Source organism: Streptomyces sp. NPDC030798, from assembly GCF_055572275.1.
Genome location: NZ_JBVIDR010000002.1, coordinates 112866 through 169372 on the forward strand (window position 1 = coordinate 112866; position 56507 = coordinate 169372).

50 protein-coding genes, 3 tRNA genes and 1 pseudogene (1 of these 54 only partly in view) are annotated in these 56507 nt (G+C 72.4%); 27 read left to right on the forward strand and 27 right to left on the reverse strand.

Going from position 1 to position 56507, the window contains the following annotated elements:
• From ACZ404_RS05040 to ACZ404_RS05055, 4 genes are all read left to right on the forward strand, one after another.
• Nucleotides 1-566, forward strand: the 3' portion of a protein-coding gene (locus ACZ404_RS05040; RefSeq protein ID WP_468437134.1) for a class E sortase. The gene continues 223 nt to the left of window position 1, outside the view; 566 of the gene's 789 nt are visible here — the last part of the coding sequence; its start codon lies off the left edge, out of view; it ends in the stop codon at nt 564-566.
• Between the two features lie 97 nt (nt 567-663).
• On the forward strand, nt 664-990 hold the full coding sequence (locus tag ACZ404_RS05045) for a DUF6412 domain-containing protein (RefSeq protein ID WP_468436041.1): 327 nt from the start codon (nt 664-666) through the stop codon (nt 988-990).
• Nucleotides 991-1162: 172 nt separating this feature from the next.
• The gene (locus ACZ404_RS05050) at nt 1163-1876 is read left to right on the forward strand and encodes a YidC/Oxa1 family membrane protein insertase (protein WP_468436043.1); all 714 of its coding nucleotides are present in this window, start codon (nt 1163-1165) and stop codon (nt 1874-1876) included.
• 142 nt (nt 1877-2018) lie between these two features.
• Nucleotides 2019-2876: a fumarylacetoacetate hydrolase family protein gene (locus ACZ404_RS05055; protein WP_468436045.1), complete on the forward strand. Its 858-nt coding sequence runs from the start codon at nt 2019-2021 to the stop codon at nt 2874-2876.
• A gap of 101 nt (nt 2877-2977) precedes the next feature.
• Here ACZ404_RS05055 and ACZ404_RS05060 read toward each other — a convergent pair whose 3' ends face one another.
• The 3 genes from ACZ404_RS05060 to ACZ404_RS05070 form a co-directional block, all read right to left on the reverse strand.
• Nucleotides 2978-5026, reverse strand: a complete 2049-nt coding sequence (locus tag ACZ404_RS05060) for a hypothetical protein (RefSeq protein ID WP_468436047.1) — start codon at nt 5024-5026, stop codon at nt 2978-2980.
• A gap of 234 nt (nt 5027-5260) precedes the next feature.
• Entirely contained in the window at nt 5261-5761 is a 501-nt protein-coding gene (locus ACZ404_RS05065) for a heme-degrading domain-containing protein (RefSeq protein WP_468436049.1), read from the reverse strand.
• A complete protein-coding gene (locus tag ACZ404_RS05070) occupies nt 5761-6831 on the reverse strand; it encodes a Gfo/Idh/MocA family protein (RefSeq protein WP_468436051.1) in 1071 nt (356 codons plus the stop codon). The genes ACZ404_RS05065 and ACZ404_RS05070 overlap by 1 nt, the downstream gene beginning before the upstream one ends.
• Before the next feature lie 56 nt (nt 6832-6887).
• On the opposite strand from ACZ404_RS05070, the gene ACZ404_RS05075 reads away from it, so the two are divergent.
• The 8 genes from ACZ404_RS05075 to ACZ404_RS05110 all read left to right on the forward strand — a co-directional run bounded on the left by ACZ404_RS05075 (nt 6888) and on the right by ACZ404_RS05110 (nt 14923).
• Nucleotides 6888-8021 carry an ROK family transcriptional regulator gene (locus ACZ404_RS05075; RefSeq protein ID WP_468436053.1) on the forward strand — a complete coding sequence of 378 codons (1134 nt, stop codon included), beginning with the start codon at nt 6888-6890 and terminating at the stop codon, nt 8019-8021.
• 201 nt (nt 8022-8222) lie between these two features.
• Nucleotides 8223-9080, forward strand: a complete 858-nt coding sequence (locus tag ACZ404_RS05080; RefSeq protein WP_468436055.1) for a hypothetical protein — start codon at nt 8223-8225, stop codon at nt 9078-9080.
• 114 nt (nt 9081-9194) lie between these two features.
• Entirely contained in the window at nt 9195-9407 is a 213-nt protein-coding gene (locus ACZ404_RS05085) for a hypothetical protein (RefSeq protein ID WP_468436057.1), read from the forward strand.
• Between the two features lie 339 nt (nt 9408-9746).
• Nucleotides 9747-10652: a hypothetical protein gene (locus ACZ404_RS05090; protein ID WP_468436059.1), complete on the forward strand. Its 906-nt coding sequence runs from the start codon at nt 9747-9749 to the stop codon at nt 10650-10652.
• 1021 nt (nt 10653-11673) lie between these two features.
• A complete protein-coding gene (locus ACZ404_RS05095) occupies nt 11674-12453 on the forward strand; it encodes an HAD-IIA family hydrolase (protein WP_468436061.1) in 780 nt (259 codons plus the stop codon).
• 106 nt (nt 12454-12559) lie between these two features.
• Nucleotides 12560-13117 carry a hypothetical protein gene (locus ACZ404_RS05100; RefSeq protein WP_468436063.1) on the forward strand — a complete coding sequence of 186 codons (558 nt, stop codon included), beginning with the start codon at nt 12560-12562 and terminating at the stop codon, nt 13115-13117.
• Nucleotides 13118-13132: 15 nt separating this feature from the next.
• Nucleotides 13133-13810: a class F sortase gene (locus ACZ404_RS05105; RefSeq protein ID WP_468436064.1), complete on the forward strand. Its 678-nt coding sequence runs from the start codon at nt 13133-13135 to the stop codon at nt 13808-13810.
• A gap of 90 nt (nt 13811-13900) precedes the next feature.
• A complete protein-coding gene (locus tag ACZ404_RS05110; protein WP_468436066.1) occupies nt 13901-14923 on the forward strand; it encodes a glycoside hydrolase family 6 protein in 1023 nt (340 codons plus the stop codon).
• On the opposite strand, the gene glxA is transcribed toward ACZ404_RS05110, so the two are convergent.
• The 3 genes from glxA to ACZ404_RS05125 form a co-directional block, all read right to left on the reverse strand.
• Nucleotides 14924-16861, reverse strand: a complete 1938-nt coding sequence (glxA, locus tag ACZ404_RS05115) for a radical copper oxidase GlxA (protein WP_468436068.1) — start codon at nt 16859-16861, stop codon at nt 14924-14926. It lies immediately after the preceding gene.
• On the reverse strand, nt 16858-18897 hold the full coding sequence (locus ACZ404_RS05120) for a glycosyltransferase family 2 protein (protein ID WP_468436070.1): 2040 nt from the start codon (nt 18895-18897) through the stop codon (nt 16858-16860). The genes glxA and ACZ404_RS05120 overlap by 4 nt, the downstream gene beginning before the upstream one ends.
• Nucleotides 18898-19397: 500 nt before the next feature.
• Nucleotides 19398-19471 (reverse strand) — tRNA-Lys (locus tag ACZ404_RS05125).
• Between the two features lie 185 nt (nt 19472-19656).
• On the opposite strand from ACZ404_RS05125, the gene ACZ404_RS05130 reads away from it, so the two are divergent.
• From ACZ404_RS05130 to ACZ404_RS05155, 6 genes and pseudogenes are all read left to right on the forward strand, one after another.
• The gene (locus ACZ404_RS05130; protein ID WP_468436072.1) at nt 19657-20682 is read left to right on the forward strand and encodes a peptidoglycan-binding protein; all 1026 of its coding nucleotides are present in this window, start codon (nt 19657-19659) and stop codon (nt 20680-20682) included.
• Nucleotides 20683-20796: 114 nt separating this feature from the next.
• Nucleotides 20797-21933, forward strand: coding sequence for an SPFH domain-containing protein (locus ACZ404_RS05135; protein ID WP_468436074.1), 1137 nt, complete (start codon nt 20797-20799; stop codon nt 21931-21933).
• Between the two features lie 132 nt (nt 21934-22065).
• The gene (locus ACZ404_RS05140; RefSeq protein ID WP_468436076.1) at nt 22066-22671 is read left to right on the forward strand and encodes a lytic polysaccharide monooxygenase auxiliary activity family 9 protein; all 606 of its coding nucleotides are present in this window, start codon (nt 22066-22068) and stop codon (nt 22669-22671) included.
• A gap of 96 nt (nt 22672-22767) precedes the next feature.
• Nucleotides 22768-23199 carry a DUF3592 domain-containing protein gene (locus ACZ404_RS05145; RefSeq protein ID WP_468436078.1) on the forward strand — a complete coding sequence of 144 codons (432 nt, stop codon included), beginning with the start codon at nt 22768-22770 and terminating at the stop codon, nt 23197-23199.
• Nucleotides 23200-23342: 143 nt separating this feature from the next.
• On the forward strand, nt 23343-23804 hold the full coding sequence (locus ACZ404_RS05150; RefSeq protein ID WP_468437137.1) for a DUF3592 domain-containing protein: 462 nt from the start codon (nt 23343-23345) through the stop codon (nt 23802-23804).
• Nucleotides 23805-23844: 40 nt separating this feature from the next.
• Nucleotides 23845-25496 (forward strand): annotated as a pseudogene (locus ACZ404_RS05155) (AMP-binding protein).
• Here the strand turns inward: ACZ404_RS05155 and ACZ404_RS05160 are convergent.
• From ACZ404_RS05160 to ACZ404_RS05190, 7 genes are all read right to left on the reverse strand, one after another.
• A tRNA-Lys gene (locus tag ACZ404_RS05160) sits at nt 25462-25535 on the reverse strand. The pseudogene ACZ404_RS05155 and the gene ACZ404_RS05160 sit on opposite strands and share 35 nt — an antisense overlap.
• 95 nt (nt 25536-25630) lie before the next feature.
• Entirely contained in the window at nt 25631-26389 is a 759-nt protein-coding gene (locus ACZ404_RS05165; RefSeq protein WP_468436080.1) for an IclR family transcriptional regulator, read from the reverse strand.
• Between the two features lie 218 nt (nt 26390-26607).
• On the reverse strand, nt 26608-27390 hold the full coding sequence (gene ehuA, locus ACZ404_RS05170; RefSeq protein ID WP_468436082.1) for an ectoine/hydroxyectoine ABC transporter ATP-binding protein EhuA: 783 nt from the start codon (nt 27388-27390) through the stop codon (nt 26608-26610).
• Nucleotides 27380-28030, reverse strand: a complete 651-nt coding sequence (gene ehuD / locus ACZ404_RS05175) for an ectoine/hydroxyectoine ABC transporter permease subunit EhuD (protein ID WP_468436084.1) — start codon at nt 28028-28030, stop codon at nt 27380-27382. Before ehuD ends, ehuA begins: the two co-directional genes overlap by 11 nt.
• Nucleotides 28027-28746 carry an ectoine/hydroxyectoine ABC transporter permease subunit EhuC gene (ehuC, locus tag ACZ404_RS05180; protein WP_468436086.1) on the reverse strand — a complete coding sequence of 240 codons (720 nt, stop codon included), beginning with the start codon at nt 28744-28746 and terminating at the stop codon, nt 28027-28029. The genes ehuD and ehuC overlap by 4 nt, the downstream gene beginning before the upstream one ends.
• A complete protein-coding gene (gene ehuB, locus ACZ404_RS05185) occupies nt 28743-29669 on the reverse strand; it encodes an ectoine/hydroxyectoine ABC transporter substrate-binding protein EhuB (RefSeq protein ID WP_468436088.1) in 927 nt (308 codons plus the stop codon). Before ehuB ends, ehuC begins: the two co-directional genes overlap by 4 nt.
• A 258-nt stretch (nt 29670-29927) precedes the next feature.
• The gene (locus ACZ404_RS05190; RefSeq protein WP_468436090.1) at nt 29928-30881 is read right to left on the reverse strand and encodes a D-2-hydroxyacid dehydrogenase; all 954 of its coding nucleotides are present in this window, start codon (nt 30879-30881) and stop codon (nt 29928-29930) included.
• 208 nt (nt 30882-31089) lie between these two features.
• On the opposite strand from ACZ404_RS05190, the gene ACZ404_RS05195 reads away from it, so the two are divergent.
• Both ACZ404_RS05195 and ACZ404_RS05200 read left to right on the forward strand, forming a co-directional pair.
• A complete protein-coding gene (locus ACZ404_RS05195; protein ID WP_468436091.1) occupies nt 31090-31842 on the forward strand; it encodes a maleate cis-trans isomerase family protein in 753 nt (250 codons plus the stop codon).
• A gap of 54 nt (nt 31843-31896) precedes the next feature.
• Nucleotides 31897-33039, forward strand: a complete 1143-nt coding sequence (locus ACZ404_RS05200; RefSeq protein WP_468436093.1) for an LLM class flavin-dependent oxidoreductase — start codon at nt 31897-31899, stop codon at nt 33037-33039.
• On the opposite strand, the gene ACZ404_RS05205 is transcribed toward ACZ404_RS05200, so the two are convergent.
• A complete protein-coding gene (locus ACZ404_RS05205) occupies nt 33018-34832 on the reverse strand; it encodes a putative bifunctional diguanylate cyclase/phosphodiesterase (RefSeq protein WP_468436095.1) in 1815 nt (604 codons plus the stop codon). The two genes, ACZ404_RS05200 and ACZ404_RS05205, sit on opposite strands and share 22 nt — an antisense overlap.
• 330 nt (nt 34833-35162) lie before the next feature.
• On the opposite strand from ACZ404_RS05205, the gene ACZ404_RS05210 reads away from it, so the two are divergent.
• Nucleotides 35163-36422, forward strand: a complete 1260-nt coding sequence (locus ACZ404_RS05210) for a M6 family metalloprotease domain-containing protein (RefSeq protein ID WP_468437139.1) — start codon at nt 35163-35165, stop codon at nt 36420-36422.
• A 182-nt stretch (nt 36423-36604) separates the two neighbouring features.
• Here the strand turns inward: ACZ404_RS05210 and ACZ404_RS05215 are convergent.
• The 7 genes from ACZ404_RS05215 to ACZ404_RS05245 form a co-directional block, all read right to left on the reverse strand.
• Nucleotides 36605-36678, reverse strand: a tRNA-Lys gene (locus ACZ404_RS05215).
• Nucleotides 36669-37244 (reverse strand): bifunctional DNA primase/polymerase, encoded by a 576-nt coding sequence (locus tag ACZ404_RS05220; RefSeq protein WP_468436097.1) that lies wholly within the window; start codon nt 37242-37244, stop codon nt 36669-36671. The genes ACZ404_RS05215 and ACZ404_RS05220 overlap by 10 nt, the downstream gene beginning before the upstream one ends.
• 123 nt (nt 37245-37367) lie before the next feature.
• Nucleotides 37368-37739 (reverse strand): hypothetical protein, encoded by a 372-nt coding sequence (locus tag ACZ404_RS05225; RefSeq protein WP_468436099.1) that lies wholly within the window; start codon nt 37737-37739, stop codon nt 37368-37370.
• A 260-nt stretch (nt 37740-37999) separates the two neighbouring features.
• A complete protein-coding gene (locus ACZ404_RS05230; protein WP_468436101.1) occupies nt 38000-39337 on the reverse strand; it encodes a DEAD/DEAH box helicase family protein in 1338 nt (445 codons plus the stop codon).
• A complete protein-coding gene (locus ACZ404_RS05235; RefSeq protein ID WP_468436103.1) occupies nt 39334-40932 on the reverse strand; it encodes an MCP four helix bundle domain-containing protein in 1599 nt (532 codons plus the stop codon). The genes ACZ404_RS05230 and ACZ404_RS05235 overlap by 4 nt, the downstream gene beginning before the upstream one ends.
• Nucleotides 40933-40999: 67 nt before the next feature.
• Complete coding sequence (locus ACZ404_RS05240; RefSeq protein ID WP_468436105.1) at nt 41000-42196, reverse strand: hypothetical protein; 1197 nt, start codon at nt 42194-42196, stop codon at nt 41000-41002.
• A complete protein-coding gene (locus ACZ404_RS05245; protein WP_468436107.1) occupies nt 42093-43049 on the reverse strand; it encodes a phosphatase PAP2 family protein in 957 nt (318 codons plus the stop codon). Before ACZ404_RS05245 ends, ACZ404_RS05240 begins: the two co-directional genes overlap by 104 nt.
• Before the next feature lie 233 nt (nt 43050-43282).
• Here ACZ404_RS05245 and ACZ404_RS05250 point away from each other — a divergent pair, with 233 nt between their 5' ends.
• Complete coding sequence (locus ACZ404_RS05250; RefSeq protein WP_468436109.1) at nt 43283-43879, forward strand: histidine phosphatase family protein; 597 nt, start codon at nt 43283-43285, stop codon at nt 43877-43879.
• 99 nt (nt 43880-43978) lie between these two features.
• On the opposite strand, the gene ACZ404_RS05255 is transcribed toward ACZ404_RS05250, so the two are convergent.
• Complete coding sequence (locus ACZ404_RS05255) at nt 43979-45451, reverse strand: hypothetical protein (RefSeq protein WP_468436110.1); 1473 nt, start codon at nt 45449-45451, stop codon at nt 43979-43981.
• 261 nt (nt 45452-45712) lie between these two features.
• Here ACZ404_RS05255 and ACZ404_RS05260 point away from each other — a divergent pair, with 261 nt between their 5' ends.
• Complete coding sequence (locus ACZ404_RS05260; protein WP_468436112.1) at nt 45713-46147, forward strand: hypothetical protein; 435 nt, start codon at nt 45713-45715, stop codon at nt 46145-46147.
• Nucleotides 46148-46181: 34 nt separating this feature from the next.
• Complete coding sequence (locus ACZ404_RS05265) at nt 46182-47051, forward strand: spermidine synthase (RefSeq protein WP_468436114.1); 870 nt, start codon at nt 46182-46184, stop codon at nt 47049-47051.
• A 25-nt stretch (nt 47052-47076) separates the two neighbouring features.
• Here ACZ404_RS05265 and ACZ404_RS05270 read toward each other — a convergent pair whose 3' ends face one another.
• Nucleotides 47077-47580, reverse strand: coding sequence for a hypothetical protein (locus tag ACZ404_RS05270; protein WP_468436116.1), 504 nt, complete (start codon nt 47578-47580; stop codon nt 47077-47079).
• A 99-nt stretch (nt 47581-47679) separates the two neighbouring features.
• On the opposite strand from ACZ404_RS05270, the gene ACZ404_RS05275 reads away from it, so the two are divergent.
• The 3 genes from ACZ404_RS05275 (at nt 47680) to ACZ404_RS05285 (ending at nt 51364) form a co-directional block, all read left to right on the forward strand.
• Nucleotides 47680-48399, forward strand: a complete 720-nt coding sequence (locus tag ACZ404_RS05275; RefSeq protein ID WP_468436118.1) for a response regulator transcription factor — start codon at nt 47680-47682, stop codon at nt 48397-48399.
• Nucleotides 48396-49793, forward strand: a complete 1398-nt coding sequence (locus ACZ404_RS05280; protein WP_468436120.1) for a sensor histidine kinase — start codon at nt 48396-48398, stop codon at nt 49791-49793. The genes ACZ404_RS05275 and ACZ404_RS05280 overlap by 4 nt, the downstream gene beginning before the upstream one ends.
• Before the next feature lie 110 nt (nt 49794-49903).
• Nucleotides 49904-51364: a glycoside hydrolase family 18 protein gene (locus ACZ404_RS05285; RefSeq protein ID WP_468436122.1), complete on the forward strand. Its 1461-nt coding sequence runs from the start codon at nt 49904-49906 to the stop codon at nt 51362-51364.
• A gap of 97 nt (nt 51365-51461) precedes the next feature.
• Here the strand turns inward: ACZ404_RS05285 and ACZ404_RS05290 are convergent, their stop codons facing one another.
• The 4 genes from ACZ404_RS05290 to ACZ404_RS05305 all read right to left on the reverse strand — a co-directional run bounded on the left by ACZ404_RS05290 (nt 51462) and on the right by ACZ404_RS05305 (nt 56251).
• Nucleotides 51462-52892 carry a GH1 family beta-glucosidase gene (locus ACZ404_RS05290; RefSeq protein WP_468436124.1) on the reverse strand — a complete coding sequence of 477 codons (1431 nt, stop codon included), beginning with the start codon at nt 52890-52892 and terminating at the stop codon, nt 51462-51464.
• A 118-nt stretch (nt 52893-53010) separates the two neighbouring features.
• Nucleotides 53011-53901: a carbohydrate ABC transporter permease gene (locus ACZ404_RS05295; RefSeq protein WP_468436126.1), complete on the reverse strand. Its 891-nt coding sequence runs from the start codon at nt 53899-53901 to the stop codon at nt 53011-53013.
• Nucleotides 53898-54923 carry a carbohydrate ABC transporter permease gene (locus tag ACZ404_RS05300; RefSeq protein WP_468436128.1) on the reverse strand — a complete coding sequence of 342 codons (1026 nt, stop codon included), beginning with the start codon at nt 54921-54923 and terminating at the stop codon, nt 53898-53900. Before ACZ404_RS05300 ends, ACZ404_RS05295 begins: the two co-directional genes overlap by 4 nt.
• Nucleotides 54920-56251: an ABC transporter substrate-binding protein gene (locus ACZ404_RS05305; protein ID WP_468436130.1), complete on the reverse strand. Its 1332-nt coding sequence runs from the start codon at nt 56249-56251 to the stop codon at nt 54920-54922. Before ACZ404_RS05305 ends, ACZ404_RS05300 begins: the two co-directional genes overlap by 4 nt.
• Nucleotides 56252-56507: the final 256 nt, after the last annotated feature.

Consider the following 56507-nt stretch of genomic DNA (forward strand, 5'->3'; position numbering starts at 1 on the left):
TGCCTTCCGGTTCCGCGTCGGCGTCCGCTTCGGCGCCGGATCCGGCGGCGGCCGGGACCGCGCGGCGGGGGCCGTACGGCGGTTCCGTCGTCGTCTCCGGCCGGCCGCGCCGTTCGCAGGCGTACGCCGTGCTCACCATCCCCCGGCTCGGGCTGCGCGTCCCCGTCGCCGAGGGAGTGAGCAGGGCGGACGTCCTCAACAAGGGGTACGTCGGGCACTACCCGGGCACCCAACAGCCCGGCCGGGCGGGAAACTTCGCGGTCGCCGGGCACCGGAACACGCACGGTGAGCCCTTCCGGTACCTGCCTCGGCTGCGGCTGAAAGACACCGTGGAGGTGGAGACGGGGCAGGCGACGTACACGTACGCGGTCGACAAGATCCTGCCGCGGACCTCCGCCCGCGACTCGGGCGTCGTCCGGCCCGTGCCGCGCTCCCTCGTGCGGCCGTCGCACGGCTACGACGAGCCCGGCCACTACATCACCCTGACCACCTGCACCCCCGAGTTCACCTCGCGGTACCGGATGGTGGTGTGGGGGAAGCTGGTCTCGATGCGGCCCCGGGGATAGGGAACCGTCGTGGGCGTCCAGGCGTTCTTCCTGTGTGGCGGGTGACCGGGGAGCGGAATCCCAGGGTTCGGCAGTTCAGGGGAAGGGGGGCGAGGTCATGGTCCGCAGTCGTGTCGGTGCCGTGCGGCCCGCCGCCTTCCTGCTGGTCCTGGTGAGCCTGCTCCTGCTGCACGTCGCTCTTCTCGACACCGGCAGCCTGTTCACCACCGTCGCGCTCGCCGCCACGGCCGCCGCCGGTTCCGCGCTCGCCGTCTGCTCGATCGTCGCCGCCCGCTCGGCACCCGCTGTGCCGCCCACCCGCGTTCGCACGGCGATACGCGACCGGGACCGGCGGACGGCCTTCCTGCCCCAGCGCGACCCCGACGCCCGGGGGCGCCGCCGGCCCCGGGCACCCGGACACGCCCTCGCGACGACCTGCGCGTAGGGCACCCGCAACCAGCGCTGCCGGCGCTGCCGGCGATACGACGGTGTCAGTGATACGCCGCCGATACGTGACCCCGCGCGGGTCGTCATGCCGCCCTGCCCTGCCCTGACCGGTACATCCAGGCAGGGCCTCCCACCCGGCACGACGCACCCCGTACACGAAGGGTCCACCCATGTCCGTCTTCGCCCACCTGGTCGACCGGCTCGCCGAGCTGCTGCAGCCGCTGTTCCACGCCTCCGCGGCCGCCGCCGCGATCGTCCTGTTCACCGCGCTCGTACGACTCCTCGTCCACCCCCTGTCCCGAGCGGCGGCCCGCGGCCAGCGCGCCCGCGCCGAGCTGCAGCCCAGAATCGCCGAGCTGCGCAAGAAGTACGCCAGGAATCCGGAGCGGATGCAGAAGGCGGTGCTGGAACTGCACGCCGAGGAACGGGTGTCGCCGCTGTCCGGCTGCCTGCCGAGCCTGCTCCAGCTGCCCGCCTTCTTCCTCCTCTACCACCTCTTCTCCAGCACTTCCCTCGGCGGCGGAAGCAACGGGCTGCTGCACCACGAGCTGTTCGCCGCGCCGCTCGGCGGACGCTGGGCCGACGCGCTCTCCGACGGCGGTGTCCTCGGCCCGGCCGGGCTCGTCTACCTCGGGCTCTTCGTCCTCGTCGCCGCCGTTGCCGCCTTCAACTACCGGCGCACCAAGCGGATGACGGCCGCCGGCCCGGTCGCGGTCGCCGGTGACGGTGAGCAGCTGCCCGGGCTCGGCGCGGTCCACAAGGTCATGCCGTTCATGTCCTTCTTCACCCTCGTCACCGTGGCGGTCGTACCGCTGGCGGCGGCGCTGTACGTCGTCACCAGCACGACGTGGAGCGCGGTGGAGCGGGCCGTGCTGTACCGGTGAGGCGGGCAGGACGGGACCGGGCGATGACGGTCCAGTACGTGAACAGGGTCTTGCGGAGTGGAACAGCGGATTGGAGGATCGGCCAGTCCTCCGATGGCTGCACCCATCGGTCGGGCGCCCGCGATCGAGGGAGACTGTGACCATGAAGCTGCTGCGAGTCGGTACGGCGGGGGCGGAGCGGCCCGCGTTGCTCGACGCCCGGGGGACCCTGCGGGACCTGTCGGGGATCGTGGACGACATCGACGGCGCGCTGCTCGCCGACGAGGTGGCCCTGAACCGGGTGCGGGCCGCGGCCGAGACCGGTGAGCTGCCCGCCCTGGACGCGGCGGGGCTGCGGATCGGGCCGCCGCTGGGCCGGATCGGCAAGATCGTGTGCATCGGGCTCAACTACCACGACCACGCCCGGGAGACCGGGGCCGAGCCACCCACCGAGCCGGTGATCTTCTTCAAGGCCGCCGACACGGTCGTCGGGCCGAACGACACCGTGCTCGTGCCGCGCGGGTCCACCAAGACCGACTGGGAGGTGGAGCTGGCCGCCGTGATCGGACGTACGGCCCGCTACCTGGAGTCGGCCGAGGAGGGGCTCGCGCACGTCGCCGGGTACGCGGTCGCGCACGACGTCTCCGAGCGGGAGTTCCAGATCGAGCGGGGCGGCACCTGGGACAAGGGCAAGAACTGCGAGACGTTCAACCCGCTCGGACCCTGGCTGGTGACGGCCGACGAGGTGGTGGACCCGCAGCAACTCTCGCTGCGGCTGTGGGTCAACGGGGAGCTGAAGCAGGACGGCACCACGGCCGAGCAGATCTTCCCGGTGGGCGAAGTGGTGCGCTACGTCAGCCGGTTCATGACCCTGTACCCCGGTGACGTCATCAACACGGGGACGCCGGCGGGTGTCGCGCTGGGGCAGCCCGAGCCCAAGCCGTTCCTGCGGTCCGGGGACGTGGTCGAGCTGGAGATCGACGGGCTCGGGCGGCAGCGGCAGGAGCTGAAGGACGCCTGAGGGGCCGCGGGCCGGGCCCGCACACGCGTGAGGCCCCCGGGCCGTGGGAGGAGACGATCGACCGTCTCCGTCCCGCGGCACCGGGGGCCTCGTGCGTCGGCTCAGCCCGTGACGCGCTCGTTCTCCATCGTGGGGCCGGTCTCCCGCTGGGCCGGGATGGCGGCCAGCGCACGCACCGCCATGGTGGCCCGGTGCTCCTCGGCCTCCGCGCTCAGGGAGCGGGCCGCGTCGTTGAAGCGGACGACGGACGGCGGGTCCGAGGGGCCGAGCAGGTGCAGCTTCAGCTCGGCGCGGGCCTCGGCGTAGGCGTCCTTCTCGGGGTGGCGCACGGACTCCAGCAGGGCGGGGATGCCGGCCGCGTCCGGGGTGAGCACGGCGCCCGCCCGGACGGTCGGGAAGGTGTCCCGGAAGTCCTGCTCCGGCAGGCCGCTGGTGTTGGCGACGGCGTACGGCTTCTCGCTGGCCAGGTAGTCGGAGATGACGCTGGAGACGTCGCTGATCAGCAGGTCGGCCGCGTTGAAGCAGGCGTAGACGGTCGGCCGGGGACCGGTGACGATCTGGTGCTCCCAGGCGGGGAACGAGGCCCAGAACGCGGCCTCCCAGGCGGCGGTCGCCTCGGCCACGGCGGCGGCCCGGCCGGGTTCCGGAGCCGACTGCAGCAGCATCCGCTCGACGTCGTCGGCGCTGTTCCGGAACGCGGACGTGGTCAGGCGGTCCAGCTCGGCGGTACGACGGGCCAGCTCCTGCGCCGCGGCGGGCGCCGGACGCTCCCCGGCGTGCTCGGCGGCACGGGCGGCGCTCGCGGCGCGGATCATCTCCTGGATCCGGAGGTTCGCGGCCCCCGCGCGGGGTTCGACCGAGCCGGTCAGCGGGTGCGGCTTGTACAGCAGCCGCACGCCCGGGTCCGCCAGCAGGGCGCGCACGAGGTTCTCGCCGGCCTCGATGACCGACGTGTTGCCCGGGTTGCCGTCCCAGCCCTCCCAGGTGGGGGCGTACAGGACGTTGACGTACTGGCCCTTGGGCGCGCCGGCGTACGGCTCGATCACGTCGAGCTGCGGGCGGCCGATCTCGACGACGTCCCGGTCGTCGACACCCACGTTGGCCAGGGCGTAGCGCTCGCGCGCCGCGGGTCCGGCCACCCACACCTCGTCGTAGGCCTTCGCGTACGGGTTGCAGCTCGAGAGCTTGTCGCTCTCGCCGTGGTTGACGAAGGCGTGCTTGATGGTGGGGATGCGCAGCACCTGCGAGGTCTTGCCCGAGTTCGAGGGGTGGATGAGCATCTTCAGCGTGGAGTGCTCCAGCCGCATCAGGTCGGCGACCTTCGGCAGGCACACGATCGGGATGTCCGTGGACGCGATCTTGCGCACCATGAACCGCTCACGCAGCACGATCAGCGGGCGGCCCTCCAGCCGGGCCAGCGGCTCCAGCCACATGTTGGCCTGGTAGGCCGAGCTGGTGCCGCCGGAGAAGTACATGCCCACCGTCGGCTGGTACTCGGCGAGCCAGCCCTCGAACCACTCCAGCGCCTCCTCGGCCGTCACCGGCCGGCGTCCCGGCAGCAGCCGCACCAGCAGCACGCCGTTGGCCGCGGCGGCGAGAAGGGCGGACAGGGCTATGCCGGCGACGGCCCACCGGATCGACTCGGTGACCGCGGTGGCCAGCAGGCCGGCCGTCGAGGGCAGGCCGAAGGTGAGCAGCCGCAGCCCGGCGCGGCGCATCACCAGCGCCGGGGGAGCGGCGCTCAGCCGCAGGGCCGAGGCGTCGATGTTCCGGGTCACCAGCGGCAGGGTGCGGGTGCGGCGGACCGCGATCGCGAGGGCCTGGCAGGCGAAGTGCAGGGCGTAGAACACCAGCAGACCGCAGACGAGGGCGAGGTAGCGCTCCTCGAAGTCCTGCTCCTCTATGCGGAGCAGGCCGGTCACCAGCAGCAGGTCGCGGACGACCTGGCGGACGCTCACGGTCGCCTGCAGCTTGCCGAGGGCGGCGGCCATGCCCCCCTGCCACCGGTGCAGGGCCAGGTCCGCCGCCAGCCCGAGGGCGGTGGCGGCCAGCAGCAGCGGGACGCTGGGCAGGAGCGCCCCCACCACCTGGGCGACGAACGACAGGGCGAGCCCTGTCGGCAGGACGAGGCGTCTCGCTGCGGTGCGCAACCGGGAAGCGGGAACGGACGATGCTGACACTGCGCGGGCTCCAGGCAACTCAACATCCTCGTGCACGGGCTTGCGGCGCGACGGATCGCCACCGACGGGAAGCCGATGTGAACGGGTGTTCCATCATTAAGTCGGACGGACGGACTTTACCTGTGCGACTGGGGCCTTGTCTCCGTCGCCTGTGCTGCCGGTGCTCTCACTGTGGTGTGGGTTACGCCTCGTTGGTGGCGTTGGTCACGCCTTCAGGAACTGTTCCAGCGCCTCTACGACGAACCGGTGGTCCTGGAGCTGGGGCAGGCCGGAGACCGTCACGGCACCGATGATGCCGGCGTTCTCGACGTTGATCGGGAACGAGCCGCCGTGCGCCGCATAGCTGTCGGGGTCCAGCCGGGAGGCCTCCTCGAAGGTGGTGCCCTTGGCCCGGAATCGGGCGCCGACCAGGTACGACGAGGCGCCGTAGCGCTCGACCACGCGGCGCTTGCGGGCGATCCAGGCGTCGTTGTCCGGGGTGGAGCCGGGCAGGGCCGCGTGGAAGAGCTGCTGTCCGGCGCGGTGGATGTCGATGGCGAGCGGGGCCTGGCGCTCCCGGGCCAGCTCGACCAGGAGGGAGCCGAGCGCCCAGGCGTCGTCGTGGGTGAACTGCCGGAAGACCAGGCGGCGTTCCTGCGCCTCCAGTTCCTCCACGCTCGGGGTGATCTCCGGGGTGAACTTCGGGGTGATCTGCGGGTGGTGCATCAGAGGGTCACCGTCACCTTGTCGCGGGCGGACCGGCGGGCCGCTTCCAGTACGTCGAGGGCGGCCGCGGCCTCCAGCGCGGTCACCGGGTTGGGGCCGGTGCCGGTCAGGGCCGCTGCCACGGCCGCATAGTAGGCGGGGTAGTCGCCGGGGAGGGTCGGGACGGGCCGGCCGCCGCCGGTCACCGGGGACTCCCCGGAACCCAGCCGCCCCCACAGGGACTCGGGCTCCGTGCCCCAGCCCGGGGGACCGGGCCGCCGCCCCTCGCGCAGGGCCGCCTCCTGCGGGTCCAGGCCGTACTTCACATAGCCCGCCTCGGAGCCGAGGACCCGGAAGCGGGGGCCGAGCTGGGCCGCCGTCGCGGAGACGTAGAGGTGGGAGCGGACGCCGCCGGCGTGGGTGAGGGCGATGAAGGTGTCGTCGTCCGTCTCGGCGCCGGGGCGGCGGACGTCCGTCTCGGCGTAGACGGACGCGGCCGGGCCGAAGAGCACCAGGGCCTGGTCGACGACATGGCTGCCGAGGTCGTACAGCAGACCTCCGATCTCTGCCGGGTCGCCGGACTCGCGCCAGCCGCCCTTCGGCTGCGGGCGCCAGCGCTCGAAGCGGGACTCGAAGCGCCGGACGTCGCCGAGCTCGCCGTCCGCCAGCAGCGCGCGGAGGGTGAGGAAGTCGTTGTCCCAGCGGCGGTTCTGGAAGACGGAGAGGAGCAGGCCGCGCTCCTCGGCGAGGGCCGCGAGCGCACGTGCCTCGGCGGCGGTGCCCGCGACCGGCTTGTCCACGACCACGGGCAGCCCTGCCTCGAGGGCGGCGGTGGCGAGCGGGACGTGCGTGCGGTTCGGGGAGGCGAGAACCACCAGGTCCAGCTCGCCGGCGCGGGCGAACAGCTCCTCGGGGGTGGTGGCGAGCGTCACGTCCGGGAACGCGGCCCGGGCCTGTTGCTGCCGCTCCGGGTTGCCGGTGGCCACCGTGTCCAGGGTCAGGCCCTCGGTGGCCGCGATCAGCGGGGCGTGGAAGACGGAGCCGGCGAGGCCGTAGCCGATCAGGCCGACGCGGAGCGGGGTACCAGTCATGCGCCCCACTTTCGCAACGCTGTTGCCAAAGTGCAAGCGGCGGGGAGAATGGGGCCGTGGACAGCGTGAGTGGGGCGACGAGCGGCGGGCGGCCGGCGGGGGCGAATCTGTTCGCGTTGCGCAGCCACAACACGGCGCTGGTGCTGGATCTGCTCCGTACGGCCGGACCGGAGGGCATCAGCCGGCTGGAGCTCGCCGAGCGCACGGGACTGACCCCGCAGGCCGTCAGCAAGATCACCGCCCGGCTCCGGGACGAGGGCCTGGCGGCGGAGGCCGGCCGGCGCGCGTCCACCGGGGGCAAGCCGCGCACCGTACTGCGGCTGGTGCCGGAGGCGGGGCATGCGGTGGGGGTGCACCTGGACCGGGACGAGCTGCGTGCCGTGCTGGTGGATCTCGACGGGGCCGTGGTCGGGGAGCGGCGCCTGGCCGTGAACCTCGGCGCGGGGGCGGAGGCGGTGCTGGCAGGCGTGGCCGGGGCGGTGGCCGCACTCCGGCCGGGGCCGGCCGGCGCCGGTTCCCTGCTGGGCGTCGGGGTCGCCGTGCCGGGACCGCTCGATCACGCCCGGGGTGTCCTGCACCGGGTGACCGGGTTTCCCGAGTGGGACGGGTTCCCGCTGCGCGAGGCGCTGGCGGAGCGGCTGGAGGTGCCGGTCGTGGTCGACAAGGACACCAACGCGGCGGCGCTCGGCCTGTCGGTGGCGGGCGAGGGCGGCTCCGCCGGCTCCTTCGCGTATCTGCATCTCGGTACGGGAGTGGGCGCCGGGCTGGTGATCGGCGGCCGGGTGCACCGGGGGGCGCGGACCGGGGCGGGGGAGTTCGGGCACCAGGTCGTCCAGCTGGGCGGGTCGCGCTGCGAGTGCGGGGACCGGGGGTGCCTGGAGGCGCTGTGCCTCGGTGCCGTGCGGCGCGGTGAGGTCGAGGAGGCCGCCCGGGTGCTGGGGGTGGGCGCCGGGAACCTCGTCGGGCTGCTGGACATCGACCTGGTGCTGCTCGGCGGCCGGACGGTCGCCGCGGCGCCGGGCGTGTTCGTGGCCGGCGTCACCGAGGTGCTGACCGCGCGGGCCCGGCGGGAGGGGGCCCATGGCGAGGTCGGCGTGGCCGTGCGGGTCGCCTCGGGCGGGGAGCGGCGGGTGGCGGAGGGTGCCGCACAGCTCCTGCTGGCGCCGTTGTTCGGAAGAGGGGACGGGTGAGGGGGCGAGCGAGGGCGCGGGCGGGGTGGTGATCCGCCGTGCAGGCAATCTTTGGTGACTTTCCGTAGTCAATAAGTGACTGTGAGTCAGATCTCGCTGTTAATGGCGATCACCGGTGAGCCTGCCTCGGCCGCAGGCGTGCCGCCGGTGCCTCTCCCGCCACCCACAGGAGTGCTCGTGCTCGTTACCCAACTCGCTCTGGTGTCCGAGACCGATCAGATCAACCCCTCCCAGCTCACCCGGGTCGCCGCGGCGCTGCAGAAGCAGGTCACCCGCGACTTCGGCCCCATCTGGCAGATCCGGGCCACTGTCGACGCCTTCGACCGGCTCAAGGACGTTCCGGTCGGCTACTGGCCCATGATCGTCAAGGACGACATCGGTCAGCCGGGCGCGGCAGGCGTCCACCTCGACCACAACGGTCAGCCCTTCTCGTTGATCCAGTACAGCGACAGCTGGTCGCTCACCGCCAGCCACGAGATGCTCGAGATGCTCGGCGACCCGAGCGGCAACCGCCTGGTGGCCGGTCAGTCGCCCAAGCCGGGCCAGGACGTGGTGGAGTTCCTCGTCGAGGTGGCCGACCCCTCCGAGGCGCCGGAGCACGGATACACCATCAACGGGCTGCTGGTGTCGGACTTCTTCACCCCGCACTTCTACGACCCCGTCGCCGCACCCGGCGTGCGCTACAGCTTCACCGGCGCGATCGACGGACCCCGCAAGATCCTGCCCGGCGGATACATCAGCTGGCACGACCCGGTCGGGGACCACTGGTGGCAGCAGGTCTGGTTCGACACCGACCAGCCCAGGTTCCGGGACCTGGGCCGGCTGGCCGCGCGCGCCGGCAGCCTGCGCTCCGCCATCGACTCCCGCACCCGCACCATCGAGCGGATCGCCGCCGGTGGACCGCGGTCCGACCGCTTCGCCGCCGCCCGCACCCTGACCGCCGCGGTCAAGGAGTCGACCTCGTCGCGCGCCGACCGGTGGCTCAGCCGCATCGAGGAGCTGCAGGCCGCACCGGTCGCCGAAGGCACATGGGAGGGCGGCGAGCAGGACAATGACTAGGAGCGATGTCAGGAACGATGTGCAGGAACGATGTCCAGGAGCGATGGCTGGAGCATTGACCGGGGCCATCTCCAGGAGAACCGCACTCGGCCCGTCCGGAACGGAGGCCGCGGCATGGGCGACGACAACAGCCGCGAGGAGCGCGCCGACCAGCTCCACGAGCTGATCGACCACCTGACCACGGAGGAGAAGGCCGCTGCCGGGCCCCCGCGCCCGTCGGAGAGCCTGCGCGAAGCGGTCCACCGCAGGATGCGCCAACTCAAGGACTCACCGACCGATGAGGAGCCGGGCGGCGACACCGAGGACGGGGACGACACGTCCGGCTGAGCCCGTCACGTGCCGCCCCGCCGGCGGGCCCGAGTGGCGCAGCACCGTACGCGTGGTTCCGGCCGGGTCCGAGGCCGGCTCCATGAGCATCCGCCCATGGGCCGCCGTCGAGGCACGGGACAGTCGTGGCCTGCGCCGGGTCACCCTGGGCGGCGACACGGTGGGCGGCGCCTGGTCGCTGTCCGGCCGGGGCGGCGCCGACCTGGTGCCCTCCTGTGCGCGCACCAGCATCTCGGCATCTCAGAGAGCCGTTCCGCTGCGCCGACAGAGGGGACTTGGCAGGAAGGACCGGTGTGGCTCCCCGGAATCGGCGCCCCCACCCGGCAGGGTCACGTGTTCATGCGACTGTGCACGCCCCTGTCCCTCTGCCTTGCCGCAGCCGCCGCTTTCACGCCTGTCTCGTCGGCCGCCGCCCACGCGGACGCGAACCCCTCCTGCGCGGCGCCGGGCGACCGGGCCTTTCCGCTCACCACGAGGATTCATGGCGGGCCCCGGTCCTACGACATCGGCGGTGGTTACGGCACCTGGTACCTCGACCTCACCAACACCACCCGACGGACCTGCGCCGCCATCCACCCGGTCGTCGTCCTGGTCGACGCCAAGCGTGCCCTGAAGCCGGATCAGGCCGAGCTGGCCTTCTACGACGGGAGCCGCGTCCGGCCCGTCACCCTCGAGAGCACCGACGAGCAGGAACTGGTCGGGGTGCTGGACGGCAAGGGGTTCGGCGGGTTCACCGTGGCGCCCGGCAAGACCGTCACCGTCAAGCTGAGGCTCTCGGTCGCCGACGACGCCGTACCCGACCAGGTCACCGCCAATGCGGCCGTCGTTCAGCGGCGCGGCTCCGACGGGGACTGGGTGGGGCAGTCCAACGACTACCGGTTCGGGATCGGGGAGGGCGTGGCTCCCGACGAGCCGCCGGCAGTCCAAGAGACCGGGGGCACCGGGAGCAGCAGTGCCCGTCCGCCTAGCTCCAGCGCCGCTCCGTCCGGTGGCCCCGAATCGGCGCCCGCCTCGGTCGGCAGCTCGGCCGGCACCGCACCCAGCGGCTCCCCCAGCACCTCCACCACCTCCCCCAGCACCTCCCTCCCTGCCGTCCAGAAGGCTCAGGAGGCTCAGGAGGCCGGGGAGCGCGCCCGGGAACTCGCCCGAACCGGGGTCGGATCGGCGCACGGGGTCGTCGCTGCCGTCAGCGCCCTGCTTGCCGTGAGTGGCAGCGCCTTCCTCCTGGCGCGCCGACGCCGCTGAGCCGAAGCCGGATGCCCAGGGCCAAGAGCCGGCGGCTGGGGTCGGGGGTCGAGTTCCGAAGCCGGGAACCCGGGAGCCGGCGGCCGAGGACCGGTAGTCGGAGCTGCGGGTTGGGAGTCGGAGCGGGGCCGGAAGCCCGAAGCCGACAGCCGGAGGCCGGAAGCCGAAAGCCGACAGTCGGGAGCGGAAGCCGGAGGCCGGAAGCCGAAAGCCGGGAGTCCGAGAGCCGAGAGCCGAGAGCCGAGAGCCGAGAGCCCGAGGCCGAAGCTGAGCGCCCGAGGCCGAAGCTGCGCGCCGGAGGCCGGAAGCCCGGGGGCCGAGAGCCGAGCGGCGGAGGCCGAACGGTCAGGAGCGGAAGCCGGGAGCCGGAAGCCGACAGCTGGGGGCCGGGAGTCCGGGCCGAGTGTCGGCAGTCGGGCGTAGGGCCGACGGTTGGGGGCCGTGAACCGAGAGGCGGAGGCCGGAGCCGAGTGTCGGCAGTCGGGGGTAGGGCCGACGGTTGGGGGCCGAGAGCCGAGCGGCGGAGGCCGAGCAGTCAGGAGCGGAAGCCGGGAGCCGGAAGCCGACAGCTGGGGGCCGGGAGTCCGGGCCGAGTGTCGACAGCCGGGGGTAGGGCCGACGGTTGGGGGCCGCGAACCGAGAACCGGAGTCCGGAGCCGAGTGTCGGCAGTCGGGCGTAGGGCCGACGGTTGGGGGCCGTGAAGCGAGAACCGGAGTCCGGGCCGAGCGCCGACAGGCCGGAGCCGAGTGTCGGCAGTCGGGGGCAGGGCCGATGGTTCGGAGGCCGTGAACCGAGAGGCGGAGGCCGGAAGTCGACAGTCGGGTCCGGGTGGCCGGAGCTGGAGGCCGCAAGCCGGGAGCCGGAAACCCGAGCCGGGTCCCCGGACCCCAGCCGGGGAGGCGAACAAGCGGCGGCCGGGCGGGGTCGAGATCCAGGGTGCCTGATTAGGCTTGTGGCGTCGGTACGCCGTGGTTCCGGCGCCCTGCTCTTGACCGTACGCATGCCAGGAGACCCAAGCACATGGCAGACCGCAAGCCCATCGAGTCGTGGCTCACCGACATGGACGGCGTCCTGATCCACGAGGGGGTCCCGATCCCCGGCGCCGACGCCTTTCTGAAGAAGCTGCGCGAGTCCGGGCGGCCGTTCCTCGTGCTGACCAACAACTCCATCTACACCGCACGCGACCTGCACGCCCGGCTGCGCCGGATGGGCCTGGACGTGCCGGTGGAGAACATCTGGACCTCGGCCCTGGCCACCGCCCAGTTCCTGGACGACCAGCGGCCCGGCGGCAGCGCCTACGTCATCGGCGAGGCCGGCCTGACCACCGCCCTGCACGACATCGGCTACATCCTCACCGACCACGAGCCCGACTTCGTGATCCTCGGCGAGACCCGCACCTACTCCTTCGAGGCCCTGACCAAGGCGGTGCGGCTCATCAACAACGGCGCCCGGTTCATCGCCACCAACCCCGACAACGTCGGCCCGTCCACCGAGGGCGACCTGCCCGCCACCGGCTCGGTCGCCGCCCTGATCACCGCCGCGACCGGCAAGAAGCCGTACTTCGTCGGCAAGCCCAACCCGCTGATGATGCGCGCCGGACTCAACGCGATCGGCGCCCACTCGGAGACCTCCGCGATGATCGGCGACCGCATGGACACCGACGTGCTGGCGGGCCTGGAGGCCGGTATGCGCACCTTCCTGGTGCTGACCGGCGTCACCCAGCCCCGGGACGTCGACCGCTACCCCTTCCGCCCCTCCCAGGTCGTCGACTCCATCGCGGAACTGGTCGACCTCGTCTGAGCAGCGGCTCTGGCACCGCACATCACCCGAACGGAGCAATCGCGCGCCTCCCGAGGATGCGGAGGCGCGCGGTACGGGGGAGCCTCCCAGTGTCTGGAGGTTCACGATGGGCTCACTACGCCTCACTCTCTGCACCGGGCTCCTGGCCGTCACGGCGCTCGCGCCGCCGGCGTACGCGGCCGACGGCGGCCATGGAGTCTCCGTGACCCCGGCCTCCCCCGCCCCGGGTGCCGACGTGTCGCTGCGGGTGCGCGGCTGCACCGGCTCCCAGGGCACCGCCGCCTCGGCCGCCTTCGTCGCCGACGCCCGGCTCACCGGCAGCCAGGGCACCCTGGCCGGTGAGACCCGCGTGCGCACCTCGCTCCGGCCGGGCACCTACCCCGTGAAGATCACCTGCGCGGACTTCGCGATGGACGAGCAGATCGTCGTCGTACGGAACTCCGACCCGTCGGGGTCCGCCACACGGCCCGGTACCGACGCCGGCTCCGCCACGCCCGTCGCCCCCGTCCAGGCGGGCGGCGGTGGTACGGCGCACTTCGCCACCGTCGCCACCAGCGGGTCCGGCCCCGACACCGCCCAGGAGGTGACCGGCCTGGCCCTCGCCGGGGTCGCCGCGGCCGCCGTCGGGCTGCTCAAGGCCCGCCGGAGCCGGGGCACGGACTGAGAGCGTGCCGCGGTCATGTCCGAGGAGGAGGGCCACGGGCGCAGCTCCGGCACCGAGCGCCTGATCACCGTCCTGGCCTGGGCGGTGCTGCTGCTCGGGCTGTGGCTGTGGGGCCGCGGCGTGACCGGCGTACGGCCGGACCCGGCCGGGCCGGCGACGGGTGATGTGGCCGGGCTCGGGCGGCCCGCCGAGGAGGTGTGGCTGCCGCCCGCGGCCAAGCCGCTCGGGGCCTCGCCGCCCCAGCGCATCGACATCCCCCAACTGGGTGTGCAGGCCCCGGTGACGGCCCGCGGCCTGGACGGCCGGGGTGCCGTCGATCCGCCGCCCATGAACCAGCCGGGGGTGGTGGGCTGGTACCGCTCCGGGGCCACCCCCGGCGCGGCCGGGACCGCGCTGCTGGTCGGGCACGTGGACACGCAGACCCGGCCCGCCGTCTTCTACAAGATCAGCACTCTGAGGCCCGGCGAGACGGTCCGGGTGGTCCGCGCGGACGGCAAGGTCGCCCATTTCACCATCGACGACATCCGCGTCCTGCCCCGCGACGACTTCGACGCCCGCGCCGCCTACGGCCCCCGCAGACCCGGCCGCGCCGAACTCCGGCTGATCACCTGCGGCGGCTCCTTCGACCGCGTCACCCGCAGCTACACGGCCAACGTGGTGGTCTCGGCGTACCTCACCGGCACCGGCCCATGACCCCTGTCCCGGGGGTCCGCGCGACCTCGTGACGGCCGCAACCGGTATGCCACGATGGGCACTCGGAACGATGCGCCCAGGGGGAAACGCATGGACGACAGCAGGGGTGCCCGCGCCGGCGCACGGGCACGGGCGTCCGCGGCGGTGCTGGGGGCGGCACTGCTGCTCGCCGGGTGTTCGGGAGGCGGCGACGACGACGCCGGCGCCGGTGCCAGGATCACCCAGCAGCCCAAGTCCGCCGACCCGTTCTGGGTGAACCCGGACGGCAACGCGGCCCGTCAGGTCGCCGCCTATGCGAAGGACGGCAGGAAGGCCGAGGCGGAGCAGATCCGCAAGATCGCCGAGCAGCCGGTGGGGGAGTGGATCGGCACGGAGAACCCCGAGCAGGAGGCTCGCGGCTTCACCGAGGCCGCCCAGAAGTCCGACCGCACGGCCCTGCTCGTGCTCTACAACATCCCGCACCGCGACTGCGGCCAGTACTCGCAGGGCGGCGCCGCCGACGGCAACGCCTACCGCGCCTGGGTCGACGGCGTGGCCCGGGGGATCGGCGACCGCCCCGCCACCGTCGTCCTCGAACCGGACGCCGTGCTCCACCTCGTCGACGGCTGCACGCCCACCGAGTTCCACGAGGAGCGCTACGACCTGCTCAAGGGCGCCGTCACCAAGCTCAAGTCCCTGAAGAACACCAAGGTCTACCTCGATGCGGGCAACGCCGGCTGGCAGCACCCCGACCAGATCTTCCAGCCCCTGCGGCAGGCCGGCGTCGACCGGGCGGACGGCTTCTCCGTCAACGTCTCCAACTTCTACTCCACCCAGGACTCCCTCGCCTACGGCAAGCAGCTCTCGGCGAAGGTCGGCGGCAAGCACTTCGTCATCGACACCAGCCGCAACGGCAACGGCCCCTACACCGGCGGCGACCCGGCCCAGCGCTGGTGCAACCCGCCGGGCCGGGCCCTGGGAGAGACCCCGACGACGAGGACCGCGGACCCCCTGGTGGACGCCTACCTGTGGGTCAAGCGCCCGGGGGAGTCCGACGGAACCTGCAAGGGGGGCCCGAAGGCCGGGCAGTGGTGGGCGAGTTACGCACTCGCCCTGGCCAGGAACAGCCGGTGACTACGGCACCTTGACCCACTGCGCCTTCGAGGGCGTCCCCCGGTCGTCGTCCACGAACAGCATGTACCACCCCGACTGCACCAGGTTCCGGTTCTTCGGCACGGTCACCGTGATTTTGTTGCCGGACGTCCTGAAGTCCAGGGCGATCGAGCGCTGGTCCACGTCCGTCACGTGCGTGGAGGCGCTCGGCCGGATCAGCCGGACCTTCCTGATGCTCGCGGCATGGTCCGAGGTGAACGTGGCGGAGGCGCCGCGGGCGATCGTCCGCGGCCCTCCGCTCAGGCTCGGCCGGGAGTCCCGGTACAGATACGGCGGCGTGTAGATCTCGATGCGCTGCTCGAACGTGCCCGGCTTGGTGTTCGCCTTGTCGCCGTACAGCGAGTCGGAGCCGAAGAACATCACCCGGCCGTCCGGCAGCAGGATGGACCCGGAGTGGTAGTTCCGGCCCACCAGCGGGTCGGCGACCTGGGTGAAGCTGTTGCTGTCCGGGTGGTAGAGCCGGGCCTGGAGGATGTTGGAGTCGCTGCGTCCCCGGTAGTCCTCCGAGCCGCCGGAGACCAGCACGGTGTCGTCGGGCAGGATCGAGGTCTGCGGGTACCGGGTGCCCTTCTCCAGCTCGGGCCCGTCCACGAACCTCGGATTCCTGGCCTTCAGGCCGATGATCCGCGTCTTCCTGCTCGACAGCTTCGACTCACCGACGCCGCCACCCCCGATCACCATGAACTTCTCGTCCTGGGCCGGCGGCAGCAGCACGGTCCCGGAGGTCTCCATCATGCCGGCGTCGCTGAGCCCGGGCAGCTTGGTGAACTTGTTGGTGCCGACGTCCCAGATGCCGGGGTCGCGGCCCACGTTGTCGGGCCCGTAGCCCGCGTTCGAACCCGAGTAGAAGATCTTCCCGTTCTGCATCAGGAACAGCGCCGGGTAGGTCGGGAACTGCCGGAGCTTCTTCGTGTACGTCCACTTCTTGGTCTTGGGATCGAAGATCTCGTTCTTGCCCGGCACCAGCTGCCCGATGTCGTCGAGGCCGGAGACGCTGAGCACCTTGCCGTCGGACAGCGTGGTGAGCGTCGGGTACCAGCGGGCCTCGTTCATCGGATCGACCTTGATGTACCGCTCGGCGACCGGATCGAACTCGAAGGCGTCGCGGATGCCCTGGAAGTCCTTCTTGTCGAGGGCGAGCTTCTGCGCGATGCCGTACGTGTTGCGGGCGTTCAGGCCGGTCAGGCCCTGGATCCGGTAGTTGTCCTGGGTGCCGGTCTCGTACTTGGTGCCGCTCTTCTGCGCCTCGACGTAGATCCGGCCGAGCCCGGGGTCGTTGCGCAGGAACGCGCCGGTCTTCGGGTCGAACACCTTCTTCGCGCGCGGGACGAGCACGGGGTCCTTGGAGACGAACGTCTTGCCGTTGCTCTTGCCGGTGAACCTGGTGCCCGCCGGCAGCGTGATCGGCTTGTCCGGGTTCTCGTTGTGGACGATCATCAGGCCGCCGGCCTTGGTGACATCGCCCTTGAGCTTCTCGTACCGCTTGGTGCCGCCCGCGATCAGCAGATTGCCGTTGGCCAGCTGGGTGTGGCCGGTGCAGAACAGGTCCTTGGGCGTGGGGATCTTCTTGATCGTGCCCTTGACCGGGTCCCAGATCCGGGTGTCGAACTTCTTCTTGTCGAAGTTGGCCTGGTTGTTGCCCGAGCCCGCCACCAGCAGCACCTTGCCGGTGTGCAGGAGCGCCGCGTGGATGGTGTCCTGGCGGTACTCCGGCGGGAACTCGACGATGTCCCAGTGGCCGTTCGCGGCCTTGTACTCCGGCTTGTTGATCTTGTACTGGTGGTATTGCCCGGTGCTGAAGCGGTACACCCACGGCCCGTTCATCCCGGCCAGCGCGATGACCACCGCCGTGCCTATCGCAAGTCTGCGAGCACGACGGCGGCCGGCCTGGTCCTTCATTCCTTACGTCCCCCAAGTCCGCCAAGGGCGATCTGCATGGTCTGTTCGTTCTCCCCGGCCGGGCTCCCACCCGGTCCCGGTCCGCCCGGTCCGCCGGGCGCGGCGGCCCAGGTGGGCCGCTGCTGCGGGGCGTGCGGCGCGGGGGCCGCGTAGCGGGCGGGAACCGCGTCCTCAGGCTCCGCCACGGCGGGTACCGGCGCGGGCGCGCCCGTGGCCGGACCCGCCGCGTGCCGGGGCCTCTTCCCGGCCTGCCGCAGCTCGTGGCGCCAGACGGCGACCGGGAACGCCGTGATGAGCATGGCGAAGGAGGCCCAGGTGATCATCGCCGGATGGGAGTGCCCGAGGACGAGGCCGGCGACGACGGACCCACCGAAGATCACGATGAAGTACCAGTGGTACCGGAAGGTGGCGAACCAGGTGTCCGGGCTCGCCGAATCGCCCTTGGGAGTGACCACGAACTTGCTCTTGCGGCGCAGCAGGGAGTCGATCAGCGCCTTCGCGTACAGCGGCGCGGACAGGGCCGACATCACCATGCCCGCCACACCGCCGGAGCCTTCGGGCTCGTGCGGGGAGACGTTGTGCCGCCGGTTCCAGATGTACAGGCCGATCTGCAGCGCGGAGGCGTTGCCGTACAGCATCAGCCAGACGGTCGGGTCGATGTTCACGCCCGAGGCGCCCAGGCCCAGGAACAGCGCGCAACTCAGCGCCGCCAGGATCCAGTTGAGGGCGGACATCGGGTAGAAGATGATCATCATCGTGTAGTTGAAGAGCTTGCCGGGCGGCAGCGTGAAGAAGCCCTTCCAGTACTGCTTGAGGATCGTCTCGTACGTCCCCCGCGACCAGCGCATCTGCTGGGTGAAGAAGTCCGTCCAGGCGGCGGGACCCTCGCCGACCGCGAGCACGTCGGGGGTGTACACCGACTTCCACTTGCGGCCGGTGACCGGGTTCTTCGCCCGGTGCATCTCGAACCCGGTCGCCATGTCCTCGGTGATCGAGTCGTACAGCCCGCCGATCTGCTTGATGGCGCTGATCCGTACGGCGTTGGAGGTGCCGACGAACATCGGGGCGCCGTAGCGGTTGCCGGCGCGCTGGATGAGGGCGTGGAAGAGGAACTGCTGCGACTCGGCGGCCTTGGTGACGAACGTGTCGTAGTTGCCGTAGACCTGCGGGCCGATGACGAAGCCGACGTCCGGGTCGCGGAAGTAACCGAGCATCCGCTCCAGGTAGTTGGGCAGCGGCACGTGGTCGGTGTCGACGGAGGCGAAGAAGTCGTAGTCGCCGCCGTGCGCCTCGAGCCAGGCGTTGTAGTTGCCGTGCTTGGTCTTGGCGCGGTGCGGGCCCTTGGGCTGGTTCCAGCGGGCGACACCCTTGCGGGAGAAGTGGTGGACGCCGAGCCGGGCGCAGACCTCCTTGACGGCCGGGTCGTCGCCCTCGTCCAGCAGCCAGACGTGCATCAGGCCCCGGTGGCGCAGCTTGACGGCGGCCTCCAGGGTCTTCGTCACCATCTCCAGCGGCTCCTTGCCGGGCACGAAGGAGGTGAGGAAGGCGACCCGGGTGCCGGTCTCCGGCACGACCGGAACGGGGTCGCGGGCGACAAGGGTGGCGTGCGCGTTCGACAGCACGTTCATGCACCGGAAGAACTCGATCAGGCCGATCGACACGAGCATCACGACGTCCAGCGCCGGCAGGAAGTCGTAGGCGGGGTAGTCCCGTTCCGTCCAGTGCTCCGGCTGCAGCAGCCAGGCCAGCAGCACCAGGGAGAGCAGCGGGGCCGCGCCCAGCATCAGCGCGGCGCGGATGCGGTGCGGCTCCTGGGAGAGCAGCGAGCGGTACTGCACCCGGTACGGCTTGCCGGGGTCGGGCTGGGTGAGGGGGCCCGCGAGCCGGCTGTAGTGCTCGTAGTCGTATCTCGGCAGGCTCTTCCTGATCCGGCGGAACTGGCCGGTCCGGTGCGTGACCACCCGTAGCTGCGTGGTCTGTGACGGGTCGTTGTGCTGCTCGTGGCTCTGCCGGGCGCCATGCGGCGTCGACGTCATGAGTCATTCCCCCCACACGCGGATCAGCGCGTGTTCGTCGGTCCTCCCGCCCGGCAGGCCGGTTCCCCTCGGCCCTCACCGGCGGATCAGTGGTGGGTCGCCGTCACCACGTCTCGCTCACCTTGAAGACACTGGATCGCGACCTTCCGGTTGCATGATGCCCCCCTCGACATCCGTTCATGGACGGGGCCCCCTCCCCGCCGGTTCCGCAACCGGTTGCTCCACCCCAACTGCCGTGCTCGCACGGCAATAGGGACATCCAGGGTTCTACGGCGTCCAGCATGATCGCAAGATGCGAAACATGCTGTTTACCGGTCAAATCCGTTCATTGTGGCGCGGGTGGGGCTGGGTGGCCGAGGGTGGCCTGCTGTTCGATACGACGAACAAGGGTATTCGGTTCAACGGGGGAGGGTGGCCGGCGGTCGCGGGACCGGGCCGCCCGGTGGGGCGGGGCGGGCATGCAAAAGACCCCCCGTGTGGACGGAGGGCCTTTCGGTCGGTGCGCCGCCAGGGACTCGAACCCCGGACCCGCTGATTAAGAGTCAGCTGCTCTAACCAACTGAGCTAGCGGCGCCTGCTGACGAGAAAACTGTACATGACCTTCGGGGGTGCTTCCGACCACGCCGGGCGGGTCCCTCTGTCGGACGCAGGCGCTCGTACATCATTCGGACCGTCAACATGCGCACCGCGACGACAGTTGTGAAACTGATCAACGTGCACAAGCGTGGACATACCCACCCCGAATGTGAGGCAGATCGCATGACCGGTCCGGTGTTCGAGGAAGTCGATCCCGTGCGCGGCTGCGACTGCCCCGGCTGCGTCCAGGATCGCCGGACCAGGCCCCGCCCGCTGCCGGGCCGTCGCTTCGCCGGCCCCCGGGTGGCCCAGGGGGTCGTGGTCGTGGCCGCCGCCGCGTCCGCCGCCCTCGGCGCGATGTCCCCGGCCGCGGCCCTCGCCGGCCCCCACGCCCCGCCCCGGCCGGGTGCCCCCGCGGCGGACGGCGACCCCCTCACCCCGCAGGGCCCGAAGTCGCCGCTGCACGGCCCGGCGGCCGGCCGGCCGGTCAGGCCCGCGACACCGCAGACACCCGCCACCACCCGGACCGAGATCATCAACCGGGCGAAGGTCTGGGTGGCCGCGCGGGTGCCGTACAGCATGGACGACTACTGGAGCGACGGGTACCGGCAGGACTGCTCGGGCTATGTCTCCATGGCCTGGGGGCTGCTGTCGAACGAGTGGACGGGCAGCCTCGACCAGTTCGGGGTGAAGATCACCAAGGAGGAGCTGGAGCCCGGCGACATCCTTCTCTTCCACAATCCCGACAACCCGGAGAGCGGCTCCCATGTGGTGATCTTCGGTGGCTGGACCGACTACACGCACACCTACTACACGGTCTACGAGCAGACGCCCCCGCACGCCCGCAGCCAGCCCACGCCGTACCCCTACTGGACGCACGCCGACAAGTACGTCCCCTACCGCTACAAGGGCCTGGTCGGCGCTACGACGACGACACCGGGCAAGGGCGGCGAGGCCGCCTCGCACGGCGTGCCCGGGTATCCCGGCCGGAACTTCTTCCGTCCGGGCGCGGAGAACGAGTACGTCAGGCAGCTGGGGCGGCAGCTGACGAAGAAAGGATTCGGCAGCGTCTACGGCACCGAGCCCGGCCCGCGCTGGAGCGACGCGGCCCGCCGGGCGGTGGAGGCCTTCCAGCGCAGCCAGGGCTGGCGAGGCGGAGCGGCGGACGGCTACCCGGGGCCGGAGACCTGGCGGCGACTGTTCCTGTAGAGCGCGGGGCGCCGCCGCACGGGCGGGCGGCGCGCAGCCCCCTCGTCGTATCCCCGTATCCCCCGTCCCACTCCCCCTGTCATGACGCATCTGGCGCGGAGGCTGGAGGCACGCATGAGTACGAGTACGTCGCACACGTCCGCAGAGTCGGAGGAGCCCCCCGAGGTCGTGCCGGTCGCCGGGGGCACGGTCACTCGGCCGGCGCGGCTCATTCAGAACGAGGTGACCACCGAGATCCCGGTTCACCTGCTGTTCCGTGACGACCCCGAGCCGGTGTCGGTGCCGCTCAAGCCTGCCGTGGTGGGCCGTCGGCAGGGCACCGGGGAGCAGCCGCGGGTCCGGCGCCCGGTGCCGGTCCGCAGCCGGCACGTGCCGCAGCTCGACCCGGAGTTGGTGGAACGGCCGGCACGGGTGCTGCCCGGCGTGGCGGGGGTGCTGGCCGGGGCGGGCGGCCTCGCCGGGTGCCTGGCCACCTCCTGGTGGGCGGGGCTGCTGCCGCCGCCCGTGGTGGAGGCGCTGCGCCTGCCGGCGTTCACGGGTGCGGGCCTCGGCCCGGCACAGTGCGCCGCGTACGCCGGCGCGGGAGCGCTCTGGCTGCTCGGCTTCGGCGGCCTGGCCCGGGGCCGCACCGGGCAGGCCCGGCTGCTCGGGCTGTTCGGCCGCTACCGGGGGACGGTCCGGCGTACGGGCCTGCTGTGGATGAACCCCCTGCTGCGCCGGCGCCGGGTCGACGTACGGCTGCGGCACTGGCGCAGCGAGGCGATGCCGGCGGCGGACGCGAGCGGGGTCGCGATGCGGGCGGTGGTGCTCGTGGTGTGGCGGGTACGGGACACCGCGCGGGCCGTGCTCGGCATCGACGATCACGAGACGTATCTGCGCGAGTGCGTGGAAGCGGCGCTGGCCCGGGTGCCGGTGGAACTGCCGGGCGGGGCCCGGGGCGCGGCGGCGGGGGAGGCGCTGACCCGGCTGGTGGCTGCGGACGCGGGGCCGATCGGCCTGGAGGTGTTCTCGGTGCAGCCGGTGCGGGTGGAGTACGCCCCGGAGATCGCCGCCGCGATGCACCGCCGCACGATCGCCGCGCTGGACGCCCGGCAGCGGGCCGGGATGCTCAACTCGGTCGTGGACTCGGTGGAGGACACGGTGACCCGGCTGACCACGCGGGGCCTGGTCGAACTGGACGACTACGAGCGCAAGGTGCTGGTCCGGGACCTGACAGTGGCGTTCTGCTCGGGGCGCGGGGAGCCGGTGTGAGGACGCCGTCGATCGGGACCGCGATTGGTATGGACATGTTCAACTAGTGGCAATAACCTGACACTTGGTCTAGACCTACCGCACAGCTCGGTCAGCTCACCGAACTCCCCCACGTTCTCCAGGAGCGGCAGCATGCGCACCAAGACCAAGGTGTCCGCCGTCGTGCTGGGCGTGGTGACCGCCGGAGCCTTCGCGCTCTCCACCGGCGGCGCCAGCGGGCACGGCTACACCGACCTCCCCATCAGCAGACAGAAGCTCTGCCAGAACGGCACCGTGACCAACTGCGGCGACATCCAGTGGGAGCCGCAGAGCGTCGAGGGCCCCAAGGGCTTCCCGGCCGCCGGCCCCGCCGACGGCCAGATCTGCAACGGCGGCCTGAGCCGGTTCGCCCAGCTCAGCTCGCCGACCACACCGTCGGGCGCGCCCTGGCCCACCACCCGGGTGACGGGCGGCCGGTCGTACACGTTCCGCTGGCAGTTCACCGCCATGCACGCCACGACGGACTTCAAGTACTACGTCACCAAGCAGGGCTGGAACCAGAACCACGCCCTGTCCCGCTCGGACCTCAACCTCACGCCGTTCCTGACGGTGCCCTACAACGGACAGCGCCCCCCGGCCACCCTCACCCACAGCGGCACCCTGCCGTCCGGGCTGAGCGGTCACCACGTCATCCTCGCGGTGTGGACGATCGCCGACACGGGCAACGCGTTCTACGCCTGCTCCGACGTCACCTTCTGAGCACCCGTCGGATAGGGTCCGCGTGCGCCGGTGCCGGATGTTCCGGTTCCCGGCGCACGGGGAGTTCCGCAACCGACGTACGGGGGTGCGCGCGCCGTGGACGCGTTGTTCGACATCACCATGTTCGGCCTGCTCGGCTGCATGATCTGGGGTGCGGTGGCGCTGGTGCGCCGGACCCGGCAGCGGCAGGCGGCCTGGGAGAGCGGCCTGACCGCCCAGGGGCGGGTGGTGCGCGTCTGGGCCACCGCCCGGGTGGTCAACAACGTGCCCCAGCGGACGCAGTGGCACGAGTACGACTTCACCACCCGCGACGGCCGCGCCGTCCGCTTCAAGGAGGCCGGCGGCCCGCGCGACCGGGCCGTCGGAGACGTCGTCCTCGTGTACTACGCCCCGGACCGGCCCGACAAGGCCACCGTCACCGAACCGGGACCCGGGACGGCCATGGCGGGCACCGTCTTCTGGCTCGTGGTGCTCGGGGGCTGCGCGATCTACCTCGTGCACGAGTGGATCACGCTGTCCCAGTACTGACGTACGGACCGTCCCGGCGCCGCTTCGATTGTCCCGATCCTGATACTGAGCTTCTCCTGAGGTCCGGCTCCCTGCCCGCCGGGTACGTTCCTCGCACGCCGGCCGAGCGGGGGCGGCGCATACGGACCTCGGGGGATCTCATGATGGAACTGCTCTTCTACACCGTGCCCACCCTCATGATCGCCGGCCTCGGGTACGTCGCCTACCTGATGCTGCGCCGCGCCCGGCGGATCAGCCGGACATGGACGCACGGGGTGACCGCCGAGGCGCGCTGTCTGCGGATGTACACGACGACCAGCGGGGGCGGGGAGACGTCCGTGCGGACGAACGTGCACCACGTCTACGAGTTCACCACCCGGGAGGGCCGCCCGGTGCGCTTCGAGGAGGAGGGCGGCCCCGCGACCGTCCTCGAGGGCGACTTCGTCACCGTCCGGTACCTCCCGGAGCGGCCCCAGCAGGCCACGGCGCTCCCTCCGGCGCGCGGCAGACTCGCCGCCGGCACCGGGTGCGGGCTGGTCTTCGTCGGCGTGGGCATCACCTTCTGCCTGGTCTTCATCACCGTGGCTCACATGATCTTCACGGAGGCGGGCGACCTGATGCCGTAGGCCTCCCCATCTGACGCAGCGTCAGTTACCGTGCGCCTCCATGGACAGGATGCGCACGGTCGCCGAGATGGTCGCCGCGCGGTGGGGGGACCGCCGGCCGGGACTGTGGTGCGAGGGGCGGGTGCTGACGCACCACGAGGTGGCCGCGGGGGCGGCGGCCCGGGCCGCGCTGCTGGCCGACCTGCTGCCGACGGGCGCCGTACCGCACGTCGGTGTGCTCCTGGACAACACCGAGGAGTTCCCGCTGTGGCTCGGCGCCGCCGCGCTCGCCGGTGCGGCCGTCGCCGGGATCAACCCCACCCGCCGGGGAGCCGAACTGGCCCGGGACATCGTCCACGCCGAGTGCCCGGTGCTGATCACCGAGCAGGCCAAACTGGCGCTCCTGGCGGGGCTGGACCTGCCCGGTCTGCGGCTGCTCGTCACGGACACCCCGGAGTACGCCGCCCTCCTCGCGCCCTACGCCGGCGCCGCACCCGACGCGTCCCGGGCCGCTCCCGGCGACCGGATGCTGCTGTACTTCACCTCCGGGTCGACCGGCGCCCCCAAGGCCGCGCTCTGCTCCCAGGGGCGGCTGGCGGCGGCCGGGCAGGCACTGGTGCGGCAGTTCGGAGTGCGCGCGGACGACGTGCACTACGTCTGCATGCCGATGTTCCACGGCAACGCCGTGATCGCCGACTGGGCGCCCGCGCTGGCCGCCGGGGCCGGGGTGGCGCTGCGGCGGCGCTTCTCGGCCTCGGGCTTCCTGGACGACGTGCGCCGCCACCGGGCGACGTACTTCACCTACGTCGGCCGGGCCATCCAGTACGTGCTCGCCACCGAGCCCAGGCCCGAGGACCGGGATCACGCGCTGCGGCTCGGTTTCGGGACGGAGGCCGGCGCGGTGGACGCGGCGGCCTTCGAGCGGCGCTTCGGGGTGCGGCTGGTGGAGGGCTACGGCTCCTCGGAGGGCGGGGCGGCGATCCAGTGGGCACCCGGGACGCCTGCGGGCGCGGTCGGTCCGGCCGCGCCCGGCCTGGTGGTGCTCGACCCCGGGACGGGCCGGGAGTGTCCGCCGGCCGTCTTCGACGCCGGGGGACGGCTGGTCAACGGGGAGGAGGCCATCGGGGAACTGGTGAACCGGGCGCCCAACCCCTTCGAGGGCTACTGGCGCAATCCGGCGGCGGAGGCCGAGCGGCGGCGGGGCGGGGCGTACTGGACCGGTGACCTCTTCTACCGGGACGCCGAGGGATACCTCTACTTCGCCGGCCGGACCGACGACCGCATCCGTGTCGACGGGGAGAACCTGGCCGCCGCGATGATCGAGAACATCGTCGCCCGCTACGAGGGTGCCGCGGCCGTCGCCGTCCACGGGGTGCCGGATCCGGTGACCGGGGACCAGGTGATGGCGACCCTCGCCGGTACGTTCGACCCTGTGGCCTTCGCCGCGTTCCTGCGGGCGCAGCCGGACCTGGGGACGAAGATGGCGCCCCGGTTCGTCCGGGTGGTGGAGCGGATGCCGGTCACGGCCACGAACAAGATCCACCGCGCGAAGCTGCGCCGCGAGGGCTTCCGGTGCGCCGACCCGGTGTGGTGGCGTCCCCCGGGGGAGGACGGCTACCGGCTGCTCACCACGGAAGACGTCGAAGGGCCCCTCGCTTCGCGAAGGACCCTTCATCGGTGCGCCGCCAGGGACTCGAACCCCGGACCCGCTGATTAAGAGTCAGCTGCTCTAACCAACTGAGCTAGCGGCGCATGACTCCCGCCGACCTTTGAGTTTTCCCTCCGCGGCCGGCGACGAAGAAAATACTACCCGGTCCGCCGGGGTGCTCGTGACCACCCGGGCCGGGCTAGATCGTCAGGGAGAGCAGTACCGGTGCCGCGCTCCGGTTCAGGGTCTCCGCAGCCCGCTTCAGCCGGTGCGCGTGCTCCACCGGGAGGGAGAGCGCCAGGCAGCCCACGGACGAGCCGGCGGTGATCGGTACGGCCGCGCAGACCGTGCCGATGGCGTACTCCTGCAGGTCCAGCACTGGCACCGTCGGCGGCTGGGCCTCGAGGCGGGAGAGCAGCAGCTTGTCGCTGGTGATGGTGCGCGAGGTGAGGCGGGCCATCTTGTGCCGGGAGAGGTGGTCGCGCCGGGCGCCCGGGTCGAGCTGGGTCAGCAGGCTCTTGCCGACGGCGGTGGCGTGCGCGGAGTACCGGAAGTCGACCCACTCGTTGACCGCCGGGGTGGTCGGCCCCGCGGCGAACTGGGTGACCCGGACCTCGCCGTCCACGTACCGGCTCATGTACACCGCCGCGCCGACGGAGTCGCGCAACCGGTCCAGGGTGTGCTGGAGCTTGTCGCGCAGGGCCCGCTCGCGGTCGTGCGCCGAGGTCAGGCGGCGCAGGGTGTCGCCGGTGACGTAGGCCCCGTCGGTGATCTGCTCGACGTAGCCCTCCCGGCGCAGCATCCGCAGCAGCGCGGTGAGCCGCTCGGGGCCGAGGCCGGTGTGGCGGGCCAGCTCGGTGTCGGTGACCCCCGCGGAGTGCCGTGCGACGCTCTCCAGTACGCGCAGCGCGTCCTGGGCGGAGTGGTACGGAGCGGTCGGCTCGTGCATCAGCGCCACGGTGTTCCCCCTGCGCTCGCTTACTGGGCCGTAAGTCCGGTCGGTGGAGCGCTTCCACGATAACGGTCAAACCCGCTCCGGGGAGAGGGGGTTGGCGAGATTGTGCAAGTCGCCGCCCCCTCTCAACTGGGCCGCTGACCCTCTGGCATATGCCAGTGACACCACCCAGCGCCCGGACCTCGGTACTTCACGTTTTCGGGGCCTTTCACGGCGTGTAGTCACAGGACTGCGCTGAGGAACTCCCGGGTGCGGTCCTGCTCCGGATCGCCGAAGATCTGCTCCGGCGGGCCCGCCTCGATGACCCGTCCGGAGTCGAACATGAGGACCTGGTCGGAGATGTCCCGGGCGAAACCCATCTCGTGGGTCACGCACAGCATGGTGATGTCGGTGCTGCGCGCGATGTCCCTGAGCAGGTCGAGGACGCCCGCGACCAGTTCCGGGTCGAGCGCGGAGGTCACCTCGTCCAGCAGCAGCACCCGCGGCCGCATCGCCAGCGCCCGGGCGATCGCCACCCGCTGCTGCTGACCGCCGGAGAGCCGGGTCGGCTTCGCGTCGCACTTGTCGGCGAGACCCACCATGTCCAGCAACTCCTTGGCCCGCGCCTCGGCCTCGTCCCGGGACATCCCGAGCACCTGCACCGGCGCCTCGGTGATGTTGCGCAGGACCGACATGTTCGGGAAGAGGTTGAACTGCTGGAAGACCATCCCGATCTTCTTGCGGACCTCCCGGACCTGTTTCTCCGACGCGGGGAACAGCGGCTCCCCGTCGACGGTGATGACGCCCTCGTCCGGCTTGGTGAGGGTCATCAGCAGTCTGAGGATGGTGGTCTTGCCCGAGCCGGACGGCCCGATCAGGGTCACGTGCCTGCCGGGCGCCACGGAGAAGTCGAGGTGGTCGAGCACGGTGTTCGAACCGAAGCGCTTGGTGACCCCCTCCAGGCGGATCAGCTCGGCCGGCGGGGCGTCGGTGACGGACGAGGTCGTGCGGGTCTCAACGGACAAGGCGTCGCTCCAGAGCTCGCAGAAGAAGGGAGGCCAGGTAGGAGATGAGGACGAAGGCCACACCGATCACGGTGACCGGCTCGGTGAACTGGAAGTGCTGCTGGGAGAAGAGCCGGGCCCGGCCGAGCATCTCCAGCACGGTGATCACCATCAGCATCGGCGTGTCCTTCAGCATGGAGATCACGTAGTTGCCGAGCGCCGGGACCACCCGGCGGATCGCCTGCGGCAGGATCACCGCCGTCCAGGTCCGGTGCCGGGGCAGGTTCAGCGCGGTCGCCGCCTCCCACTGGCCGGCCGGCACCGCCTCGATGCCGGCCCGGTAGACCTGCATGGTGTACGTCGAGTAGTGCAGGCCGATCGCGAAGACCCCGGTGGCCAGCGCCGAGAAGGTCAGCCCCCACTCGGGCAGCACGTAGAACAGGAAGAACAGCTGCACCAGCAGCGGAGTGTTGCGCACGAACTCCGTGACCACACCGACCGGCCAGCGCACCCATCGGGTCGGCGTGCGCATCAGCAGCGTCCACACCAGGCCGAGGGTGAAGGACAGCAGCGAGCCGAGGGCCAGGGCCTGCAGGGTGACCAGCAGCCCCTTCCAGAAGTCCGGCATGAAGTCGCTCACGGCGTTCCAGTCCCACTTCATGCGACACGACCTCCCACCCCGGTCGTCTGCGCGCGCTTGAGCTCACGCGCCGCCGACTCGGTACCCGCGTCCTTGCCGACCCCGGCCTTCAGCCGCTTCTCCAGACCGCGCATCAGCCGGGTCAGCACGAAGGCGATCGCGAAGTAGATCAGCAGCACGTACGTGTAGATCTCCGCGCTCTGCTGCAGCGCCAGCCGCACCAGGTTCGCGCTGAACGTCAGGTCGCCCATGCCCATCACCGACACCAGGGCGGTGCCCTTGAGCAGCTCGATCAGCAGGTTGCAGAAGGACGGGATCATCTCCGGCACCGCCTGCGGCAGCAGGATCAGCCGCATCCGCTGGGCCGGCGTGAAGCTGAGCGCGATACCGCCCTCCCGCTGCGCGGGGTCCACCGCGTTCAGCGCGCCGCGCACGATCTCCGAGCCGTACGCGCCGTACGTCAGCCCGAGCGCCAGCGTGCCCGCCCACATCGGCACCAGCTGCCAGCCGAAGGCGACCGGCAGCACGAAGAACACCCAGAAGATCATCACCAGCGCCGAGGTGCCGCGGAAGACCTCGGTGTAGAAGCCGGCCAGGAAGCGCACGATCCACAGCCGGTGGGTGCGCGCGATGCCGACGACGAAGGACACCGCCGTGGCGAGCAGCGCGCTGAACACCAGCAACTGGACGGTGGTCCAGAGGCCTTTCAGTACCAGTTCCCAGAGCCCCGAGGTCATCCGCCGCACAGCTCCTTCGCGGTCAGGTCCGTCATCTCGGTCTCCGTGAAGCCGAAGGGCTTGAGGATCCGGAACAGCTCCCCGCTCTTCTTCAGCTTGTGCAGCTCGACGTTGAAGGCGTCGCGGAGCCGGGTCTCGGTGGGGCGGAACGCGAACGCGCCGCCGTCCACGTGCGGTTTGCCCTGCACCAGCGGGGCGAACGGCTTGGTCGCCTCCGCCTTGGCCGACTTCTTCACCACCGCCCGGACGGTGATCGCCGTCCCCGCGAAGACGTCGACGCGTCCGGCCTCCACGGCGTTCAGCCCGGCGACCTGGTCGGGGACGATCAGGATGTCGCCCTCCTTGTAGCCGGCCTCCACCGCGTACTGGATCTCCGCGTAGCCGGTGCCGGTGGCGAATGCGGCCTTCTTCTCCACCACGTCCCGGTAGGAGTGCAACCCCTTCGGGTTCCCCTTGCGGACGATGAACGAATCCAGCATCTGGTAGTCCGGGTCCGCGAAGATCACCTGTTGGCACCGCTCGTGGTTGACGTACATCCCGGCGGCCACGACGTCGAACTGCTGCGAGTTCAGGCCCGGGATGAGCGAGCCGAACTCGGTCGGCACCGGCTGCACCCGGTCCACGCCGAGCCGTTTGAAGATCACCCTCGCCAGCTCGGGCGCCTCACCGGTGAGCCGGCCGTTCCTGTCGATGTACCCGAAGGGGATCTCACCGGCGATGCCGAGCCGTGCGACACCCTGGGCGCGCAACCGGTCGAGCAGGTCGCCGCCGGGCTCGTCGGAGGCCGAGGCCACCCGCGTACAGCCCGCCGCACCCAGCGCGCCCACCGCGCCCAGTGCCGCGGCGCCCGCGAGGAGCGCGCGTCTGCTGTGTCTGCGTTCCGGCCGGAAAGTGTGTACGTCGTTCCCAAGTGGTGGAGCCATGGCGGCGCGGCTACCCAAGCGCATGCGGGCCATGCACACCCGATTTCCCGGCCGGCCGGCGCCCCGTCGTGCCGTCCGGGAGGCGGGATGTGCCCGCCGTCGCGCGCCCGTCGGCCGACCGCGCGCCGCTGACCTGGGCCGACGTGGGGGAGAGGCTGCGGCTCGCGGAGCGGGGCGTACGCCCTCTTCGTGAAGTCCGCCCCTGCGGAACCCACACGGGACGACCCGGCTTCACCCCGATTCCCTTCACAGGGACGGTCAGTGGCCGGGCACGTAGCCGCGGTGCTTGTCCACCACGTTCAGCAGGGGCCTGCCGGCCGCCCAGCGCTCGTACAGGTCCACGAACTGGGCACCCAGTTCGTCCCGCCAGCCGACCGTGTCGCCGCTCATGTGCGGGGAGACGATCAGCCCCGGCAGGCCCCACAACGGGCTGTCCTCGGACAGGGGTTCGGCGGCGAACACGTCCAGGGCGGCGCCCGCGATCCAGCGCCGGGTGAGCGCGTCGGCGAGGGCGTCCTCGTCGGCCAACTGCCCGCGGCCGACGTTCACGAAGACCGCCGAGGGCTGCATCACACCGAACCGGCGGGCGTCGAACATGCCGTACGTCTGCTCGGTCAGCGGCGCCGCCGCGATCACCCAGTCGGCGCGGGAGATCAGCCGGTCCAGGTCGTCCGGACCGTGGACGCCGGTCCGCGGGACCCGGCCGACCAGGGCCGTCGTCACGTCCAGCGCCTTCAGCGTGCGGGCGATCGCCCGGCCGATCGGCCCGGAGCCGACCACGCACGCGCGCGTGCCCGCCACCCGCCGGGTCTCCCGGTGCCGCCAGACCCGCTCCCGCTGGTACGCCAGCGTGCGCGGCAGGTCCTTGGCGACCGCCAGCATCAGGGCGGCCACGTACTCGGCGATCGGCTGGTCGAAGATCCCGCGCGCGTTGGTCACCACCGTGTCGGACGCGGCCAGCTCGGAGCACATCAGATGGTCCACGCCCGCGCTCGCCGTGTGCACCCAAGCCGGCCGGGGCCCGTCCCCCGGCCAGGCCTCGCGCACGGCGGGCGAGGTGAAGTCCCACACGAGGAGCACGTCCGCCTCGGGCAGCCGCGCGCCGAGCCCGGCCGCGTCCGTGTGCACGATCCGGGCCCGGCCGGTGAGCCGGCCCAGCCGGGGCGGCGGGTCGGCGTCCAGGACCAGGACGGTGGGCGTGGTAGGCGTCATACGAGGCGGCTCCGGGCGTCTGACATGCGCGGATTGACCACGCTGGCACCGGCCCCCGGCTTCGTCAACACGGGCGTGCCGACGTTCGGTTGCCCCCTCGTTCCGGAGCGTGAAAGCCGGTGCCCCGCCGGATGTCCTCGCCAGGTGGGCTGTGCCGCTCCGGCTGGGTACCCGGCGAAGAAGACGACGGAACGCGAGAAGGGCCGACATGACTGCGCTGGGATTCCTCTACCCGGGACACTTCGCCGAGGACGACTATCCGCGCATCGAGCAGCTCCTGGGCAGCGACATCCGGGTGGACCTGGTGCACACCGACATCGGTGAGGACACGCACCGGGTGGACGCGCTGCGCGAGCTGGGCGCGCCCGAGCGGCTCACCGAGGGCATGGAGGCGTTGCGGCTGGCCGGCGCCGAGACGGTGGTGTGGGCGTGCACCAGCGGCAGCTTCGTGCACGGCTGGGAGGGGGCGCAGGAGCAGGTGCGGGCGCTGGCCCGGCTGGCGGGGATGCCGGCCTCCTCGACGTCCTTCGCCTTCGTCAACGCGGCGCGGGAGCTGGGCGTGCGGCGGGTCGCCGTCGGGGCGACGTATCCGCAGGACGTGACCGCGCTGTTCGCGGACTTCCTGCGGGCCGGAGGGCTGGAGGTGGTGTCGGTGCGGTCGTCCGGGGCCGCGACGGCGGCGGAGGTGGGGAGCTGGGGGGAGGAGGAGGTGCTGACGCTGGCGCGGGCCGCCGACGCCGACGCCGACGCCGACGCCGGCGCCGGGGCGGAGGCCGTGCTGCTGCCGGACAACGCGCTGCACACCGCGGCGTGTCTGCCGGTGCTGGAGAAGGCGGTGTCCAAGCCGGTGCTCACGGCGAACCAGGTGTCGGTCTGGGAGGGGCTCCGGCTGGCCGACCGGCGGGTCAACGCACCCTCGCTGGGGGCGCTGTTCACCCGGGAGCCACTGGTCCAGGTGTGATGTCCGCGGTGGCCCCAGCCGCGCCCGAGCCGGGCTCCAGGGAATAAGCGGAGGATGTCTCCCGTTTCCCCCAGGCACGTGTTCGCGGGTAGAGCAGGAGGCAGGACCGTGGCGGCAGACGAGATACGGGGTACGGCACTCGGGAGTGCGCCCGTCCCCCTCTCCGTACTGGACCTGGCGACCGTGGGCGCGGGGAGTACCGCGACCGACGCCCTGCGTACCGGGGTGCGGCTGGCGCGGCTCGCGGAGGCGCGCGGGTTCCACCGGTACTGGGTGGCCGAGCACCACTCGATGCCGGGCGTCGCCTCCTCCTCGCCCGCCGTGATCCTCGCCCACCTCGCCGCCCACACCGACCGCATCCGGCTCGGCTCGGGCGGCGTCATGCTGCCCAACCACGCCCCGCTGGTGATCGCGGAGCAGTTCGGCACCCTGGAGGCGCTGGCGCCGGGCCGCATCGACCTGGGCCTGGGCCGGGCGCCGGGCACCGACGGGGCGACGGCCGCCGCCCTGCGCCGTACCGACGGGCTCGCCGAGGGCGCCGACGACTTCCCGGAGCAGCTCGCCGAACTCACCCGCTTCCTGGACGACGACTTCCCCGACGGGCACCGCTACCGGCGCATCCACGCCATCCCCGGCCCGGTGCAGGGCAACGCCCCCGGCGGCGTCCAGTCCCCGCACCGGCCGCCCGTCTGGCTGCTCGGCTCCTCCGGCTTCAGCGCGCGCCTGGCCGGGATGCTCGGCCTGCCCTTCGCCTTCGCGCACCACTTCTCCGCGCAGAACACCGTCCCGGCCCTCGACCTGTACCGGCAGTCCTTCCGCCCCTCGGCGGTGCTGGACGAGCCGTACGCCCTCATCGGTGTCTCCGTCCTGGCCGCCGACGAGGAGCGGGAGGCGCGGCGGCAGGTGCGGTCCATCGCGCTGAGCATGATCCGGCTGCGCACCGGACGCCCGGGCCTGTTCCCCTCGCCGGAGGAGGCCGAGGCGCACGAGTTCTCGCCGATGGAGGAGGACTTCGCCGCCACCATCACCGGCAACGTGGTGCACGGCACGGCCGACGAGGTCCGCTCCGGTCTGGACGAACTGCACAAGCGCACGGGCGCCGACGAGCTGATGCTCACCACCTACGCCCACCGCGGCGAGCTGCGGCTGCGCTCCTACGAACTCGTCGCGGACGCCTACGGCTTGCCCACCGCGTAGTCCTGCTCCCCGAGCAGCTCGGAGATACGATCCGGCGACACCGGACGGGAGTACAGCCAGCCCTGCCCGGTGTCGCACCCGATCCGGCGCAGCCGGGTGGCCTGCGCCGAGGTCTCCACGCACTCCGCGGTGACCGTGAGGCCGAGCCGGTGCGCGAGCTGGATCATGGCTTCGACGATCACCTCGTCGGCCGGGTTGGGCGGCACGTCGGCGGTGTCCTTGGCGGTCTCCTCGTACTGGAAGCCGCGCACGAAGGAGCCGTCCAGTTTCAGCACCGACACCGGGAGCCGGCTGAGGTAGGCCAGATTCGAGTAGCCGGTGCCGAAGTCGTCGATGGCGATGCGCACGCCCATGTCACTGAGGGCCTGGAGCGCCTGCAGCGGGCGGCCGCCCGAGCCCATGACCGCCGACTCGGTCAGTTCGAGCTGGAGCAGGTGCGGGGCGAGCCCGGTCTCGGCGAGGGTCTCGGCCACGTCCGCGACCAGGTCGGAGTCCCACACCTGGCGTACGGCCACGTTCACGCTGACGAAGATCGGCGGCTCGGTGGGGTGGGCAAGCTGCCAGCGGCGGGCCTGCCGGCAGGCGGTGGCCAGGGCCCAGCGGCCGAGCTGCACGATCGAGCCGTCCTCCTCGGCCAGTCCGATGAACCGATTCGGCGTCAGTGTGCCGAACTGAGGATGATTCCAGCGGATCAACGCCTCGACGCCGCTGAGCCGTCCGTCCTCCATGCCGACCAACGGCTGGTACTCGAGCGCGAATTCCCCGCGCTCGATGGCCGGACGCAGGGTGGAGGACAGGGCCTGGCGGGTCATCAGATGGGCGTTGCGCTCGGGGTCGAACAGGGTCCAGCGGCCCTTGCCGTCGGCCTTCGCCCAGTACAGCGTGGTGTCGGCCGCCTGCATCAGGCCCGTGGCGGTCGTGCCGGCGGCGTGGCGTTCGACGACGCCGATGGACGCGGTCAGGGACAGGCGCTGGCCGGCCAGGTCGAAGGGCTCCTCCAGCGCCTTCAGGGCCGCCTCGGCCAGCTCGGCGAGCTGCTCGGTCCCGGTGGAGTCCTCGACCAGCAGAGCGAACTCGTCGCCGCCGAGCCGGGCCACCAGGGGCGTCGCGGCGCGGGCCTGCCCGGCCTCGTCCGCGACCCGGGTCAGCCGCTCGGCCACGGACGCGAGCAGGCGGTCGCCGACCCGGTGGCCGAGGGTGTCGTTGACGGCCTTGAAACCGTCGAGGTCCAGATAGCACAGGCCGATCCGGCCGGTGCCGCTCTGCTCGTACGACTCCGCCTCCAGCGCGGCCGACAGCCGCTCGAAGAACAGGGTGCGGTTGGGCAGCCGGGTCACCGGGTCGTGCATCTGCAAGTGCCTGAGCCGGGCCTGGAGTTCGCGGCGGGCGCCGATGTCGGCGACCGACACCAGGACGCCGGGCCCGCCGCCGGCCAGCGGCGCGACGGTGACCTGCACCCACACCGCGTGCCCCTCGGGGTGCTTGAGCCGGCGGGTGCAGCGCAGCCGCGCCTGCCGGCCGCGCAGCACCTCGCGGTAGGCGTGCCACGTGCGCGCGTCGGAGGCTAGGTCCACCAGGTCGGCGGCGACCCGCCCGGTCAGCGTCTCCGGGTCGGTGCCCAGCAGCTCGCCCAGGGCGGCGTTGGCGCTGACGACGAGACCCTCGCGGTCGACCACGGCCATGGAGAGCGGGGCGGCCGAGAAGACACGATGATAGGTGCTATGGTCACTGTCTGTGACGGCTGACCGGTCGAGGTCTGCCGCGGGCGTCGGCCCTTCGGACGTTCCGCTCACCGCTCGCTCCCGCAGTGCACTCGATCTGTGTCCGTGCCTGTCCGTGCCGGAAAGTGTGCCGATCATAGAGGCTGGCCCCGGGGCCTTCCAGCCACTCTCCAGTCTCCGAGATAGACCACAGGTTCTGACAGAACGTTTCTGCCCGCACCTGGACGGGCTCATCGGGCTCTCTACCAGTTGTGACGTTCCGTGAGTGTTTCGGGGTGTCGACCGCCGGGGCACGCGGCGCACAAACGGGCGCACTCACCCTTCTGGTTCAGGCAAACAGGGCGAAAGGTAACAAACTCACACAGTCTGGATCCGGTGTCCCGAGAACCGGATCCGGAGGTCATGGCCGTGCCCAAGCTGCGCAGTGCCGCCGCCGTGTTGACCACGATGTCGGCGCTCGCCGCGACCTCGGTCCTCACCGGCCCGTCGGTCGCCGAGCCCTTCTCGACGGCCCCCTGCGCCCTGCACCGGACCGACGCCCACCACTCGGAGGGCGTGGACACCTGGAACACCGCCTACACCCGCCCGACCGGCACGCTCGACGCCGTCATGATCTTCCTGTCCTTCCCGGACGCCCGCCCGAACACCACCCCCGCCGAGCTGGCCGCCGACCACTTCCCGGCCACCAGCCGCTTCTTCCAGCAGGCCTCCTACGGCCGCTTCACGCTGCGCCCGCACCCGCTGCGGCACTGGCTGCGCATGCCGCGCGCGTCCACCTCGTACGCCATAAGGCGTGACTGGAGCGCCGCCGACCGCGCCGCCTACCTGCGCGACGCCTTCGCGGCGGCCGACGGGGAGGTCGACTTCTCCCGCTACGACGTCGTCTACTTCGTCGCCGACCCGGACGCGCCCGGCGTGGACTCGGACGCGACGAAGGTGGTCAATCTGGAGACGCCCATCCACGTGGACGGCACGGACGTGCGCCGGGTCGTCACCGTGTTCGAGCGGCATCCGCCCGACCGGCTCGTCCTCGCCCACGAGACCGGCCACATCTTCGACCTGCCCGATCTGTACCACCGCCCGGTCGACGGCAAGGGCGACTGGGACACCTACGTCGGTGACTGGGACCTGATGGGCAGCCAGTTCGGACTGGCGCCGGACCTGTTCGCCTGGCACAAGTGGAAGCTGGGCTGGCTGGATCCGCGCCAGGTGGCGTGCGTCCGGGGGACCGAACCGGTCCGGCTCACCCTGGAGCCGCTGGCCGCCGGGCCCGGCATCCCGGTGCAGGGCACGGCCGGCGCCCCGGCGTTCGGCCTCGGCCACGGCACGAAGCTGGCCGTGGTGCGCACCGGGCCCGACAGCGAGCTGGCCTTCGAGGCGCGCGGCCGGGCCGGGAACGACCGGGAGGCGTGCCGGCAGGGCATCCTCGTCTACCGCGTGCACAGCGGCGCGGAGTCCGGCGGCGGCCCCGTCGAGGTCGTGGACGCCCACCCGGGCACCGAGGCCTGCTGGGAGAACTCCGTCTACCCACCCCTCGCCGACGCTCCGGTCACCCTCGGCGAGAGCTTCACCGTGCCGGGCGACGGGGTGCGAGTGGAGGTGGAGGACCGGACGGCATCCGGCGCCTGGACGGTGACGATCACGCCTCGACGGACGGGGTGACGTCGTAGGAGGCGGCGCGGGAGCCTGCCACGGGAGCAACCCTTGAAAAGAGCCCAGCCGCTCCCCACCTGAACGGGGGTGCGGGTGGCGAAGCCCCCACGACGCGCGGCGAAGCCGCACAAAAACGAAGATGGCGAGACGGTTCGCGCCATTTCCGCGAACACGCCTCGCCATCGCCATCGTGCGCCGCCAGGGACTCGAACCCCGGACCCGCTGATTAAGAGTCAGCTGCTCTAACCAACTGAGCTAGCGGCGCCTGCTGACGTCGTAGACATTAGCACCCTGGTCGGCGGGAGGAAAAATCGATATGCGCACCGCCGCGCGGGCCGCCCGTACCGCCGCCCAGAGCACCACCTCGGGGCCCGGCAGCCAGGGGTGACGGGTGTCCGGAGCCACCAGCCAGCGGGAGCCGCCGGGGGTGGGGGAGTCGCCGCCGTGCAGCGCAGGGACGGTCACCGCGTCGCCGGTCCCGTGGCACAGCAGCGGCGGCACCGCCTCCGCGCGGTGCGAGCCCCACTCCTCCCAGGCCAGCAGCGAGGGCAGCCGCTGGGCCGTGCCCGGGGCGGCGAACAGCAGCAGACGCCCCCGGTGCGCCGCGACGGGACCGGACCCCGGCCCCTCGTCCCACAACCGGTCCAGCATCCGGCGCCCGAAGACCACCGGGGCGCTCACCACGTCGAAGGCGGTGCCGCAGGGCAGTACCACCGGGGCGTTCGGACGCTCCTCCCACAGGGCGAGCGTGCTCCGGGGATACGTTCCTGCCGAGGCGAGCCAGGCGGCGCCGGCGGAGGTGACCGAGGTGACGTTCGGTGCGCTGCTCATGCCGACTACATCTACCGGGAGTGAGCGCGCGGTTCTCCTGGGTTGCCGAAAACCGGGACACGATGGGGCCAGGTGGAGTATCTTGCCCGGCTGGCATATGCCGGACGGGATGGACGGCGGCGTCTACACCGGGTCGACGGGGGTCCGGCCCTCCGTGTCGGCTCCCCGCATCAGGTCCCGCCCGAACTCCACCATCTTCTTCGCGTAGTCCTCGGTCCACTCGGCCCGCTCGGCGATGTCCGCCGGGGTCAGCCGGTCGAACCGGCGCGGGTCGGCCAGCTGGGCCGCCGCGATGGCCTGGAACTCCACGGCCCGGTCGGCCGCCGCGCGGAACGCCTGGGTCAGCTCCGTCGCCCGGGACAGCAGTGCCCGGGGGTCGTCGATCGACTCCAGGTCGAAGAAGTGCTCGGGATCGGCGGCCGCCTCCGCCGGCTCGAAGAGCAGGGGCGCGGGGCGTAGCCGCGGTTCGTTCCGACGCGGCGTGGGCTCCGCCATGTCTCCATCTCCTCCTCGTACGGTCCGATCGGCACCGCCTTCCGGTGGGCCACCGTCCATTGTCCCGCGCCCACGCAAGGGGGTCTCGACCCCCGGGGTACGCCGGGAGGGCCGGGCTGTGTGGTCATGGCCGCCGGCCGACCCGGTGTTCGGCGAGGTGGGTCGGGACCGCGTGGTTCGCCTCCCGGCCGTCCGAACTGTTTGCGATGGCCGCCTCCGGCGGCGTGCCGGACTCCGTCCGGCGGTGGTGGGTGTGGGGGTCATGGCCGCCAGTCGACCCGGTGTTCGGCCAGGTGGGCCAGGACCGCGTGGTTCGCCTCCCAGCCGTCCGGGAACTTCACGAGCGTGCCCAGCTGGACCGGTTCGGTGGACGGGTAGTCGTCCAGCAGGTCGCCGACGCCCGCGCGGCAGACCACGATGCAGGCGTGGCGGTGGCGGGAGGCCAGGACGCACAGGCGGCCCGTCTCCAGGTGGAAGGCGGTGGCGTCGGGGCGGCCGGAGAGCGGGTGCAGGACCACCGTGACGTCGTACTCGCGGCCCTGGAGACGGTTCGCGGTGTCGACGGTGACGTCCGTCACGCCCAGCTCGGCCAGTGCCGCGCGGACGGCGGCCGCCTGGTCGCGGTGGGCGGTGCCGACCGCGATGCGGTCGGCGGTCAGGGGCGCGGGCTCCGGTGAGCGTTCGGAGATCGCCGCGCCCTCCCGGTCCAGCAGACGGCGCACGACGGCGGCGACCGCCCGCACCGCCTCCGGGTCCGTGCGCGGGGTGTGCCGGGCGGGCAGCTCCAGCAGGCCCCAGCCGGACCGCGCCGCCTCGTCGATCACCCGGTCCGGGCCGGAGCCGTCGGAGGGGACCGCGAAGGCCAGCCGGCGGTCGTCGTGGTCCGTGCCGCTGCGGAACGGGGTGTAGGGGTAGAAGGCGTCCGAGACCAGCGGGGCCGCCGAGGCGGGCAGGCGCCAGGAGACGGGGAGGCGGTGCTGGGGCAGCTCCGGGTTGTGGGCCAGCAGGGTCGTCACCGCCGATGCCGACGGGTCGTACGACAGCCCCGCCCACTGCTCGCTGCCGACGATCGCGAACGGGTCGAGCTGGCCGGGGTCGCCCACGAACAGAGCCCGCTCGAACAGCCCGGCCACCGCCAGCAGCGAGTCCGAGCGCATCTGGTACGCCTCGTCCACGATCGCGTGCCGCCACGGCTCGTCCGCCTTGACGTGCGCCCACTTCGCGGCGGTGGACAGCACCACCGGCAGCCCGTTCAGGTCGGCCGCCTTCGCCGAGGTGCGGACGTTCGGCAGCTCGTCCAGCGCCTTGTCGTAGGCGTCGGCGTCGCTGCTGTGCAGCCGGCCGACCGGCAGCTCGGGGTCCTTCTCGGCGAGCCGCAGGACCAGGTCGTCGACCTGCGCGTTGGTCTGCGCGACCACCATCAGGGGCCGCCCGGCACCGGCCAGCTCCAGCGCCGCGCGGACCACGAGCGTCGACTTGCCGGCGCCGGGCGGCGAGTCCACGACGACACCGCGCTGCGTGCCGTGCAGCGTGTCGCGCAGGATCGCGTCCGTCGCCCGGGCGGCCGCCGCCCCGGGGTCGAAGCCGACCGTCGTCACAGCACGTCCTCCTCGGTCACCGCGTCGGGCGTCTCCGGCACGGCCTCGCCCGGCGGGCCGCCGTGCGTCCACGGGGTCTCCTCCGGGTCCGGCAGCTTCGCGCCGCCGCGCTGCTCGTGCTCGAAGAGGGTGAAGCAGACCACGTCCCCCTTCTCCGGCACCGACCCGGGCTCCGGCTCCCTGCCGCGGCCCATCTTGTCCAGGATCCGCAGGACCAGCAGGCCCTCCTCGGGCGCGCCCTCGTACCCGACGAACTCCGCCGCCTGCGGCTTGCCGCCCAGCGAGCGGAACACCTTCGCGCGCTCCGCCAGATGGGGCCGGTCCTCCGTGCGGACCGTCACCAGCGGGCGCGGGCTGGGCCGCTTGCCCTCGCTGTACGCCATCACGGCGTCGGTGACCTCGCCCGCGAAGGCCTCACCGGCCAGCCGCCGCCCGGCCATCACCAGCGGGTCGTCCAGCGCCTCCTGCGCCTCCAGGCGTGCCTGCTCGCGCTCGCGCGTGGCCAACTTGTTCGCCGCCGTCACCGCGTCGTCCCGGCGCGGCTGCGGGGGCTCGCCGGCCAGGACCCGGTCCCGGTGGCCGGTGAACGACCAGCGGTCCCGCGTCCACCGCTCCTCGACATGCACCCCCTCCGGCAGCGCCCGCAGCAGGTCCAGGCCCCGCCACACCGCGTCCCAGGTGGGGCGGATGCGGCTCTCCACCAGGTCGCGGATGCGCTGCTCGGCCGCGGTGAGCGCGGCCAGCCGGTCGTCGGCCTCCAGGGCGTCCTCGGCGGCCCCGAGGGCGGTACGCGCGCGGTCGTAGCGTTCGACGGCCGGGGCCAGCAGCTTGTTGTCGAACGCCGGGTCGGTGGCCGGGCCGGCCGGCGGGCACAGCAACTGGCCCTCGCCGTCCCGGGCGAGCTCGGCCCGCTCGGCGGCCTCCGCGCCCGTGCAGCCCGCCGGGGGGTCGATCCAGGCGAGCAGGGCGCCCAGGTGCTGGTCCTCCAGGCTGGACTGGCCGGTCGCCCAATGCCGGGACAGCACCTCGGTGAGCGCCAGGAGCAGCGACGAGCCGGGGACGCGGGCCCGCTCGCCGTAATGGGTGAGCCAGCGGCCGAGCAGCGGCACCCGGGGCGGCGCCGGATGGGGCGTCTCCGGGTCCTGCTCGGCGGTGCGCCTGAAGCGCATGGAGCGGCCGAGCAGCCGGACGAAGTCCAGGCCTGCGCGGCTCGGCACGATGAGCTGCGGCGCGTCCGTGCACAGCTCGACCTCGACCTTGACCCGCTTGCCGGTCTCCGGGTCGGTCTCGGTGCGCTCGGCGGCCTCGACCACGTCCGCGTAGGAGTCGAGGTGGGGCAGGACGACGTCGGCCAGCTCGGCGAGGAACGCGAAGCGCAGGTCCCGGTCGCGGGGCTGCGGCACGACCAGCAGGCGCGGCGCGTCCCGGTCGGTGCCCACCAGCGCGCCCAGCGGGGCGCCGGCCTCACCGGCGGTGGTGAGCGGCACGAACACCAGGGGGCGCTCGGACAGATGCCGGTGCCGGACGGTCGCGGTGGGCCGGGCCCGGCCGGAGCTGACGGCCTCGAGACGGGCGAGGGTGACGATCAGCGACACGGGTCGACCTCCGCGTGCGAGGCCCGGCCGGCCGCGCGTCGGGCCTGGAGACGGGTGGGGGTGCCGGTCAGGGACACGGGGCCACCCCCGCGTGCGGGGCGCGGCCGGACAGGGCCTCGGCGCGGAGGGCGGCCGCGCGGCGCAGGGCCGCGACCGCCGGGTCGGTGGGGTCGCCGGCCTCGCCCCGGGCCGCCGCGAGGACCTCGTCGACCGTGGTCAGGCCGCCGAGTTCGGCGCGCAGGGGACGGCCGAGACGGGTCACGGCGCCGGCCGCGCGGGAGCGTTCCCGGCAGTGGAAGGCCAGCTCGCAGGCGGACAGGCAGTCGGGCGCGTACGTCGCCGGCACCGCCTCGACGGCCGCCGTCAGCTCCTCGGCCGGCCGGTCGGGCGCGAAGCACGTGCCCTGCGGGAGGCCGTCGGCGATCTCCTCGACGCGGGTGAGCCGGGCCAGCTGCCGGGCGGTGACCGCGCGCTGCTTGCGGACGTCCACGGCGGACGCCGTGGGCAGGTTGGAGAAGTCCTTCGGGCACACCAGCAGCACCCGGTGCCGCACCCGCGGGGCGGGGTCGAGCCGGGCGGCGACGTCCTCCAGGGCCAGCACGTACACCGCCGCCTGCCGGGCGGCCGCGCCCACCTTCGCGGGGTCGGCCGAGCCGTCCAGCATCGGGAAGGACTTGATCTCCACGACCGTCCAGCTGCCGTCCGGGTGCACCACCACCGCGTCCGGCTCCAGGAACGCGAGCGAGCCCGCCACGTCCAGCGCGAGCATCGGGTGGTCCAGCAGCGTCCAGCCGCCCGCGGCCACCGCCTCGCGCAGCGCCAGCGCCGTACGCGCCGTGCGCCCCTCGGGGCCCAGCGCGGACAGGTCGGGCACCGCGGCCCCGGCGGGCGGCTCGGCGCCCGGGTCGAGCCGCGCGTGGACCAGCCGCAGCAGCTCCGCGCCGCCGTCCGCCTTCACCTTCGCCTCGAACGCGTTGCCCCGGGTCAGCGCGAACTGGGACTGCCCGAAACCCGACGGCGCGCCCAGCGCGCTCGCCAGCGCCGCCTTGTCCACCCCGGCGCCGTCCAGGATCGCCCGCCGGCGGCACCCGGGGTTCGCGGCGAGCGCCGCGAGGGCGCGCGCGTCCAGTGCCTTGGCCGGTACGCCGGGACCGCGCAGCTCAGCGAGCCGCTGCCGGAGCCCCTTCGTCCGCGTCTCCGGCGGAGGCGTCCGGTCCGGCTGCGGACGCGAGTTGCGACTCGCGCTGCCGTGGAATTCGCTCACCCGCGGAAGTCTGGCATCCGCCACTGACAATCGGGGACCCCGCACCCGCCGGGACCGCCGCGGCCACCGGCGCCCGGGAGGCCGGGCGGGCCCTCAGCAGGTCCGCGCCGCGCATCACCCGCGGCCCGAGCAGCAGGCCCACGCCCATCACGGCGACCCCCGCGACCGCGTCCAGGAAGTAGTGGTTGGCGGTGCCCATGACCACCAGCGCGGTCAGCAGCGGGTAGGCCACGCCGAAGACCTTCGCCAGGCGCGTGCCGCCGTGACGCCAGAGCATGACCCCGCACCACAGCGCCCAGCCCACGTGCAGGCTCGGCATCGCCGCGTACTGGTTGGTCATGCCGCCCATGCCGCGCGGGGCGCTGGCCTCGCTGCCCCACCAGCCGTACGAGCTGTAGTGCGCCATCGTGTCCACGAAGCCGTGCTCCGGGGAGAGCAGCCGGGGCGGGCAGGTGGGCAGCAGGGTGAAGCCGATGAGGCCGATGAGCGTGGAGGTCATCAGCCAGGTGCGGGCCGCGCGGTAGCGCTCGCTGCGGGCCCGGAACAGCCAGACGAGGACGGCGGGCGTGACCACGTAGTGCAGCGAGGCGTACCAGAAGTCGGCCGGCACGCCGAGCCACGGCTCGCCCGTGAACAGCCGGTTGAGCGGGTGCTCGGCGTTGAGGTGCAGGACCTTCTCGATGTGCAGGATGGCCAGGCCGTGGTCGACGGCTCCGGAGACGTCCCCGCGCGCGATGAGACGGCCGGCCGTGTAGATGCCGTAGATCAGCAGGATGAGCGGCAGCTCGGTCCACCACCGCAGCCGGGTTCGCGGGGTCACCTCGGTGGTGCCCGGTGTCTCGGTCTGCGGCATCCGATCGCCCTCCCCCTCCTGTGCGGTGCGCCCCCGGCGGGCGACCGTGCCACTTTACGGTGTCCGTATTCCGGCCCTGCGGGGGCTTCAGCCCTCAAAGACGCGGGGACCGCCCGGCGGGTTGCCCGCGCCCGGGGTGAGCGATGATGAAGGGACCGCGCCCTCGTTCTCTCGGCGCTGTTCGGCGCCCCTGTCGGCGCCCGTTCGGCGTCCCCGTCCCGGAAAGGTCTCCCATGGCACCGCGCATCCTGCTGGCCCGGCACGGACAGACGCAGTGGTCGCTGTCCGGCAAGCACACCGGCAGGACCGACGTACCGCTCCTGGAGGAGGGCCGGCGGGGCGCCAAGCTGCTCGGCGAGCGGCTGCACCGCGCTCCGCTGGACGGGCTGCCGGGGGTCGAGGTGCGGACCAGTCCGCTGGCACGCGCGCGTGAGACGTGCGAGCTGGCGGGGTTCGGGGAGCGGGCGGACGTCTGGGACACGCTCCTGGAGTGGGACTACGGCGCGTACGAGGGCATGAAGCCGGCCGAGATCCAGGCCGTGCGGCCGGGGTGGCTGATCTGGCGGGACGGGGTGCCCGGCGGCGAGAGCCTCGCCGAGGTGACCGCCCGCGCGGACGAGGTCGTCGCGTGGGCGCGGTCCGCGGACCGGGACGTGCTGGTGTTCGCCCACGGGCACATCCTGAGGTCCATCGGCGCGCGGTGGCTGGGGCAGCCGCTGGACTTCGCGGCGCGGATACGGCTGAACCCGACGTCGCTGTCCGTACTCGGCTGGGCGTACGGGGAACCGGCGATCGAGAGCTGGAACGATGTGGGGCACCTGGCGGGGTGAGCCTGTGGCGGGGCGGGGCGTTGCTCACCGAGGCCGGCGGCAACGCCCCAGGGGCGCGGAAAACCGCGCGACCGGCCCCCACCCGCCCGCAGCCGACGACTACGCCCGCCCGACCCGTGGCATCGACGCATGCCGGTCCAGGAACTCCGACACCCCCGACGCGCGCCGATGCGGGAGCAGGACCCGGGCCGTGCCCGCCAGCATCGTCTGGATGCGGGAGGACTGGACCTGGTCCAGCAGGTCGAGGACGCGCAGCGCCGCCTGGGCCGCCTCGTCGGGACGACCCTCGCGCGCGAGGTCGTCGGCCAGTTCCGCCGTGTACAGCGCGATGTTGCGCGTGAAGTGCGGATCCTGCAGCCGGGCCGCCCGCCGCGCGTGCCGGGCCGCGCGCCGCCAGTCGCCCAGCGTCGACCAGCACTGCGCCTCAAGACCCTCCAGCTCGGCCTCCCCGTAGAACGTCATCCACTCGGGGTCGGCGTCCGAGTGGCCCCGCTCGAAGAAGGCCTGCGCCCGGGCCAGTGCCTGCTCGCAGCCGGCCCGGTCGGCGAGTCCGGCCCAGCCGCCCGCCTCGCGCAGTGCGAGGAGGGACATCAGCCGGGGAGAGCCGAGCGTCCGGGCGACCCGCTGGGCGGCCTGCGCGGCGCGGACCGCTTCCCGGGGCCGGCCGGCGTCGCGTGCGAGGAAGGCGGTGTTGCAGAAGGCGTGGGCCTCGAGCCCCGCGTCGCCGGTCATCCGCGCGGTGGCCAGCGCCTCCGCGTAGTGCGAGCGGGCGTCGTCGAAGCGGCCGGAGTCGTGGGCCAGCCAGCCGACGGAGATGGCGAGTTCACCGGCGCCCGAGTGCAGCCGGTCGGCGGTCGTCTGCCGGGTCGCGCCGGCGTCCAGCAGCGCGTAGGCGGCGCGCAGGGGTGCGGCCGCGCGCCGGTACAGGCCGTCCGCGCCGTGCCGGTCGTCCAGCAGCCGGATGCGGCGGACGGCCTCCTCCAGGGCGGCCGCCTCGGGGGTTCCGGCGCGGCGCAGCGGCCGGGCCGCCGCCTTGGCGTCGGTGGCGAGCCCCAGCGGGCCCAGCGTGGCGGCGGCCACGGTGGCGCCTCCGCCGGTCATGAATGCGCGACGCAGCACGTCGCTCTCCTCGTGGTTCAGATGGTCGTTCGGGTACGGCTCGTCCGAGCCGTACGGGTTCTGCGGGTCGTACGGGCGGTTCTGCGTGTCATACGGCTCGTACGCCCGCGGGGTCTCACCCATGACGAGCGTCCGGGGCGGGTCCCCGGCCGCCCGTGCCGCGCGTCCGCGGACGGACGAGCGGGGCGCGAAGCCGAGATCGGTGAGCGTGCGACCGGGGAACATGTGCAGGAACACCCGTTCGTACGCGTAGTTGGGGCAGCGGATCTCACCCGCCTCGACCCTGCCGATGTAGCGCGCGTCACAGCTCACCCGCTCGCCGATCTCCCGCGCGGCCCGCCGCACCAGTGCCGCGAACTCGGCCGGTGAGCGCCGGCCGCGCAGCTGCCGGAAGGCGAGGTTCGGCCGTGCCGGCCGATCGGGCTGTGACGAGGTCTCGGTTGACGACGCCATGGCCGGGTCCTCTCGTGCGAACCGTCGAACCATGCCGGATCCGGGGTGGATTCGGGCTGAGTTGTCCTGTGACACCCTGGTTCCGGCGAGCAAGAACGTACCTGCTGTGTCGGACCCGCCACGCTGTGTTTGGCTACAAACCGGATATCTCATCCACGATCTGCCATGAAGTGCCATCCTTTGCGGCGCACTTGTGCCGTAGCCGTTGACGCGCTCGCGCGTTGAACCCCATGGACTGCAACAGGCGCGGTGGAGGCCGGCATGGAGACCAGCCAGAGCAACGATCCTTGTATGTCGCCGTCTTCGTCACCGTCGTCGTCCCTTCCGCACGCGGTGGAGGCGGCGGGGGACGCGGCGTGCGACCTCGTGACGGTGCCGGCCCGGCAGGGGCTGGAGGCGGTCGACATCCTGCGGCGCGGTACGGGCGAGGTGGTGGGGCGGGTGCTGCACGACGACGGCGGCGGCACCCTCGGCTTCCTGGTCCCGGCCGGCACGGCCGCCTGCTGGGACCTGCCCGGCAGCACCTGCACCGAGACCAACGGCCAGGGCGTGCGACTCGCCCCCGAGCCGCCGGTGAAGGGTTCGGACTGGCTGCTGCCGCCCGGCGAGGCCGACCTCGCCACCGACCCGGTGGTGCTGCGCCGGGCCCTCGGCGAGGCGGCCCGCACGATCGAGGCCGCCGACAACTGCCGGTGACGCGCCCGCCCGCCGGGCCTGCGAAAATGGACGGGTGGGCAGATCCAGGAACAACCGGCGCCGGCCGGCCGCCGCCGAGGCCGTGGTGCAACCGGTCGACGGCGGGCTCGCTGAGCTCATACCCGACCCGGACCGGGCCCGGGCCTGGACACTGCTGATCGACGGGGCGCCCCAGTCGCACGTCGACCTGGACGACCCGGCGTACCTCTCGTTCGAGTACCAGCGCCGCCTCGGCCACGTCATCGACCTCGCCGCCCCGCCCGGAAAGCCCGTCCACGCCGTGCATCTGGGCGGCGGCGCCCTCACCCTCGCCCGGTACGTCGCCGCCACCCGGCCCCGCTCCACCCAGCAGGTCGTCGAACGGGACGCGGGTCTCGTGCAACTGATCCGGCGTGAGCTGCCGCTGGATCCGAACGCCCGGATCAGGGTCCGTTCCGTGGACGCGCGCGAGGGGCTGGCCAAGGTGCCGGACGGCTGGGCCGACCTGGTCGTCGCCGACGTCTTCAGCGGCGCCCGCACCCCCGCCCACCTGACGTCCACCGAGTTCCTCGACGAGGTCCGCCGGGCCCTGAAGCCCTCCGGGGTCTACGCGGCCAACGTCGCCGACGGCCCGCCGCTCGCCCATCTGCGTGGCCAGATCGCCACCGCCGCCGCCCGCTTCCCGGAACTCGCGCTGATCGCCGATCCGGCCGTGCTGCGCGGCAAACGCTTCGGCAACGCGGTCCTCGCCGCCTGCGCGCTCCCGCTGCCGCTCGCGGAACTCACCCGGCGGGCCGCCTGCGACCCCCACCCCGCCCGGGTGGAACACGGCAGAGGGCTCATCGACTTCGCCGGCGGCGCCCTCCCCGTGACGGACGAGGCGGCGGTCGCCTCCCCGGCCCCGCCGCCATCGGTGTTCCACTGAATCCGGCCGGCCCGGACCGGCCCGTTCAGTACGTGCCCACGTCCACGTGCGGCGGGCCGTCGTGCCACGTGCAGAACACCGAGACGCGGTCCGCGCCGCGGCTGAACTCCACCCGGATCCAGGTCTGCGTCTTCCACACCTGCATCGACCAGCCCGTCCCCGGCGTCGCCGAGACCAGCGTCGCGTCGGCGGGGCCCAGGTCGAACACCGCCCGGCCGCCGTCGGTGTCGTAGGCCTTGACCCGGCCGGAGCCGGTGGCGGACGGGGACGGGCTGCGCGTCGGGGTCCGGGACGGGGTCGGTGCGGCCGGTGGCCGGGTCGTCGGGCTCTTCGACGCAGAGGGCCGGGCGGTCGTGGTGTCCAGGGGCTTCGAGCGCTGCGTGGTGCTGTCGGCGGCCGTGATCGGCAGGGCACGCGGCGGGCCGTACGCCGTTTTGGCCATGACCGTGTGCACACCCCACCACGACAGCGTGACCGCCGCTCCCGTCGCCAGCAGCCACGCCAGTACGTGTACGAGTCCTCTGCGCATCGCGGGCCATACTGCCTCACGGTTACGGCCGTGCGCACCCGAGCCGAGTTGTCCACAGGCGCCGGACCGGCATCCGCCGCATGGCGTACGGTGCGGCGCATGGCAAGTGTGCTCGTGGTGGAGGACGACCAGTTCGTACGCTCGGCGCTCATCCGGCATCTGACCGACGCCTCGCACACGGTGCGCAGCGTCGGTACGGCGCTGGAGGCGCTGCGCGAGGTCGCCCATCTCCGTTTCGACCTGGTGATCCTGGACCTCGGACTGCCCGACCTGGACGGCTCCGAGGCGCTGAAGATGCTGCGCGGCATCACCGACGTGCCTGTCATCATCGCCACCGCCCGGGACGACGAGGCGGAGATCGTCCGGTTGCTCAACGCCGGGGCGGACGACTATCTGACCAAGCCGTTCTCCGTGGAGCACCTGTCGGCACGCATCGCCGCCGTGCTGCGCCGCAGCCGCGCCGGCGCCGCGGAGCCCCCGGCTTCGCCCGTCCTGCGGGTCGGCGGGCTCACCGTCGACCCCCTGCGCCGCCAGGCCGAACTCGACGGCGTCCCGCTGGACCTGACCCGCCGTGAGTTCGACCTGCTGGCCTTCCTCGCCGGGCGGCCCGGTGTGGTCGTGCCGCGCAAGGAACTCCTCGCCGAGGTCTGGCAGCAGTCCTACGGCGACGACCAGACCATCGACGTCCACTTGTCCTGGCTGCGCCGGAAGCTGGGGGAGACCGCGGCCCGGCCCCGCTATCTGCACACGCTCAGGGGTGTCGGCGTGAAGCTGGAACCGCCCGTGCTCTCCGAGGGGGAAGAGGTGCCGCCGCGATGAGATGGGCTCTGGTCAAGGTGTGCCTGGCGGTCACCACGATGGTCGTGGTCGCCTTCGCGGTGCCGCTCGGGCTCGTCGTCAAGGAGATGGCCCGCGACCGCGCCTTCGCCAACGCCGAACGGCAGGCCGCCGCGGTCGCGCCCGCCCTGTCCATCACCACCGACCGGGACAAGCTGGAGCGGGTCGTGGCCTCCGCCGGCGCCGACTCCGGCATGGCCGTGCACCTGCCCGCCGACGGCAGCAGGGCCGCGCTCGACCTCGGCCGGCAGCGCGCCGGCGACGGCGACATCGAGGCCGTGCGGAAGCTGGGCCGCGCCTCCACCACCTCCGTGGCCGGCGGATCGGCCCTGCTGCAGCCGGTCGCGCTCGGCTCGGGGGCGATAGCCGTCGTCGAGGTGTACGTGCCCGAGTCCGCGGTGACCAACGGCGTCGGCACCGCGTGGGCGGTGCTCGCGGCCGTCGGCCTCGCGCTGATCGTCGGCTCGGTGGCGGTCGCCGACCGGCTCGGGGTGCGCATGGTGCGACCCGCGCAGCGGCTGGTCGAGGGCGCCCATGAACTGGGTGAGGGCAAGCTCGGCGCCCGGGTGCCGGAGGAGGGGCCGAACGAACTGCGGCTCGCCGCCGTCGCGTTCAACTCGATGGCCGACCAGGTCGTCCAACTGCTGGCCAACGAGCGGGAGCTGGCGGCCGACCTGTCGCACCGGCTGCGCACCCCGCTGACCGTGCTGCGGCTGAACGCCGCCTCCCTGGGCGCCGGGCCCGCCGCCGAACAGACCCGGTCGGCCGTCGCCCAGCTGGAGAAGGAGGTCGACACCATCATCCGTACCGCCCGGGAGGCCAAGCCGCAGACCGCGGCCGCCGGGCCCGGCGCCGGGTGCGACGTGGCCGAAGTGGTCCGCGAGCGCATGGTGTTCTGGTCGGCGCTCGCCGAGGACGAGGGCCGCAAGTGGCGGGTGGCCGGGGCCGAGCGCCCGGTGCGGATACCCGTGGCCCGCGCCGACCTGGCCGCCGCCCTGGACGCGCTGCTCGGCAACGTCTTCCGGCACACCGCCGAGGGCACCGCCTTCGCGGTCGACGTGCACAACGGCGAGGACGCGGTGATCGTCCTGGTCTCCGACGCGGGCCCCGGCATACCCGACCCCGAGGCGGCGATGGCCCGCGGCCGCGGCTCGGGCAGCGCGGGCTCGACCGGGCTCGGCCTGGACATCGTGCGCCGGCTCGCCGAGTCCACCGGCGGTGACGTCCGCATCGGCTCCTCGGTGCTGGGCGGGACCGAGGTGCGGATCTGGTTCCAGCTCGACGGGCGGAAACCGGCGGGCCGGGGGCACCGGGTGCGGCGGCGCCGGACGGGCAAATTGGTCTCTACCTTTAACCGTCCCCGATCCCTTCCTTAAGCGCAGCCTAAGAACCTCGACCGCCGTCCGCATCAAGCCATTTGTCCGATTCCGTATCGCTAGCGTGCTGCCGCACCTCACCCCCCTGACGAACAAAGGCAGGCACGCGCATGAGCACGCACCGGCGCAGGATCAGTGGCAGGAACAAGGCGATCGGCGGCCTCGTCGCCGCGGCCGTGGTCGGTGGCGGCGCGCTCGTGCTGACCGGCACCGCCAACGCGGCCGGGGTGAACGCCGCGTACACCAGGACCAGCGACTGGTCGACCGGGTACACCGCCCAGTACGTCGTGACCAACAACAGCGGCGCCGCCGAGAAGACCTGGACACTGGAGTTCGACCTGCCGGCCGGTACCCGGCTCAGCTCGCTGTGGAACGGCGAGTCGAGCGTCAGCGGGCAGCACGTCACCGTCAAGCCCGCCAAGTGGGACACCGACGGGCTCGCCCCCGGCAAGTCGGTCACCGTCGGCTTCGTCGTCAGCGGCACGGGCGACCCGACCGGCTGTCGCATCGACGACGCCCAGTGCTCCGCCGACGGCGGCCCCACCCCCGAGCCGAGCGGCCGCCCGACCCAGAGCCAGTCGCCCGCCCCGGCCCCGAGCCCCAGCAAGAGCTCGTCCCCGAGCCAGAGCCCGACGCCCACACCGAGCCCCACCAAGAGCACCGGCACCGGCACCACCGACTCGGCCGGCTTCGCGCCCTACGTCGACACCTCGCTCTATCCGGCCTTCGACCTCCTCGCCGCGGCCGACGCCACCGGCGTGAAGAACTACAACCTCGCCTTCGTCACCGACGGCGGCGGCTGCACCCCCAAGTGGGGCGGCGTCACCGACCTCACCAGCGACGGCGTGGCCGCGCAGATAGGCTCCCTGCGCGCCAAGGGCGGTGACGTCCGGGTCTCCTTCGGCGGCGCCTCCGGCTCCGAACTGGCCACCACCTGCTCCTCCGCCGACGCGCTCGCGGCGGCGTACGGCAAGGCCGTCGACGCCTTCAAGCTCACCAAGGTCGACTTCGACGTCGAGGGCGGCGCGCTGCCCAACACCGCGGCCAACACCCGCCGCGCCCAGGCCATCGCCGAACTCCAGAAGCAGCACCCCGGCCTGGACGTCTCCTTCACCCTCCCCGTGCTGCCGCAGGGCCTCACCCAGGACGGGGTGAACCTGCTGTCCGACGCCAAGTCCCACGGCGTGAAGATCTCCGCCGTCAACATCATGGCGATGGACTACGGCCCCTCGTTCAGCGGTGACATGGGCGACCTGGCCGAACAGGCCGCCACCGCCACGCAGGCCCAGGTCAAGAGCGTGCTGGGGCTGTCCGACGCCGCCGCCTGGAAGACCGTCGCGGTCACCCCGATGATCGGTGTCAACGACGTCTCCTCCGAGGTCTTCAAGGTCGACGACGCCACCCAGCTGGTGAACTTCGCCAAGTCCAAGGGGATCGGCTGGCTCTCCATGTGGTCCGCGACCCGCGACAAGGCCTGCGCCGGCGGCACCAAGCCCAGCGCCGACGCCACCTGCAGCTCCATCGCCCAGGACAAGTTCGCCTTCTCGAAGGCCTTCGGCGCCTTCAACTGACCCCGGCCGAACACCGGGCGCGGCCCGCCCCCACGACAGGCCGCGCCCGGTCCGGCCGGACGCGGCCCGCCCCCACGACGGGCCGCGTCCCGGTCTCTCAGGCGGCAGGCAGCACCGACGGCAGCGTGCCCGTGCGCGCCGCCTCGCCGTACCACCGGGCACTCGACTTCGGGGTGCGCTCCAGCGTCGTGTAGTCCACGTACACCGCCCCGAAGCGCTTGCCGTAGCCGTAGGCCCACTCGAAGTTGTCCAGCAGGGACCACAGGTAGTAGCCGCGGACGTCGGCGCCGTCGGTCAGGGCGCGGCGCACCTCCGCGAGGTGGCCGTGCAGATAGGCGATCCGCTCCGGGTCGTGCACCTGGCCGTCCGGGTCGGGCTTGTCGTCGTAGGCCGCGCCGTTCTCGGTGACGTACAGCGGCAGCCCCGGCGCCTCGCGCGTGTAGCGCATGATCAGGTCGTACAGGCCCGTCGGGTCGATCGACCAGCCCATCTCCGTGCGCTCGCCCGGCGTCTGATGGAACAGCACGTCGTCGGCGCCCGGCCAGGGCGAGTGCTCGCTGGCGCCGTGGCCGTCCGCCCGCGGGCCCTTGACCTCGCTCGCGGCAGCCGAGACCAGGGTCGGCGTGTAGTAGTTCAGGCCCAGCGCGTCCAGCGGCGCGTTGATCGTACGGACGTCGCCGTCCTGCACGAACGACCAGTCCGTGACCGACGCCGTCGCCGTGAACAGCGACTCCGGGTACGCCCCGTGCAGCATCGGCCCGTGGAAGACCCCGTTGGCCAGGTCGTCGATCCGGCGGGCCGCCGCCAGGTCGGCCGGGTCCTGGGTGAGCGGCCGGACGACCGAGGAGTTGAGGCTGATGGCGATCCGGTTGCGGGCCGGCATCGCCGAGCGCAGCGCCGCCGTGCCGAGGCCGTGGGCCAGGTTGAGATGGTGCGCGGCGCGCAGCGCGGCCGCCGGGTCGGTACGTCCGGGGGCGTGCACCCCGGAGCCGTAGCCGAGGAAGGCGCTGCACCAGGGCTCGTTGAGGGTGATCCAGTTCTCCACCCGGTCACCCAGCGCCTCGCCCACGAGCTGGGCGTACTCGGCGAACCGCAGCGCGGTGTCCCGCTCGGGCCAGCCGCCCGCGTCCTCCAGCTCCTGCGGCAGGTCCCAGTGGTAGAGGGTGACGGCCGGCTTGATGCCGTGGGCGAGCAGCTCGTCCACCAGGCGCCGGTAGAAGTCCAGGCCGCGCTGGACCGCCGGGCCCCGGCCGGTCGGCTGCACCCGGGACCAGGAGACGGAGAAGCGGTAGGCGTTCAGGCCCAGCTCCGCCATGAGCGCCACGTCGTCGCGGTAGCGGTGGTAGTGGTCGACGGCGATGTCACCGTGCTCGCCGCCGGCCGTCTTGCCCGGCGTATGGCTGAAGGTGTCCCAGATCGACGGAGTGCGGCCGTCCTCCCGCACCGCCCCCTCGATCTGGTACGCGGAGGTCGCGGCGCCCCAGAGGAAGGCGGGAGGAAAGGTCACGGGGGATACGGAGTCAGGCATGAAAGCGCTCCCAAGGGGGTCGTGGAAGACCGACGAGGTGGTGATGGGGGAGAGGGGACGGGCGGTGGAGGACAGGGGCCGGGGCGGCGGTGGCCCGGCCCCCGGGGGCGGGGAAGGGTCAGCCCTTGACCGCGCCCTGCATGATCCCGCCCACGATCTGCTTGCCGAACAGCAGGAACGCGACCAGCAGCGGCAGCGTGCCGAGCAGCGCGCCCGCCATGATCACCGCCTGGTCCGGCACATAGCCGGTGCCGAGCGAGTTCAGGGCGACCTGCACGGTCGGGTTCTGCTGGTTCAGGGCGATGATCGGCCACAGGAAGTCGTTCCAGGCGAACACGAACGTCAGCAGGCCGAGCACGGCCATCGCGGGCCGGGCCGCCGGGAAGACCACGTGCCAGATGATCCGCAGGCTGCTCGCGCCGTCCACCCGGGCGGCCTCGATCAGCTCCGTCGGCAGCGCCTGCACCAGGTACTGCCGCATGAAGAACGTGCCGAAGGCGGTCACCAGGCTCGGCAGGATCACCGTCTGCAACTGGTTCGACCAGCCGAAGTCCGCCATCCACAGGTACAGCGGGACGACCGCGAGCTGCGGCGGAATCATCATCGTGCCGATGGTCAGCAGCAACAGCAGCCCGGAGAAGCGGAACCGCAGCTTGGCGAAGGCGAAGCCGGCCATCGTGGCGAACAGCACCGTGCTCACCGTGATCGTCCCTGCCACGATCACCGAGTTGAGCATCGCGGTGCCGAGCCCTGCCTGGTCCCAGGCGGCCTGGAGGTTCTTGAACAGGTTGCCACCGAACCACAGCGGCGGCGGGGTCTCGGCCAGGCGCCGGTCGGTGCGCGAGGCCGCGATCGCCGTCCACACCAGCGGGGCGAGCGAGACCAGCGCGAACACCGTGAGGACGACGTACGTCACCGGGCCCGCGTGCAGCTGCTTGCCCGCGCCCATCACCCGGCGGCGGCGCTCCTTGCGCGCCGCCTTCGGCAGCGTCAGTTCAGTGGTGGTCATTGGGATTTCCTCAGCCGTCGGGTGAGCAGCAGGTTGACCGCGGCCACGAGCAGCAGGATCAGGAACATCGACCAGGCGATCGCGGAGGCCTTGCCGAGGTTGCCGATGATCCAGCCCTGGTCGTACATGTACAGGCCGAGCGTCTGGTACTGGTGCGACGAACCGCCCTTGGACCCGCTCACCCCGCCGAACAGCAGGACCTCACCGAAGAGCTGGGTCGCGCCGATGGTCGAGACGACCACGGTGAACAGGATGGTGGGCCTGAGCTGCGGAATGGTCACGTGCCGGAACTGCTGCCAGCGGTTGGCGCCGTCGATCGCCGCCGACTCGTACAGGTCCGCCGGGATCGCCTGCATCGCGGCCAGGTAGATCAGCGCGTTGTAGCCGGTCCACCGCCAGATCACGATCGTCGACACCGCGAACTGCGAACCCCAGTCCGACTCGCGCCAGTTGATCGCGTCGACCCCGAAGAAGTGCAGGATCCAGTTGACCATGCCGCCGTCCCACGAGTACAGCAGCGTGAACACCAGGGTCGCCGCGGCCACCGAGGTGGCGTACGGGGTCAGCATCACCACGCGCCACACGGTCGAGCCCCGCAGCTTGTAGTTCAGCAGGTGGGCGAGCCCGAGCGCGGCCAGCAGCTGCGGCACGGTCGAGATGACGCCGATGGTGAAGGTGTTCTTCAGCGCGTTCCAGAAGAAGTCCGAGCTGAGCAGGTTCCGGTAGTTGTCCAGGCCGGCCCAGGTCTGGTGGTCCAGCGCGGACAGCTGCACGTTGTGCAGCGAGTACCAGGCGGTGTAGAGGAGCGGGACCAGCGTGAAGGCCCCGAAGAGGAGGAAGAACGGGGAGACGAACGCGTACGGCGACGCCTTCATGTCCCAGCGGTACAGCCGGCTGCGCCAGGACTCGGCGCCCGCCGGCGCACCGCGACCGTCAGCGCCCCGGGCCGCGCCCGGCGGGGTGCCGGGCGCGGCCTCGGCGCTCGACGCGGGGTGCGCGAGAGCCTCTTTGGAGCTGGTCACTGGCCGAGCACGTCCTTGATCTCCTTGGACGCCGCGTCCCAGCCCTGGGACGGCGACTTGCCCTTCTGCTCGACCTGGAGGATGCCGACGTCGGTGATCGCGGTGCCGATCGGCTGGTCCTTGGCCCCGAGGGGCTGCGCCGGGATGGTCTTCGCCGAGTCGGAGAAGATCTGGGTGAGCGGGGCTCCGGAGAAGTACGCGACGGTGTCGGCGGCCGGCTTCAGGTTCGCGTACGCCGACGGGGTGGACGGGAAGCTCGCCTGCTTGGCGAAGACCTTGGCCTGCTGCTCGGGCGCGGTCAGCCACTTGGCCAGCGCGATCGCTTCCTTCTGGTTCTTGCTCGCCGTCGGCACGCCGAGGAAGGAGCCGCCCCAGTTGGCCGCGGTGGGCGCCGCCGCCACGTCCCACTTGCCCTTGCCGGAGTCACCGGACTTCTGCTCGATGTAGCCGACCATCCAGGCCGGGCAGGCGACGGTGGCGAAGGTGGCGTTGGCGAATCCCTGGTCCCACGTCGGGTCGAACTGCTTCAGCTTCGCCGACATGTTGCTGGTCGCTGCGGTCATGGCGACGTCCCAGGCCTTCTTCACGCCCGCGGACTTGTCCCAGACGACGTTGCCGTCCTTGTCGTAGTACCGCTCGCTCGCGCCGCCCACCGCCGCGTTGTACACGGAGGCCGCGGAGTCCACGAACTTGGTGCCCTTGGGCGCCTTCTTCATGTACTGCTTGCCGAGGTCGACGTACTTGGACCAGTCGCCCTTCCACTGCTCGGCGAGCTTGGTCCGGTCGGTGGGCAGGCCCGCCTTCTTGAACAGGTCCTTGCGGTAGCAGATCGCCATCGGGCCGATGTCGGTGCCGAGCCCTATGAGCTTGCCGTCCTTGGTGGTGGCCTGGGCGTTCTTCCAGTCCAGCCACTGGGACTTGTCGACCTCCTTGCCGAGGTCGACGAACTTGTCGGCCTGGGTCTGGACGGCCTCGGTGACGTTGCCGACCTCGATGGCCTGGATGTCGTCGGTGCCGGCGCCGGCCTGGAGGCGGGTGAGGACCTTGGGCCAGTAGACGTCGGTACGAGTGGTGACGTTCTCCTTGATGTTGATGTTCGGATGGAGCTTCATGTACTCGTCGTAGAGGCCGGCCTGCTTGTAGCCGAAGACGCCGAAGGTCCCGATGGTCAGAGTGATCTTGCCCTTGCCGCCGCCGTTGCCGCCGGAGCCGTTGTCCGACGAGCCGTCGTTCGAGTCGTTGGCGCAGCCGGCCAGCAGCCCTGTGGTCAGCGCGGCGACGGCCACGAAGGCCCCCACCCTGCGGGACCCGCGGATGCTCGTGCGCATTGCGTCCTCCTGTTGCCTGACGTGCCGACCCCCCGGCCAACTGCATGGAATTGGGCCCGTACTTGCTCGCTGCGGCTCGGGCGGGGAACGTGCGGGATGTGTATGTGTCAGGTACTGTGGGAGCGCTCCCACAAGTGATGTGTTGAAGAGTCGTCGGTTCGGAGCGGGGTGTCAAGGGAGCGGACGCCGAGGAATGTGTTCAGTTATCGGAGCGTTAACTGGCCGCCCTCGGCGCCCGGGTCACCTCTCCGCTCTG

Coding starts and splice junctions, on each gene's coding strand:
- ACZ404_RS05045 (WP_468436041.1), top strand. CDS start 664: ATGGTCCGCAGTCGTGTCGGTGCCGTGCGGCCCGCCGCCTTCCTGCTG.
- ACZ404_RS05050 (WP_468436043.1), top strand. CDS start 1,163: ATGTCCGTCTTCGCCCACCTGGTCGACCGGCTCGCCGAGCTGCTGCAG.
- ACZ404_RS05055 (WP_468436045.1), top strand. CDS start 2,019: ATGAAGCTGCTGCGAGTCGGTACGGCGGGGGCGGAGCGGCCCGCGTTG.
- ACZ404_RS05065 (WP_468436049.1), bottom strand. CDS start 5,761: ATGCACCACCCGCAGATCACCCCGAAGTTCACCCCGGAGATCACCCCG.
- ACZ404_RS05070 (WP_468436051.1), bottom strand. CDS start 6,831: ATGACTGGTACCCCGCTCCGCGTCGGCCTGATCGGCTACGGCCTCGCC.
- ACZ404_RS05085 (WP_468436057.1), top strand. CDS start 9,195: ATGGGCGACGACAACAGCCGCGAGGAGCGCGCCGACCAGCTCCACGAG.
- ACZ404_RS05090 (WP_468436059.1), top strand. CDS start 9,747: ATGCGACTGTGCACGCCCCTGTCCCTCTGCCTTGCCGCAGCCGCCGCT.
- ACZ404_RS05095 (WP_468436061.1), top strand. CDS start 11,674: ATGGCAGACCGCAAGCCCATCGAGTCGTGGCTCACCGACATGGACGGC.
- ACZ404_RS05100 (WP_468436063.1), top strand. CDS start 12,560: ATGGGCTCACTACGCCTCACTCTCTGCACCGGGCTCCTGGCCGTCACG.
- ACZ404_RS05105 (WP_468436064.1), top strand. CDS start 13,133: ATGTCCGAGGAGGAGGGCCACGGGCGCAGCTCCGGCACCGAGCGCCTG.
- ACZ404_RS05110 (WP_468436066.1), top strand. CDS start 13,901: ATGGACGACAGCAGGGGTGCCCGCGCCGGCGCACGGGCACGGGCGTCC.
- glxA (WP_468436068.1), bottom strand. CDS start 16,861: ATGAAGGACCAGGCCGGCCGCCGTCGTGCTCGCAGACTTGCGATAGGC.
- ACZ404_RS05120 (WP_468436070.1), bottom strand. CDS start 18,897: ATGACGTCGACGCCGCATGGCGCCCGGCAGAGCCACGAGCAGCACAAC.
- ACZ404_RS05130 (WP_468436072.1), top strand. CDS start 19,657: ATGACCGGTCCGGTGTTCGAGGAAGTCGATCCCGTGCGCGGCTGCGAC.
- ACZ404_RS05135 (WP_468436074.1), top strand. CDS start 20,797: ATGAGTACGAGTACGTCGCACACGTCCGCAGAGTCGGAGGAGCCCCCC.
- ACZ404_RS05140 (WP_468436076.1), top strand. CDS start 22,066: ATGCGCACCAAGACCAAGGTGTCCGCCGTCGTGCTGGGCGTGGTGACC.
- ACZ404_RS05150 (WP_468437137.1), top strand. CDS start 23,343: ATGGAACTGCTCTTCTACACCGTGCCCACCCTCATGATCGCCGGCCTC.
- ehuD (WP_468436084.1), bottom strand. CDS start 28,030: ATGAAGTGGGACTGGAACGCCGTGAGCGACTTCATGCCGGACTTCTGG.
- ehuC (WP_468436086.1), bottom strand. CDS start 28,746: ATGACCTCGGGGCTCTGGGAACTGGTACTGAAAGGCCTCTGGACCACC.
- ehuB (WP_468436088.1), bottom strand. CDS start 29,669: ATGGCTCCACCACTTGGGAACGACGTACACACTTTCCGGCCGGAACGC.
- ACZ404_RS05190 (WP_468436090.1), bottom strand. CDS start 30,881: ATGACGCCTACCACGCCCACCGTCCTGGTCCTGGACGCCGACCCGCCG.
- ACZ404_RS05195 (WP_468436091.1), top strand. CDS start 31,090: ATGACTGCGCTGGGATTCCTCTACCCGGGACACTTCGCCGAGGACGAC.
- ACZ404_RS05200 (WP_468436093.1), top strand. CDS start 31,897: ATGTCTCCCGTTTCCCCCAGGCACGTGTTCGCGGGTAGAGCAGGAGGC.
- ACZ404_RS05210 (WP_468437139.1), top strand. CDS start 35,163: ATGGCCGTGCCCAAGCTGCGCAGTGCCGCCGCCGTGTTGACCACGATG.
- ACZ404_RS05220 (WP_468436097.1), bottom strand. CDS start 37,244: ATGAGCAGCGCACCGAACGTCACCTCGGTCACCTCCGCCGGCGCCGCC.
- ACZ404_RS05225 (WP_468436099.1), bottom strand. CDS start 37,739: ATGGCGGAGCCCACGCCGCGTCGGAACGAACCGCGGCTACGCCCCGCG.
- ACZ404_RS05245 (WP_468436107.1), bottom strand. CDS start 43,049: ATGCCGCAGACCGAGACACCGGGCACCACCGAGGTGACCCCGCGAACC.
- ACZ404_RS05250 (WP_468436109.1), top strand. CDS start 43,283: ATGGCACCGCGCATCCTGCTGGCCCGGCACGGACAGACGCAGTGGTCG.
- ACZ404_RS05255 (WP_468436110.1), bottom strand. CDS start 45,451: ATGGCGTCGTCAACCGAGACCTCGTCACAGCCCGATCGGCCGGCACGG.
- ACZ404_RS05260 (WP_468436112.1), top strand. CDS start 45,713: ATGGAGACCAGCCAGAGCAACGATCCTTGTATGTCGCCGTCTTCGTCA.
- ACZ404_RS05270 (WP_468436116.1), bottom strand. CDS start 47,580: ATGCGCAGAGGACTCGTACACGTACTGGCGTGGCTGCTGGCGACGGGA.
- ACZ404_RS05275 (WP_468436118.1), top strand. CDS start 47,680: ATGGCAAGTGTGCTCGTGGTGGAGGACGACCAGTTCGTACGCTCGGCG.
- ACZ404_RS05280 (WP_468436120.1), top strand. CDS start 48,396: ATGAGATGGGCTCTGGTCAAGGTGTGCCTGGCGGTCACCACGATGGTC.
- ACZ404_RS05285 (WP_468436122.1), top strand. CDS start 49,904: ATGAGCACGCACCGGCGCAGGATCAGTGGCAGGAACAAGGCGATCGGC.
- ACZ404_RS05290 (WP_468436124.1), bottom strand. CDS start 52,892: ATGCCTGACTCCGTATCCCCCGTGACCTTTCCTCCCGCCTTCCTCTGG.
- ACZ404_RS05295 (WP_468436126.1), bottom strand. CDS start 53,901: ATGACCACCACTGAACTGACGCTGCCGAAGGCGGCGCGCAAGGAGCGC.
- ACZ404_RS05305 (WP_468436130.1), bottom strand. CDS start 56,251: ATGCGCACGAGCATCCGCGGGTCCCGCAGGGTGGGGGCCTTCGTGGCC.